The sequence below is a fragment of the Phaeobacter sp. NW0010-22 genome (genome assembly GCF_040365955.1).
Taxonomy (GTDB): domain Bacteria; phylum Pseudomonadota; class Alphaproteobacteria; order Rhodobacterales; family Rhodobacteraceae; genus OMPR01.
Genome location: NZ_BAABWT010000013.1, coordinates 1 through 57,671 on the forward strand (window position 1 = coordinate 1; position 57,671 = coordinate 57,671).

The following is a 57,671-nucleotide window of genomic DNA, read 5'->3' on the forward strand; positions in this document are numbered from 1 at the left end:
AACCTTTTCGCGCACTTCAGTGCCTGAGTTGTTGACGCGGTAGGTGTCATCGCCCTGCAGGCCCACCAGCGTGTCGGCAGCACCCGCCACGCCGTCAGCACCGTCGCGCAGCGTGTTTCTGCCGTTGTTGCCCAGAATGTACTGAGACAGCTCGTTGCCCTGCAAACTCCGCGTGCTGGTGCCCGCGGTTGAATCCGTTTGCAGGCGCTCGATCTCCTGACCCGCCCCCAGCGCATAGTTGACATAGGTGATGACGCGGTCGGTGCCTTCGCCGGTGTTTTCCTCAACGACAGCCGCCGAGTTATTCACCCGGTAGGTGTCATCGCCGTCCAGCCCCCTCATGGTGTCGGCGGCACCGGCCATGCCGTCTGCCCCGTCACGCAGCGTGTTCTTACCGCTGTGCCCCGTAATGGTTTGCGCCAGTGCATTGCCGGTCAGACTGCGAGTTAAGGTAGAGCTGAGCGAAAAGTGAGCCTCTAGAATTTCAATATCGTCGTCAGCGGCAAGTGCAAAATTGATAAAGGCCTGGACTTCGTCAGCGGTGCCCTCTCCGGCCACCTCAACAATCGTATCGCCAGCGAATCGAATGAAATATTCGTCCTGACCAAGCCCGCCAACCAGAGTATTGGAGCCGCCGCGTCCACCATCCAGCCTATCGGAACCATCCCTGCCTTCCAGTCGGTTCGAAGCATAATTTCCGTTGAGATAATCACCAGTGGAACCGCCAATCACATTCTCGAAGTTAATCGCAATGTCTTGTTCGCGCGAAGTTGATACGACCCCTCCGGCCCCCAGAATGTTCGCAACCACACCGCCATTTGAACCTGGTGGTGCCTCATGAAGGTGAGCCGCTGTGATCCCAGTTACGTTCAGGTCCATGATCGTACTGATCGAATAGCTCACCGCTCCGTTGTTATCGACCATGGTCAGGGTCGCAAACCCCACATTGTCTGATGCGACCGGTGGGACCTGATTTGCGGGATCAAGCAGGATATTCTCAAATACAACCGTGCGAACCAAGCCGACAGTGGTATCGCTCAGAACGGGGCCAACTTGCCCACGCAATTCTCCGGATGGAAAGTTGCCTGTATGCACGTTGATGTAGATGTCGCCCACTAGCGCGGCAGCCAGCACCGCAGATGTCGTTGGCGCATTTGCGAGCTCAATCGTACTCGAACTCGCAGTGGCACGGGCGGAATCCATATTAACGGTTATGATGCGCTGATCGCCTTCAAACGACAGGGTATCTCCGGTTCCCAGACCGCCATCCAGGCTGTCTGCTCCAAACCCGCCCTTAATCAGGTCGTCCCCCTCACCGCCAAGCAGAGTGTCCGCGCCCCCCAGGCCCATGATGGTGTCTGCTTCCAGACCGCCCTCGATACGGTTGTCATTATTATCACCGGTCAGATGATCCGTGTGGGCCGACCCAAGAAGGTTCTCGAAATTGGTTAACGTATCTGTACCAGCACCACCTGTGTTCTGGGCCGTGGTCAGCCCCAGATCCACAGTGACGCCCGAGGCCGCCCCGGCATAAGATGCGGTGTCATTCCGACTGGCGCCACCATCCATGTCGTTGTTGCCCAGACCACCCTCGATGGTGTTCTCACCACCAACGCCCGTGATCGTGTCATTGACCATCGAGCCGATGATGTTCTGCGCGAGCATCGTATCGCCGGTAATCATCACCCCATCGCCCGGTTCGGTGAACCCGGAAATGCTGATACCGGACAAATCCAACGCCGCTGCGCCGTTCATGAATATGTTAAGCTTGTTGGTGTTTCCGACATGCGCCGTGGCCTGAATACCGACAAGCGTCACCTGCGACGCATTCATTTCGACCGTCGCACTCACGTTGTACAAATTGGTGAAATCCAGATGCTCGATCGAGGTCACCGTGTCATCGCGCAGATTGAAGATGGTCCCCCCCCCAATGGCAACGACCCGTATAGTATCACTGTCCGCACCCCCGTCGTAGGTTTCGCCGACGCCATCATCGCCTGTGTTGATTCTAATGACATCGTTTCCGGCACCGCCAAAGACCTGATCGATCCCGCCTTGGCCGAAGAGCACATCAAAGCCGCCTTCGCCGCGGATCGTATCGTCGCCCCCCCCTGCCTGGATCAGATTAGCGACGCTTGACCCGGTGATGTCATGCGCACCACTGCCCGCATCTATGTGTTCAAACTGTGAGAATGTTGATCCCCACGACGTCCAGGACGCCGCACCAAGGTCTATCGCATTGCCGCCGGTGAAAGCGGTATTGTCTCCTCTGATATCCAGAGTATCGCTATCTGCTCCGCCATTGTAGCTTCCGGTGCCAGCCACATAATTCACACGAACAATATCGTTACCAGCACCGGCATTGATAATATCATTACCCTGAATGTCAGCGCCGCCGCCAGAGGGCAATCCATCCGTGATGGTGTCGTTGCCCTCACCCCCAAGGATCGTATCATCCCCAGACCCACCATTCAGAGCATTGTTGCCGTCATTACCGACAATCGAGTCGTTGCCAGAGCCACCAATCGCGCTTTCGATCAGGGAACGGGAATCGTTGTTGTATTGCAGCGCGTTGAAAATATGGCCGCGGGCCATATGAGTGTTGGGCGTTCCGAAGAAATCCAGATCGGCGCGTTGCGCATTGCCCCCGACATCAAGATCCGTGTGCATCCCGGGACGCAGATCAATCAGCAGATTGGTGGTATAATTTGACAGGTCGTATGTATCGAATCCATCACCATCCCAGATCGTGCGGAAAATCTTGTTGCCTGTCCCTGCAACCTGGCCAACGCCATTAACGAACATCTCACCGGTCGTGGTCGAAAACGTGTATGTTGTGTTTGATGCGTTAAAGTCGAAATTCGCACCGTAATTGTACTGTATAGTCTGAATATCCGCCATCATCAGGGTTTGCGGATTATTGTCCGGACCTGCCGTATTGACCCCGCCCGGATCGCCCACGTATGTCAGGTACGTCATGATCGAATATTCGGACGAATTGTTGTCGGGCTCCAGGAGCCTGCCCTCGTGGCCATGCTGCATGCCCAAAGTGTGGCCAAGTTCATGCCCGACAGTCACCCAGTCAAAGTTGTATCGCGCGGGGTTGTCGCCGGTCCCCCCAAAATAAGTGTCCCCTGCGATTGCTGAGTCGCCCGGGTAGTATCCAAACGCCGTGGCCTGGTTGGAATTGTTGAACATCCTGATCGTGGCTTCTTCGTCCTCGTTCAAGGCGCCTTCGGGGCCATCAAGTTCGGTGAACGTCAGCCCGGAAATGCTGGCGTATTGGTCAAACCAATAGCGCGCGGCAGTTTCCTGTGCGGCGCTCAAGGCGGAAAAACCTGCGATGACAGAGGGTAGTAGGGCGTAATCTGCGGATATATCTGATGCGAGATCAACAAAGCTGTATGTCAGATCGTAGTCGGTCCATTTTCGGGCTGTCAGCTGAGCATCAATGTTGGTGACACCGCTCAGGGTAACCACCGTTGATGGGGTTGCGCCATTGTCCAGTACACCATCAGGTTCGTGCGCCATCAGAGAATCCCTCCCATTAGGGGAATTTATTCAGAAAACCCCGGTATTTTTCATAAATTTGGCAATTCAAACGATGCCAACAAGAAATCTTATCTATTTATTAACTATTGAGCCTGCTAAAACGGCATGAGTCAATTAATTGATAGTTTTGGTATCATTTTAATATATTGGTAGCCGCAAAACCGGGCACACTGGAGGCGAGCTTTTGCGTCTTGGTGTAAAATATTGATGCAGGAAAAGCCGTTACCCCCACAGTACCTTCGTCGAAAGGCTGTAGCGAAGCCTGAAATACAAAGCAGTTTCCCTGCACAATTGGGCCGCCAGATCAGCGTCGCGGGTGGGTGCTGGGAAATGGGTGCAATTTCTACAATTGCAAACGCCCTCACTCTGCTCTTGGCAGCAAACGACCCGTCTGCAGAGAATTGGACTGATCAGCCCGAGCGAAGCGTAATTTCATTCACGCCAGACAGTGTTCTATAAATGGGGCATAGGTCCGATCTGATCAGATCTACAAATGACTCAGGCTATATCGGTCAAACGCAGAACCCGAGTAACGAGTACGCCTCTTCCCCTACCCCTTGCGCTTTTTCACCCATCCTAAAAACGCCGCATCTGGCTTGCGCAACCGCTGCGCCCCGGTCCGCGCCCAGACCCCGCGCCAGTCCGCCTCGAGCGCATACACATCCGTGCCTGGCATCAGGCGGCGCGCTTCCTCTAGCGCATCGGCACTGAGGATCGGAGGAGGCACATCCACAGACACCAACCCACCGCGCGGCGTGAACCGCATCAGGTCGCCCGGGACCTCTTCTATCTCGTAATCCGGCAAATGGTTTGCTTCGATCATGTCGCGCAACATTTTACGAAACACCCGGCGCGGGGAGGCACTGCCAGATTTCTTGAGCAACGTATCCACCGACACGGTCCAGGCTGGTTGGCGTCCGCAATGTTTGCGCGCCAATTCATAGATCCGCCGCTCCAGCGGTTTGCGCAGACGGAAATAATCCCGGCTCAGCGTCAGTACTGATTTCGACACCACCGCCCGGAACAGCCATTCGCTGAGCGTGACCGCCACGCTGACCATCCGCCCGCCGCGAGTCTTGCGTTCGATCTGCCAGCTTTCGATCAGGCCAAACCCGGTAGTGACCTCTTTATCGCCGGTCACGATATTGGTAGTGATCCGTGTACCGGCAAGACGTTCAAACGCCTCGCGCAGACGGCGATAAGAGTCACCGCTGGTTTCGCGATTGGTTGCCACCAATAGATCATGCGCCTTCAGGTGCAGCGTCCGGCTGACGGTCCGCCCCGCGTTGATCCCTGCCATCAGCTGCGAAATACAAAACAGCAAGATGTCCTTGTCGTGGATCGTCGCCAATCCGCGCACCGAGGGCGTCACCGTGATCTCGGTTCCATTGTGATCATACTGCAAAATCCGCCGGTCCGGGCGCGTCGCCAACGAGAACAGCGGGTGCTCCATACTGGCGATGTCATCCTTGGGGATCGCATCAAAAATATCGCAAAGGAAAAAATCACTCTGCTTATGACGGTCGGGCAAAAGCCCCCCCGCCCCTGTTACTGCACTGCTCATGGCCGGTATCCGACTCGTTTTTTCGTGGTTTTAGTGACGGCCAACCTAGAGTTATCCACATGCCCGCACAACGGGGTTACAGAGTCACTCTATCGGGGGTTTGGATTCAGTTTATCGGGGTTTCAGAGTCATTCAAAACATAAAGATGATAGGAAGTCCTTTTATTTTCAAAAGATTACCCACTCCTACCTAAGCCTGTAACACATAAATAACACGACTCTAACAAACCAAAAAAATCGCCAAATCTACAAATATGCGCTATATCAGCACCAGCACCCCCTTATTTACTTAGAAAAAACAGATCACATGCGGCTTTTGCTTTCATGTATCACCTTTTTTGGTACACTAATGAAAACACAACACATCGAGCAATTTCACCATGGCAAAAGACCCCATCCCCCTGCCGCCCTATTTCAACATCGATCCCGATGCAGCCTTGGCAGATCTTGACTTACCCACAGACACGCAAGGCTTTGCCTCCATCGCCGAGGCCTGCACCCGCGGGCGTACCGATCTGGCCAGTCGGGGCATGAACGAAGACGGGCGCAAGAACCTGCGTCTCTTTTCAACTTGGGAAATCACCCGCTATCTGATCCCTGTCGCACAGGCCCATTTCCGGCGTGTGCTCAAACAGAATCCCGACCTGCCACAAGGCCAATCAGAAACAGATGGGGGGGCCAAATGGTTTACTCTGGACGAGGTGTTGCGCCTGCGTGCCTTCTTTGGCGCCCAAGGATCCAAAGCTAAAGAATACGTCCCCTACCGCCCCAAAGGGTTGCCCGCCAAAATGGTCGCAGTGGCAAACTTCAAAGGTGGGGTTGGCAAGACCAGCACCGCGGCACATCTCGCAATGTCTGCTGCACTGGATGGTTACAAGGTGCTGGTAATTGATCTTGACAGTCAGGGATCGATGACCTCGATCTTTGGCGGCACAGTCGACGATGAATGGCAAACCGCCTTTCCGCTGCTGGCGCGCCACTACGGCGAGCATCTGCGCATAGAGAACCAAAGGCGTCTGGACCGGGGTGATCCTCCTCAGCCGCTGGATGAGGGGCTCTCAGCGGCAATGGAGATGACCGCAGCGGATGTGATCCAGTCGACCCACTGGCCCAACATTGATCTGATCGGGGCGCAGCTGAATCTGTATTGGGCTGAATTCCAAATCCCGGTCTGGCGGATGCAGGCGCGTGGTTGGAAGCTGTGGGATGCCTTAACCGACCGTCTCGAGGCGGATGGGGTGCTGGACGACTATGATCTTGTGTTCATCGATACACCCCCTGCACTTGGCTATTTAACCATCAACGGATTGGCAGCCGCTGACATCCTGTTGGTGCCTCTGGGCGCATCATTTCTGGAGTTTGATTCAACTGGTCGCTTCTTTGACATGTTGCATTCCACCTTCGCCAGTATTGAAGACGGGGAAAACGTTGCAGCCCGCGCATTGGGACGCCCTGAAATGGGGTTTGAATGGGATGCCGTCCGCGCCGTCATCACCCGCTATGACGGCGCGCAGCAGGGCGAATTATCGGGTCTAATGCAGGCCTATTTGGGCAAGACACTATCCCCCCATCGGCAAGATTTCACTGCGCTTATTGGGCAGGCTGGTGAACAGGTGAACGGGATTTACGAAGCGGATTACCGTGATTTTAATCGGGAAACCTATGCCCGTGGGCGCGAAACTTTTGACGCCACTTATGCCGCCTTCAAACGCTTGCTTTTGGGCATCTGGCGACGTGGTGAATTGGAAATGCAGCAGGCGGCTGAATAGAAAATAACAGACCCTAAACAGGGCAATTCAGAGGATCAAATATGGCAAAACGCAAACGGCTAACCCCAGCTCAACCTGGATTCCTCGGGGGCCCTGTCGAGGCAGAGCGCGCACCCGAAACCAAATCCATACCTGTGGCCATGAGCGCCCCTATTGCCCAGGTTGCTGGCGAAGCCTCCGCGACGGCGGCCTTGGAAGAAGTCAGCGCGGCCCTACGCAATGCCCGCGCCGAAGGGCGGATGATTGAACTGTTGGACCTGGACGCCATCGACGATCGTCATCTGGTCCGGGACCGTTTGGAACAGAACGAAGAAGAGATGACCGCGCTGGTGGATTCTTTGCGCGCGCGCGGCCAGCAAATGCCCATTGAGGTGGTTCTGCTATCTGACCCTGCGGGGGGGCGAACCCATGGTTTGATTTCTGGTTGGCGGCGGCTAACGGCGCTGCGTAGGCTCTATGAAGAGACTTCAGACTCTAAATTCTCGCACGTTCGCGCGATGGTGATTACACCAGACACAGCCCAAGATGCCTATGTGGCTATGGTCGAAGAAAACGAAATCCGGGTCAACCTGTCCCATTATGAACGCGCCCGCATTGCAGTGCGGGCCATGAAGGAAGGGGTTTATCCCTCGCAACGGGCGGCTTTGCAGGGGTTGTTTGGCAATGCGACCCGCTCTAAGCGGTCAAAAATCGGGTCCTTTATTGCGCTGGTGGATGCCTTTGATGCGACACTGTGGTTCCCCTCTGCAATTAGTGAAAAGTTGGGTCTGTCTTTGGTGCGGGAACTGATCCGTGATCCCGGATTTGAAGATCTGCTGAAAAAGCGGCTTCAGGATATGCCTCGTGACAGTGCCGCCACCGAAATGCGTATTCTGTCGGAAACATTGTTGGAGAGACAGGCCCCTGCTCTACCAGCAGATCCAGAACCGACTGCGCGTCCGCGCGTGCGATCAACCACCTCAGGCCCAGCCGCAGGCGAGCGGATTGTGACACGGGTCACAAAGGGCATTGAAATGCGATTTACCCCGGATCAGAGCCGTATTGAGTTGGTCGGTGATGGGATAAGCGACGCCCTCGCAGAGGCGCTTCAGGACTGGCTGCGTAATCAATAGCGCCCTTTGAAAATGTTTCGCGCGCGAAACACTGGCTGTGTTCCACGCGCGAAGAAAAAGGGGAAGGCTGTGTGTTGAGGCGTTAGCGCCCGACCCCGACATACAGTTCAAACCCAGCCCGTTTGGCGGATTTCTCGGAATAGATATTGCGCAGATCGACCATGCGCGGCACGTCCATTTTCTTTGCAAGTTGTTTGAGATCCAGCGCGCGGAATTCGTTCCACTCCGTTAGCAAGACCACCAGATCCGCATTGCGCACTGCATGATAGGGATCATCCATCCATTTCACCCCAGGTAAAAGAGCCTCGCCTTCTGCGTAGCCTTGCGGATCAACCACACGAACCTTTGCGCCGCCACCAATCAAGGTGGGGACAATGGTCAGCGAAGGTGCATCCCGCATGTCATCTGTGTTGGGCTTGAAAGTGACGCCCAGCACAGCCACGGTTTTCCCATTGAACGTACCGTCCAGTGCATCGCGCAGCTTTTCCACCATGCGGTTCTTGACTTGGTCATTAACGCGCATAACCGTTTCGGTGATTTGCATGGGAAACGCATTGTCCTGACCGATGCGCGCCAAAGCGGCGGTATCTTTCGGGAAACAGGATCCACCATAGCCTGGGCCGGCATGCAGGAACTTGTTGCCAATGCGCCCATCCATGCCAATCCCACGAGAGACCTCTTTGACGTCGGCCCCTACCCGTTCACACAGGCCTGCAATTTCGTTGATAAACGTAATCTTGGTTGCCAGAAACGCGTTGGCCGCGTATTTGATCATCTCGGCACTTTCCAGATCTGTGGTCAGGATCGGAAAGTCGCGCAGGTACAATGGGCGATAGATGTCGGCCATGACCTCGGCGGCGCGATCGTTTTGTACGCCGACAACCACGCGATCCGGGTGCATGAAATCATCAATCGCCGCGCCTTCGCGCAGGAATTCGGGGTTCGAGGCGACATCGAATTCTGCAGTTGGGTTGGCCTTGTGAATGGTCTGTTTGACCTGTCGGTTGGTGCCAAGTGGCACAGTGGATTTGGTCACGACCACGGTGTAGTCGGTTATGGCCTCGGCAATCTCTTTGGCGGCGGCCATGACATAAGTCAGATCCGCGTGGCCATCCCCACGCCGTGTTGGCGTGCCCACGGCGATGAACACCGCATCGGCCCCACTCACGGCAGCGGTTAGATCAGTGGTAAAGCTTAACCGTCCGGCGGCCACGTTTTTGGCCATCAGCGTGTCCAGCCCGGGTTCGTAGATTGGAACCTCACCCGCTTGTAGCATCTTGATTTTCTGCTCGGCCTTGTCGACGCAGATGACGTCATGGCCAAAATCTGAAAAGCAAACACCCGAGACCAGCCCAACATATCCGGTGCCTATCATCGCAATGCGCATCTTGCCTCAATCCTTTTTGTTTTACCTGCTCGGAAACTTGCGCCCACAATCGATAAATTGAGGCGCGGTTTCAATGCCCTGTGTGATGCGGGGGTAACATTGCAGATAAGTGCGCTTCAAAGACCATAATGAGCTTCTTTGCGGCCCAGAAGGATGAAGACCGTTGCATAGCGAACGGCTGCGCAGAGTTCAAAAGGACCTTGTTTCTGAGATATACTTAATCGTTGCGTCTTTTGTATATCGTGGAGGCGTCGATCATACTTTCGTACCACCTGGATAGAGTTATCGCCAAGATTCCGAATGGAATGCCGGCGCCAAGAAGGACTGCCAGCCCGAAAATCCATTTAAATTAGATCATTGTGGTTTCATCAAATCCCAAGGCTATCAACATGCTGCCCATGGATGCAGAAAAAGCCGATAGGTCAAAAATGTGTTCATGCTGCCTCTTCCATCTCGAGCAGATATTAGCAGATCCGGCGCGGTTTCGCACCTACCCGTCTATCCGTCGGTGATCCCGTAATACTCTCGATACCAATCGACAAAGCGTTGTACGCCAGTGCGGACATCTGTGGTTATCGAAACCCCTGTCAGGTCGCGCAATAGTTGGGTTTCGGCCCAAGTGGCGGGAACATCACCGGGTTGCATGCCCATCATGTTTTTGATCGCAGGCTGTCCAAGTGCGGTTTCGATAGCCTGAATGAATTCCATCAACGCCACAGGTTGGTTGGCGCCGATATTGACGGAACGGAACGGTGCCACCGGGCTGAGGCTGTCATGATCCCCAACGGGCGTCTGACCTGGCACACAGTCAGAGAGAGCGACGATCGCGCTGACCAAATCGTCGATATAGGTGAAATCACGCCGCATTTCGCCGTTGTTGTAGACGTCGATGGGATCGCCATTCAGGATCGCGCGGGTGAATTTGAAATAGGCCATGTCAGGGCGTCCCCAGGGGCCGTAGACCGTGAAAAAGCGGAACATGGTGATCGGCAGCCCATAGAGGTGGGCATAGGAATGAGCCATCGCCTCGTTGGCCTTTTTGGTGGCCGCATAGAACGACATCTGGGTGTCGACTTTGTCTGTTTCGCGATAGGGCATTTGGGTGTTGGCGCCATACACTGAACTGGTCGAGGCCAGCAGCATGTGTTTGGGGGGATAGGCGCGGGCGGCTTCTATCAGTTCGTATGTTCCGATCAGATTGGCTTCAAGGTAATCACGCGGCGCATCGATCGAGTGGCGTACGCCTGCTTGAGCGGCCAAGTGTATCACGAGCGCCGGGCGATGTGTTTCGAAGAGGGCTCGCAAGCGGTCGGGGTCTTCCAGCTTGCCGATTTCGGGGGTGAACTGTGGGTGCAAGGTCAATCGATCTAATCGCGCCTGTTTTAGGGCTGGATCGTAATAGGCGTTCAAGCTGTCTAACCCAACCACGCGCCAACCGGCGGCCAGCAGCTCTTGCGCGACATGAGAACCGATGAAACCAGCCGCACCTGTGACAAGCGCGACGGGAGCTGCAGAAAAAGAGGTCTGGTCAGGCACTTCAAAGGATCCGGAACTGAGGGAGGACAAGGGGATGGTATTTCTTTAAGGCAGATTGGAGCGAGCGCCTAGAAGCAATCACTTGCGGTTGAAGACAAGGCCGATGGTCTGAAAAACGATATCGAAATCGTAGCAGACACTCTGATGTTTTTGATAGATCAGGTCCAGCTGTGCTTTGCGAGGGATGCAGTTGCGCGTATAGCTTTCATCGGTTTCTTCGCGGGTCTTGCAACGGGCCAATAGCGTTGCTTCGTGTTCGTGATAGGCGATTGAGGCTAAGCCTGTCACGCCAGGGCGGGATTTCAGTACTTCGGCGTAGAGTTCGGGAAATTGTTCCACATACTGCCGCAGGGGTGGACGGGGGCCGACAAAGCTAAGATCGCCTTTGAGAATGTTCCAGAGTTGGGGAAATTCGTCCAACCGTTTTGAGCGTAGCCATGCTCCCGTCGGAGTGATGCGTTGTTCTTTATCACCACCCGACACTCCCGAGTCATCTTCGGCTTCGATCATGGTACGTAATTTCCACAGCTTGAAAGAACGGTCGATACCATTCATCCGTTCAGCCACGTAAAACAGAGGGCCACCTTGCTTGACCTGTAGCCAGATCAGAATTGCGAGTAATACAGGCCCCAAAATAATCACCAAAAGGGAGGCAAAGAATAGATCAAATAGGCGTTTGTCCCAGGTCATGATTATTCTCCTGAAACCTGAATATTAGGCTCTAAAATGCGCCATTGCTCTATCATTTCCGCAGGAGGGGTCTCGGACGGGTTTATCCGTGAAGCATGCGACGAGAATTGGCTGAGCCGCGTGGTATCCAGGCACACTTTGGGAATGACATCGGCCTGTGGTGCGCGTGGTGTCCAAGGCAATTGGGCCGCATCCAAGAGATGGCCCATTTCGATGGCACCAGGGCTGGCAACATTTAGAACGTCGGGCAGATCTGGTGCATGCACGAGGTCTGCGAGTACGCGTGCTAAGGTGAGCGGGCTGATATAACTACGTAGTGGGGTGCGACCATCAGCAAATTGATCCAGCTGAAATCCGGGCCGCCACCCCCCCAAAGTAGAGTCTATTCCGGCGATATTTCCGATTCTGAGCGCGCAGCATTGTACGCCCAGATCCTGTGCAGTGTGGAGCGCCTGACGCTCCATTTCCAGCTTTGATCGCCCATAATCATTGACTGGGTGAACCGGAGACTCTTCGCTGAGGAGGCCGGGTTGGTTGCCATAAACCGCTGCGGACGACGCCAGCAGCACGCGGGCCCCGGTTTTTGCCGCGCTGCGCAACGCAACCAGCGCCAAGGCGATATTGTCTGTCAGCGTTGCACCAGAATGTTCGCGCCCGGGAATAACCCCAGATAGACACAGAATAGCGCACCGCCCCTGCGCTGCGCGGGTCAGAGCGTCGGGATCGGTGAGAGGGTCAAAGCTAATCCAATTTTGACCTTGATCAGGCGGTGCCGCCCGGGTGTGCCAGAGGACGTGCCCGTGCACCACTTCTGATGTCCATACGCGTTGCAAGATTGTCCCAATCCGACCTGTTGCGCCCAGAACCAAAATATCGGGAAATTGCATGCGTGCTCTTGTAAACATTGACGGAACTCTTCATGGCAGTATCGTGCGCATACCCAAAGATCAACGGTTATCCATTTTGACATAGGCCCAGAATTCTTATGAAACTACTCGTGAAGTTTGCTCTATGTTGTTGTGTGAGCTTGATTTTTACTGCTTGTGGACGGCTGCCTGCAGGTGCTCCAGCGAGCAATGAGATTATCGACCAAGTGCAGGAAGATAATGGCGAATTTGCCATCTACTTGGTCAATAGGGCCTTTTTACCGACGGTGAAACACTGGCCTGCGACGGGCACCCAAGAGCGCTTGCCGTGGATCTCGAAAAGTCAGGGCGCAAACACGCAGATCATCCGGGCTGGTGATGTGCTGACGTTGAATATTTGGGACAGCAGCGAAAATTCATTGCTGACGACGGATTTGCAGCGGGTTGTCCCACTGGAGCAGGTGCGGGTGGCCTCGAATGGGACCGTGTTTGTGCCTTATGTGGGGAATGTCAGCGTGATTGGTCTGACGCCAGATCTGGCGCGTGAGCAATTGCAGAGTGATCTCGAGGCGATTGTTCCTTCGGTTCAGGTGCAACTGAGTATGAAAGAAGGGCGCGGGAATTCGGTTGAGTTGGTCGGGGGCGTGAACGAGCCGGGCTCGTACCGGATGCCTGATCGCAACTATACAATCCGCAGTCTGTTGTCGGATGGCGGAGGGGTCGATCAGAGGTTGAACAACCCGCAGATTCGTTTGGTGCGGGGAAACTCCATTTTCGGCACTTCGGTCGAAAAGTTGCTGGACAGTCCCAACTTTGACACGCTGCTGCGTGGTGGAGATCAGGTATTTGTCGAGGCGGACAAGCGGTATTTTCTGTCTTTTGGCGCCACTGGCACTGAAGACCTGCATACCTTCACGCGGGACAATTTGTCGGCAATGGACGCCGTGTCGATCATCGGTGGTGTGAACGAAACCCGCGCTGACCCCAAGGGACTTTTGATTCTACGTGAATACCCATCATCGGCAGTGTTGCCGGGGGAGCGGGGGCCCCGTAATACGCGGGTTGTGTTCTCGGTTGATTTGACCACGTTTGATGGGCTGTTTTCAGCTCGTAACTTTGAGATCAATCCCAATGATCTGGTGCTGGCAACTGAATCTCCGATTAATGATGCCCTGACCATTTCCAAGGTCATTGGTAACTTCTTTGGTGTCTTTAGTAGCGCCGGGGTTCTGTAAGCTCTGGCCGTGGATCGCATGACTAAGTGACCAGAAACGTGTCCTCCGATGGCCGGTACCGTCGGAGGGGGCTTGGGGCAGGGCGGCGTGTTCCTGCCACGGGCTGAAACAAAGTTGCCAAATGGGTATCCGTCGCTTGGCAAAGAAGGGGATTCTGGCTAGGACTGCGACAGGAATGAACCGGCTTATTAAAAGAATATTATTATGACACTTGCCCTTATTATTCTCGCTGCAGGTAAAGGGACGCGGATGCGTTCGGATCTGCCCAAGGTGTTACACCCCATCGCCGGAGCCCCTTTGGTGGTTCATGCTCTTGAAGCCGGAACGCCGCTGTCCCCTAGTCGGCGTGTTGTGGTTGCCGGGCATGGTGCCGATCTGGTTCGTGATCGTGTGCAGGCGCATGATCCGTCAGTCGAAGTCGTTTTGCAGGTTGAGCAGTTGGGCACAGCCCATGCTGTGGATCAGGCCCGAGCGGCGCTTGCGGAGTTCGAGGGCGATGCCATTGTTTTGTACGGTGATACGCCATTCGTGAGCGTCGATACGCTGCGTGCGATGCAAGCGGCGCGGGCTGATGGCGCCGATGTGGTGATGCTGGGGTTTGAAGCTGCAGTGCCGGGTAAGTACGGTCGGTTGGTGGTCGAAAATGACCGGCTGATCAGTATCGTTGAAGCCAAGGATGCCACCCTTGAGCAACTTGAGATTACGCTGTGCAATTCCGGTGTGGTCTGCGCTGACAGCGCCACGTTGTTTGATTTGATTGCACAGGTCGGCAATGACAATGCCAGCGGCGAATACTATCTGACAGACATCGTTTCGATCGCGAATGCTGCGGGCAAGCAGTGTGCTGCTGTGACCTGTGACGAGACCGAGACGTTGGGCGTGAACTCGCGCATCGATCTGGCCGGAGCTGAGGCCGTTTTTCAGGCGCAGCGCCGTCAACAGGCGATGGCCGAAGGAGCCACTTTGGTTGCCCCTGAAACCGTGCAGTTTGCTTATGATACACAGGTCGGGCGCGACGTATTGATCGAACCGAACGTTGTCTTTGGTCCCGGTGTGGTGATCGAAGATGGTGTCACTCTGCGTGCCTTCAGCCATTTCGAAGGCTGCCGCGTAGGGCAGGGCAGTGTTGTTGGGCCCTATGCCCGCCTGCGTCCGGGCAGCGAGCTGGCTGAGAACGTGAAGATTGGTAATTTTGTTGAAACCAAAAAAGTTCAGATCGCGGCGGGCGCCAAGGTCAATCACCTGAGTTATATCGGGGATGCTACAGTGGGTGCCGAGGCAAACATTGGCGCGGGTACAATTACCTGTAATTATGACGGGGTGCTCAAGCATCAGACGATTATTGGTGAAAAAGCCTTTATCGGGTCGAATTCGTCTCTGGTGGCTCCTGTGTCGATCGGGGCCGAAGCTTTGGTCGGTGCGGGCTCCGTGATCGCGGCAGATGTGCCTGAGGGCGCTCTGGCTGTGACCCGGGCCAAACAGGAAAATAAACCGGGTCTTGCCCGGCGGTTGCGGGCGCGGTTGCTGGATATCAAGGCTAAAGCGCTGAAATAAATTTTAATCGGAGTGCATGCATTATGTGTGGAATTGTCGGAGTATTGGGCCATCACCAGGCTGCACCGATCCTAGTTGAGGGGCTGAAGCGTCTCGAATACCGGGGCTATGACAGCGCTGGAATTGCAACTGTTGACGCCGGACGATTGGATCGCCGTCGTGCTTTAGGTAAGTTGATCAATCTGAATGATCTGCTGGTGCATGAGCCGCTGGCGGGCACTTCGGGCATTGGACATACTCGGTGGGCCACCCATGGTGCAGCGACCACGGAAAATGCCCATCCCCACGCTCGTGGCAAGGTAGCCGTGGTGCACAACGGGATCATCGAGAACTTTCGCGAGTTGCGGGCCTTTTTGGCTGACAAACAGATGACCGCCGAAACCGAGACCGATACTGAAACGGTTGCGATGTTGTGTGATTGGTTCCTGAGCCAAGGGAGCACCCCGGAGGAGGCCGCAAAAGCAACGATTGCGCGTCTTGAAGGGGCTTATGCGCTGTGTTTCCTGTTTGACGGTGAAGAAGATCTGATCGTAGCAGCCCGTAAGGGCAGCCCGTTGGCCATTGGCTGGGGGGAAGGTGAGATGTTCGTGGGCTCAGATGCTTTGGCACTTGCGCCGATGACCGATCAGATCACCTATCTGGAAGAGGGCGACATTGCCATTGTCACGCGCGCGGGGGCCAGCTTTCTTGATGAGGCGCAGCAACCGGTCGAGCGGGTCTGTAAAACCGTCAATGTGGATGCTTCTGCGGCTGACAAAGGTGGATACCGCCACTTTATGGCCAAGGAAATTGCTGAACAGTCCACGGTGCTGGGCGCAGCAGTAAAATATTACCTGAGCAATCGCGAAGGCCAGCATACGCTGGAGACCGGATTGGATTTCAGTGGGATCGACCGGGTGGTTATGGTGGCATGTGGCACGGCATCACTGGCGTGCTTTACAGCCAAATACTGGTTCGAACAGATCGCCAAATTGCCCGTCGAAGTCGATATCGCCTCTGAGTTCCGTTACCGTGAGCCCCCGGTTTCAGATCGCACGCTGGCCTTGTTTGTGAGTCAGTCAGGTGAAACCGCCGATACGTTGGCGGCGCTGCGCTATTGCGCAGGTAAGGTGGGCAAGATCGTTTCGATCGTGAACGTTGCCGAAAGCTCGATTGCGCGTGAAAGCGATGTTGTGCTGCCAATTCTGGCAGGGCCTGAAATCGGGGTGGCCTCGACCAAGGCCTTTACTTGCCAGCTGATGGTTCTGGCGGCGTTGGCTTTGCAGGCCGCACGCCAGCGCGAGGTGCTGGATGGGGCCGCTTTGGCGGAACATGTTGATCAGCTGATGCGGGTGCCGGGACAGGTGGCGGATGCGATGACCTGTGAGCCGCAGGTGCAGGCCATCAGTGCGCAGCTGGCCCAGTACAAGGATGCGATCTTTCTGGGGCGGGGGGCGATGTACCCACTGGCACTGGAGGGGGCGCTCAAGCTCAAGGAAATTAGCTATATCCACGCCGAAGGCTATGCCAGCGGCGAACTGAAACATGGCCCGATCGCGTTGATCGACAAAGATATGCCAGTGGTCGTGTTAACGCCTGCTGACAACATGTTCGACAAGACTGTATCGAATATGGAAGAGGTCAGAGCACGCGGTGGCAAGATCGTGATGGTCAGCGATGCGGCAGGCATCAACAAGGCTGGAGACGGCAGTTGGCAGACCGTGGCCATGCCGCGGGTAGATGGCCCCTTTGCACCAATCGTTTATGCGGTGGCGGTGCAACTGTTAGCCTATCACACTGCGGTGGAGAAAGGCACGGATGTGGACCAACCGCGTAATCTGGCGAAATCAGTGACCGTCGAATAACGCAAAAGATCTGCGTTGCATCAGTAACGCGACGGGTTTGTGTTTTAAGAAGAGAGGACGGCGGGGGAGACCGCGCCGTCTTGCAACATCATCAAAACCGCGCTTAGCACATGATATAAGCTTGAGGCGGGCATGGTGTCCGAGAGCAAGTTACCGTCCCGGTCGCGGCAGTCATACCATCCGCCGGGCACATCCGTTTCCATATATTGTTGCCACATCACGGCGAGGATCTGCTCGGGGGCAGCCGCGTTATCGCCCCGGATACCTCGTCGCCGCATCACCAACGCCGCCTTGAGCAATTCGGTTTGTGGCCAGAGCCGCCGCGTTCGGCAGGTGGGGTCCAATCTGTCAGGCAACAGACCAAAGCCATCACGTGCAGCCAATACGGTGGAAAAGAGCGACTGCAAATCCACGCCTGAGGCGCGCCCGGTTACAGTCTCGTAGTGGTCAATCAGATAAATCCATTCGGCCATATGCCCGGGTTCGGTCGTCTGTATGGTGGTGTCCAACGGGATCCATTTGACATCGAAGAATTCGAGCACCCGGCCGCCGGGCTGCTGAAACTTGTCCCGAAACAGGGACAGGCAGGTCTCGGCAATGTCGCGATAGCGGGGCGTCCCAGTGGCCGCAAAAAGCGCGGTGGTCGCCTCGAACAGGTGCATATGCGCATTCTGGCCGCGTGGCAGGCTATGGGCGGCATCTGCGTGCCATCCGCGTTGGGCCTGCAGGCGGTCAAGTGCGTCATCAAGCGGGGCAAGATCAACGTGATCCGCATGACCGGCCTCGATCAGGGCAGCAGCAGCAAGCAGTAGAAAAGCCAAGTCATAAAGCGCATGAGGGGCTTGTAGGATTGTTAAATCCGGGGCCAGCAATGCCGCGAGATGACCGCTGTCGGGATCAAAGCCCCGGGTCATGGCAAAGTGAAACAGCTGTACCGCACGGGCTTGCAATACAGGGTCCTCGGTGCGGGCGAAACAATAGGCTTGCCGCAATTGCACCCGCAGGCGCCGAGGGAGGGCAGTGCAGGGTTGACCCGAGTGATCCAGCGCCTCCCAGACGGTGCTGGTGGCGGTATCGACGCCCGTCCCGGACCAGAGTGGCAGGGCGTGGTGATGCAGCCAGTGGTGCAGATCTGTATGCGAGAGGGCGAAGGGAGGTGTCACTGGGGGCGGTCTTTGCCGAGTTGCCGCCGCCAAGCGCTGGCCCGGCGTAGCAGTTTGAGCCAGGCGATGGGATAGATCCCGGCGCGTGCAACCCAATCCGTTGGCGGGGTACGCGGTGTTTGCACAACGGGATCACCCGGGCGCAGGGGGGCGCAGGGCATCAACGTGTCCAGCAGTGACCCTTCTGCGATGCAGGACAGCTCGACATCGCCGCGGCGGAGGAGGGCCTCCAGAATAGCAAGGTCCAAGGCGGGATCATGTAGATGGTGATCCATGCCACGGGTATTCAGATCCTGCCCCATCAGATCTTTGTAGTGGCGACCCGGCTCAAACGGATAGCGCTGTGCACCATTGTAAAAGTCGATCCCAGCTAGAATGATGCGTTCGGCTCCCATCGCGTGCGCCATTAACACCGCATAAAGGCCAGTGGTTGGCTTGCGGTCGTGGTGGGCCATCAGGGTGGCGACCTCGGTCTCGATGGCTGCATCGCGATAGCGCATGGGTTGATAGAGCGGGCCAAATCGGCGCTGTCCTGCGCGAATGACCTTTGGGTTGTGGCTGGTCCAAGCCCGCAAATCGTAATCCGCGCGGATGCGCCAGAGGGTTTCAAACATGAAAGGTGCGATCCGAGGGTCGCCCCCCATGAAGGCCATGTCGACCCGTTTCCCCAGATAGGCTAGCGGTTCAAAAAAGAAGTTGTTGGTGCGTATGATCTGGTCGCTGGTTAACACCTGCCCTGAGCGCACACGCGTCAGTGAGAGGCCACTGCCTGCAACCACATAAGTCTTGGAGGTCATTGCGGCTTGACCGTATGCGCCAGAAGGGCATCGCTCATGGCGCGCAGGGCGCCGTGGCCACCGGGGTGGGGCAGGATCCAATCAGCTATGCCGAGAATGTCCGGATGGGAATCCGACGGACAGGCCGCCAATCCGGCGCGGGCCATCGCGGCCCGGTCGTTGATGTCGTTGCCCACATAGAGCAGTTGTTTCCAGTCGAGTCCGCGTTCTGCCAGCCAGGGACCAAGGGCCGCCACCTTGTCATCGATGGCATGATGCACTTCGATCCCAAGTTTGTCGGCGCGCCGTAGCACCACTGGATTGCGTTCTTTGGACAGGATCATCAGGTGCCAGCGTCCAGCCTGCCGGAGCAGGGATAGGCCCATGCCATCGCCCCGCGAGGTGCGGACGCTTTCGATTCCGTTCTGGTCCGTGGTTACCAGATTGTCCGTATGAACCCCGTCGAAATCCATCACGACTGCGCGGATCTCAGACAGGTGTTCTGGCAGGAGAGACATGCTGGAGGCTGTGGCCTGGGCAATATGATTGCACAATGCCAGATCGTGCACCGAGTCGATTTCAATCGGCGGATGCAGGACGGGACACAGAGCAACTTTGCCACAAAACCGGGTGCCCGTGCGTTCAAAGGCGGCAGCATCCACTGTGTAGATGGCCCCGCTTTCGCGAAAGGCGGGTGGCAGGTCCTGACGACGTTGGCGGGGGGCGGTTTCATCATGGTTGATGCCAACGCCAGACCCGTCGGTGTCGGGGCGCCAAAGGAACGAATGGTCTTCGATGACAGAGAGGGCACAATCGGCGTGCTGGTCCCGCATCGCGCTGAGGCAGGATTCAATATCGGCACCGGTGGTAAAGGGCGAGGTGCATTGCAAGAACACCAGTTGGCTGAGCCCTGGCAGATCGGCGCGAATCTGCCCTAGGCTGTGCAACCAACCGGCTTCAGAGCTGGCGGTATCATCAGCCAGCTCTGCTGGGCGGTCAACGATACGGGCGCCATGCAGACGGGATTCGGCGGCGATGGCGGCGTCATCGGTTGAGACGTAAACCTCTGCCACAGAGGGGGCAGCGCGCGCGGCGCGCACTGCGCGGCCGATCAATGAGATACCACCGATTGGGCGCAGATTCTTGCCGGGAACACCTTTGGACCCACCACGGGCAAGGATCACACAGGCGGTTGTCGTAGGGTCACATGTGGTGCTGGTCATTTCGGTGCCTGTGGTTTTGTATGTGCTGTACTGCAGACATGCGGATAGGGCACGCCACGGACCCGCCAGCCTAGGTTACCTTTACAAAGCACAGGGTGCTGTGTAAATCCTCCTCAGGTTTCAGATTTGCCGGTTTCATAAATGCTTTCACAGCTAAAGAAAACGTCTCTGGGCAGGGCTTTATGGCGTCTGTTGCGGGGGATCAAACGTCAGGGAAAACGATTGATCCGGCTGGCTGCTCCGCTCTATGAATGGATCCCGTCACCGGCGCATTTGCGCGCTGCGAACCGACATCACAATAAACAACAACAGCGCATTCTTGCCGCCTTTGAAGCCGGAGATCACACAGGCTCATGACCCGGCCCCGCCGTATTTTGATTTTGTTTGGCGACGATTCCACGTTGTTCTTTGCCACCCGTATGCGGGCGCTGTTGCAGGCCGCTGACTCAACCGCCAAAGTCGTATTGGGCTGTTTCAAGGACGAGATGGCCCTGTCGCCGCGTCAGTTGGACCTGCACATCCCCAAAGGTGATTATCAGCTGCTGGATTTGCCAGAGCTGAACCGTGCGGCGTGTTCCGCGGATCTGGATGCGATCATCGTTTGCAAGGTGCCGCGGGCATTGACCCTGTTGTTGCAGGACCCGGCCTATCGCGACCTAGCGCATCGCCCCCGGATCATGGCCTTTCTTCCGGGGCTGGATTTTTTCCCGGATCGGGGCATGCGCAACCGGCTGTATTGCGACAGCGTTTATTTGTTTCCCGAGAGTTTCGTGCCCCGGTTCAAGGCGTTGCAGGCTGAGCAATTGCCAGCGCAGGATATGGGTGGTTCGGTCAAGGTCCGGCACGTGGGGTTCGGACATCCCGCTTGCCTACGCCCTGAACATGATATTCCGCAAACCCTGCCCGAGGGAGACATCTATTTCTTTGGTCAGGCCCTATCGCCGCTGACCCGCCGCGGGCGTGTGCACCTGTTGCAGGTGATGGCAGCGATTGCGCGTAAGAACCCGGATCGGACGGTGTGGATCAAGCTGCGCCATCTGCCTGAGGAAAATGCCACTCACGTGCACCGGGAGCGGTTCAGTTATCCGTCTTTGATGTCAGCTATTGCGGCTCCGGATAATCTGCGGCTGACGGCCTGTGATATGGATACGGCGCTGGCGCAGGCTGCGTTGGGGATTGTGTGTACTTCAACGGCGGCGATGGATCTGATCCGGGCTGGCGTGCCGACGATGGTGCATCTGGATTACGTGGATAATTACGTTGACACGCTGGTGCCACCGATGCGGGATTTGTTTGCTGATAGCAATCTGATCGTCTCGCTCGAGGATCTGCTGCATCTGCGCTATCGGGCCCCGAACCGAATCTGGGTCGAGAGCATGTTCTGTGACCATGATTTAGGTCTGCGCGTTCTGGATGATATTTTCGGCGAAGACGCGCCTTTGGCAGGCTCTGAACTGACCGAGGTTGCCCGGCGGAGTGTTTGACCTTGTAGGGTGTTCAAGTTAGGTCCTATGCAAATAGAATAAGGATGTGGACGGGCATCCTTTAAAATGAATTTTGGGAATTGAATATGGCGTTAGACAAGACACCGGTACAGGTTATTGCCGAAATCGGATGCAATCATAAGGGCGATATGGATATCGCCAAGGACCTGATCCGCGTTGCAGCCACCGTGTGCGGGGCGCATGTGGCCAAGTTCCAGAAACGGCACAACCGCGAATTGCTGTCCCCGGTGGAATATGACACGCCGCATCCGGTGCCTTCGAATGCTTATGGCGATACCTATGGGGCGCACCGCGATTTCCTGGAGATGGACGTTGATCAGCACAAAGAGCTGATCGACACCTGTAAAGAGTATGGCATCGCCTATTCTACCAGCGTCTGGGATCTGACCTCGGCGCGAGAAATGACTACGCTGAACCCACCGATGCTTAAGATCCCGTCGGCCACCAACTTGCATTATGATCTGCAGAATTACCTGTGTGAAAATTTCGCAGGCGAGATCCACGTCTCAACCGGCATGTCGACCGGGGATGAAATTGCCAAGCTGGTTCAATTTTATGCGGACCGTGGCCGGGCCCAGGATCTGGTCGTTTACAGCTGCACATCGGGGTATCCGGTGGCTTTTGAGGACATTTGCCTGTTCGAAATTCGCACCCTGATGGAGAAATTTGGCACCACTGTGAAGGGCATCGGTTTTTCAGGTCACCACCTGGGGATTGCAGCAGATGTTGCCGCGTTGGCAATCGGGCGTAGTCTGGAATCCGAAGGCAAGGGCCGGTTCAGCCATATCGAACGCCACTTTACTTTGGACCGCACCTGGAAGGGTACGGATCACGCCGCCAGCTTGGAACCAGATGGATTGCGTCGTCTGTGTCGGGATGTGCGTAATGTGGATCAGGCGCTGGCTTATAAGGGGCAGGACATCCTGCCAGTGGAACAGGTACAGCGCGACAAATTGAAATGGGGTCTGTCCTGATCGGGTAATGAACTGGGTTCGGTGGGGGACAATTTGTTTGCAAACCCACCGAAATGGACATACGGAAAGACCTACGTTTGAAGTCTAAATTTATAAGTAATTATAAGAGCTATGTTTGATCTGCCGCAGTCTGTGCTGATCCCGGAAAGCGGGGCGGCATGACGTATAGAATAGTGTTTCGATGTGCCGTCTCCGCGACGGTGGGTATCGGTCATCTCATGCGATGTCGCGAAATGGCACGATATCTGCAGGGACTGGGAGGCGAGAGTGTTTTGCTCGGCCCGCCTGATAGTCTACGCACCGAAGCTGACGAAAGCCTGTTTGCCGATTGGATCGAAGTGCCCGAACGGGGCAGTTCCGCCGAAGATGCGGCGCGTCTGGTGGCGCTGTGCCGGAAATATGACACACCTTACGCAGTGATGGACGACTATCGCGGTGACCCCGAGTACCAGCAAATTTTGCGGAATGCGGGTTTGCGTTGGTTACAGCAATTCGATGCCAGTAAACCTTGGGAATTTCAGCCCGATTTGCTGGTCAATGCCAGCCCTTATGAACGTCGCGAGCAATATTTGCCTTGGCTGAAGGACCCGGCGCAGACCCGGACCTTGTTCGGTCCGCAGTATGCGGTTCTGCGCCCCGCTTTTGCCGGTCTCACGGCACGGGCTGACGGGCGCCCTGTGCAACGGATTTTGGCGGCCTTTGGCGGCGGAGATGATCGTGGTGCTATTGCCACCACGATCGAAGCTCTGGCTGGCCGTTTGGGGCCGGATGTGACCTTGGTGATCGTTTCTGGGGCGGGCAATCCACGCCGCGAGGCCGTGGCCGCGAAGGTGGCCGCGTTGCCTGCGGGGCAGGTCGAATTCCACGTGAACCCACCTGATATGATCCAGTTGATGCGCGACTGCGATCTGGCTGTGATCGGTGGGGGCACGATGAGTTACGAGGCCGCGATCTGTGGGTTGCCAATCGTCTTTATGGGGCTGGCCCCCAATCAGGAACGGCCTTGTCAGGGATGGCAGGATCTGACTGAAGCCCGCTATCTGGGTCAGGTTGGAACGGTTACGGTGTCAGAACTGTATGAAACCGTGGCAAATTTGGTGAGCGATGACACCGCGCGGACTGAGATGGCCGCCAAGGGGCGTCAGTTGGTGGACGGACAGGGAACCAGACGATTGGTCGAGGCCCTGCTGGAACGGGAAAGAGAAGACGCATGAGCACACAGAAAAAGATCATGGTGTTGGGCACCAATGCGGGACAGGCTGATTTGATCCGTCACATGAAGGATCGCGGCTGGTTCGTCATTGGGGTATCCCCGATCAAGGGTGAATCCGGTCAGGCCTTCTGCGATGTGGTCGAAGAGATCAACATTGTTGATCTGGATGCGCTGGAAGAGGCCGCGCGCCGCCACGAGGTGGATCTGGTTTATTCGATCTCGTCTGATATCGCGATGACCTCGGTTGTGGCGCTGGCCGAACGTCTTGGCTTGCCGCACTTCTATGACAGTGAGTTCGTCGCACTTTTGGATAATAAAGCCGCGTTCCGAGCATTCCTGAAAGAGCATGACCTGAGCCCGGTGCCGTTTATCGAGGTAACCGAACCGGCGGGGGCCGCGCATTGGGATCATTTTCCCTGCATGGTTAAGCCCACCGATGCGCAGGGACAGCGTGGTGTGGTGCGCATTGATCGCGCCGAAGATCTGAATGCGGCGATCACGCAGGCCGTCAGCCTGTCGCGCAGCAAGCGGGCTATTGTCGAAGGCTTCCTGGATGGGGTTGAAATCTCGTGCAACGTGATGGTCAGCGACGGTGAAGTTCGGATGAAAGTACTGTCCGAACGGCTGGTGCATGGACCTCATGCATTGGGTGTCCCCCGCGGGCATCTGGTGCCGTGCAAGGACGTCAGCGAAGAAAATCAGCGCGCGGCGTTGGATCTGGTGGATGGTATCATCGCCGCAATGGGAACCCGTGATGGGGTGTTGTATTGCCAGATGATTGTAACCCCCGAAGGCCCGCGTGTGGTCGAGATCGCTCCGCGTTTGGACGGCTGCCACATGTGGCGCTTGATCCGGGCCGCCGAAAATGTGGACCTGATTGGCATGGCGATGGATTGCCTGACCGGTGAAGGCAGCCCTGAGACCCTTCCCAATGGCGGTGAAGGGGACCGGCATGGCCGTGACATGGAACTGATGTTCCAGCAAATGGCGCCGGGGGATCCCTTTGATCAGGCCAGATTCCCGGAACCCGAAGGGTCCCTTTATCATGAGTACCGGTACGAGGACGGAGACGATATTCGTCCGATCAATGGGACGCTTGAAGTGGTTGGATACTATGTGCGGGTGACGCCATGAGTGGTACGGTGACATCCGGTCTGGTGGCGGTCACTGGCGCGTCGGGTTTCATCGGACGCTATCTTTGTGCTGATCTGGAGACGGCTGGCTATCGGGTACGCCGTCTGGGGCGCAGCGCGCCCGAAATGGCAGAGGACCGCCAAACCGATTATAGCCGCGATAGCCTGACAGCAGCGCTGGAGGGGGTAGATGCGGTGATCCATCTGGCGGGCCGCCGTATGACCCGCGAAGACGCGCCAATGGATTTGGCTCCGTTCTGGGAGCCAAATGTGGCCGTGATCGGTGATTTGGTGGCCGCAGCACAGGCCAATGGAGTGAGCAAGATTGTGTTGGCATCGACCATCGCAGTTTATTCTGCAGGCAGCGGTCTGCCCTATCGGGAAAGCGCGCCGACTCGACCTATTAATGCCTATGCGCTGTCGAAACTGATGGCCGAGCAGCATTTGGAAATGCAGACTCGCGCAAAAGGACCTGCGGCGGTATCGTTACGCCTGGCTGCGGTTTATGGGCATGGCGAAAAGGGCACTCCGGCGCTGATGAAATTCATCGGTCTGGCAAATGCTGGGGAAACCATCGTGTTGACGGGGAATGCCGATTATCGCATCGACCAACTCTATGTACGCGACGCAACCTCGGCGTTTTTGGCTGCCCTGCGTGGTGTGGCGACCGGGGTTTACAACATCGGCGGCGGTCGGGCGGTTCCTGTTGGTGAAATTGCTGAAACCGTGAATGATGTTTTCGGGAATGTGGGGAACATCCGTTATGATACGGATAGCGATGCCCCGATGCCAAAGAACGCAATGGCTCTGGATGAGGCACAACACAATCTTGACTGGGAGCCGGCCTATGATTTGCGTGCCGGGTTGGCGGATTTCCGGCAAGCCCAGGAAAATGCAGGCTAAGCTCCGTGACGAGATAAAGGACAAGACAGATGCTGACTCTCAGAGAAGAACTGAGTAAGACCCACGGGATCGCTAACGATGGCACTCCCTTCATTATCGCCGAGATGTCGGGCAACCACAATCAGTCGCTGGACCGGGCGCTGGCCATTGTTGATGCGGCGGCGGCAACGGGAGCGGATGCGCTCAAAATTCAGACGTTTACCGCAGATAGTATGACGCTGGATTTGTCCGAGGGCGAATTTACCATCACTGATCCCAAATCGCTTTGGGTTGGGCGCACGCTCTATAGTCTCTATCAAGAGGCTAAAACCCCGGCGGAATGGCACAAGCCGATCTTTGATCGGGCTAAGGAAAAAGGCATTCTGGCCTTTTCGACCCCGTTTTCCGAGGATGCGGTCGAGTTGCTCGAAAGCCTAGACGTACCCGCCTATAAGATCGCTTCCTTTGAGGCGATTGATTTGCCACTTGTCCGTTGCGTCGCAGAGACGGGCAAACCGATGATCATTTCTACGGGTATGGCAACGCCAGTGGAAATCGGCGAAGCGGTTGAGACTGCGCTATCTGCCGGGTGTACTAATCTGACATTGCTAAAGTGCACCTCTTCTTATCCAGCAAGCCCTGAGAATACCAATCTGGTGACCATGCCACTGCTGGGACAGACTTGGGGGGTGAATTACGGGCTGTCGGATCACACGATGGGCACCGGTGTGTCGGTTGCCGCGACTGCGCTGGGGGCCAGCGTGATCGAGAAACACTTTATTATCGACCGATCCGAAGGGGGCGTGGACAGCGCCTTTTCATTGGAGCCAGATGAATTCACTGCGTTGATGGTCGAAACTGAGCGCGCCGCGCAGGCGATGGGCAAGGTCTGGTGGGGTGGTACCGCGTCAGAGCAGGCCGGGCGCAAGAAACGTCGCTCGCTTTATATTGCACAGGATCTGAAGGCTGGGGATGTTCTGACACCCGAGAATCTACGCCGGATCCGTCCGGGTCTGGGTTTGGCACCGCGCCATTATGACGTGCTGATCGGGCGTCAGGTCGGACGTGATGTGGCACGGGGTACCCCGATGAGTTGGGACCTGCTCGACCAAGAACAGAATTGAGAAACCTCATGATCCGCAAACGTTTATATCGCTTGAAAACGGTGTTGCTCCGAAAGCTTCAATATGGCGGCCCTTTGCGCCTGAGCAAGCTGTTGATCCGGTACAAGCAATATAAGCTGGCGGGTTATGTGCTTTATCTGCCTGGGCGGTATAATAAAAATTGCCTGCGCACCCTTAAGTTAAAAAAGGCTGCGTATGAAGGGCAGGGCGATTTCGCCCGGGCTTCGGAATATCAGGCACGTCGGTTGCGCCTACTTATGGCGGAGCCGATTAAGGACAAGAACTACGACGCTCTGCTTGCTCTCATGGCCGAGATGGAGCGGACGACACGTGCTGCTCCGTTCAAGGCGGGGCAGCTGATTGCTCGACAGATGGTGTCAGATCCTGGGCGCAGGCGGGTTCTGGGAGCGGCTCTCAGGACGCAGAAAAATTTCAAGGACAGTGCGTACCTCATCCATATCATTACACTGTGCCGTGCAATGAAGGGGGCGTATCGTCCTGCTGCCCGGATGGCCGTGAAAGAATTGGCCAATCCACATGATGCGCCCGAAATACTACAAGCTCGTCGCAATAAGATCCTGCAAGAGAGCTGGCGAGTGGTGGACTTGATTGCCCGAGAATCTATGGATTGGGCAAATGAGAGTGGCGATTACGACAGCTTTCTGGCCGAAGCCGTTGGTAAGAAAAAGCCTGCGAAAGGGGGGGACGTCCCCACCGAAGATGGGGTTTCACGGATGCAGTCCTTTAAGGAGCTGGCCCTGCAAGGCCGGTTGCGGGACAAGTACCTGACAATCTGCGATGAGGAGTTCACCGAGGCGACTACGTTGCGGGCCAAGATCAAAGCCGCGCAAGACATGGTGCGTGCCAGCGTCCGGCATGTGCCGGATTATAGCAGCTCTTATGAGTTGGCCCGCACGCGTCTGACCGGAATAAGCGTTGAGCTAGAGACGCTCTTTGATGACACCATCTCACGTAGCGCACAGCAGAACACCGAAATGGTTTTGGGTCTATGCGATTATTTGTTGCTGGCACGTCGCCTAGGGATGGAGAATGAGAAAGCTAAGATCCTGCAGCGCATGGAAGCGTTGTCGGAACAGCCTGATATGCTTGCCGTATTATGGCCAGTGCCCGCGATGATTGCCCGCGATGTGTCTCAGGCGAAGCTGGCTGGGCGTATCATGGCACGCCTCGAGGTGAGTAAACCTAAGATCAATCGCGATATGCAGAACTATTTCCGCTGGGCTATGATCACGCGCGAATATGAACAGGCAAATGCCTTTTATAAGGTGCTGCCCAAGAACCTGCATCGGCGCAGTGGCTTGCTGTATTACGCCAATATTTTGCAACGTCAGGGGCGTTTCAAAGAGGCGCTGGATTTGGTTAAGGATGTTTATGGCCAGCTGTTGAGCAACCCCAGCACGGTCAACGCTTATTCCAGCCACAGCCTGATCAAACGTGTGGGCGAGCTGCTATTCCTGATCGAGACTGCGAAGCAATTCCAGGCGGTGCCGCAGCCGCAGAACCCCAAAGGGGTGATCTTGATTACGCCGCGCAATATCGACCAACTGCGACGCAATCCGCTGATGGTCCTAGTCGAGCTTAAGCGCAAGGGCTGGGCCGTGGTGCCTATTGTTGAAGGGTTCTTGCCTAAAGAGTTGACCGGCATCGAGGAAATCGATGTCATGAACGGAGCCATCAATCCTAATATTTGCCTCAGTGACGATGCCATTGAGGCTATGCCGGAGATTGAAGATTTTGTGTTCGAGCCGGAGAATGCGACTCTGCGTTGGGGTCCGATCGATCTGGGGCATTCGCTGTGGGAAGATGCAGCGATCAACCGGCGTCGCTATACGATCCACTGGCAATGCCCGGAGTTGCAGAACTATTTGGGCGGGTTGGCTGATTGGACCCGGGCCGAGGGGCGAGTGTTGCAATATGCGCGCCAAAAGAATGCTGAGCTGAATTTGCCAACGGGTTGTATCTCATTGTTCAGCTACCGCCTGCCGGATTCCCTGTTGCGGTTCTTTTGTGAAGAACACGGCGACCCTGAGCAATTCTTTTGTTTACAGGCGGCTAATGGTTACCAGAATTATTTCACCAACTTTTCGACCAATGTCTCGCAACGGTTTGTGCTTCGAAATGTGACAAAGCATCCCGAGGTACGATCTGGCAGTTTTCCGATTCCAGAGTATTTCGAGAACTATTATGAACGCCGAAAGCCACATATCTCGGAGATCATGGAGCGGTTCATTGGAGTGACTAAGGTCAAACGTTCGACCGAAGGCACATCAGGGCGTCCCCCTGAAGCAGAAGCACTCGATGCACGGATCCGGGCTTGGCAGGCCAAAGGTGGTAAGATTGCTTGTGCCTTTGGCAAGGTGGTCTGCGACAGTGGGGTGCCGTATGATGGCGGTCCGGCGCATCAATCGATGAAAGACTGGTTGAACCATTGTATTCGCGCGGTGCAGGGCAGCAATACGTTGTTGCTGATCAAGCCGCATCCGCATGAGTTGAACAATCAGATTGCTACCTTTCCGACTGAATATTTCCGCGAGTTGATTGAAGAACCGTTGGGAGAGAATGCAATTTTCATGGGTCACCGTTGGTTTGACATGCATGATATGCAGGACCGGATGGATATGGGGCTGGTTTACAATGGGACCACCGCCATCGAGTTAGGAATCATGGGGATCCCTTGTGTTCTAGCCAGCCATTTTGCTCCGATTGACTATCCGATCGGTCATGCTGCACCCAAGGATAGGGCGGACTTTGAGGCTTATGTGCGGTTTGAAAAACCGCTTCAGGTTGCAACTGATCTGCGCGAACGGGCTGCGGTCTGGCTGGACTACATGGCAAACGAAGATTTTACGCAGGCTTATAGGTTCCATACGCGCCCTGTGACTAACAAGGTACTCTATCCGCCTTATTGGTTTTCTGATGATGTCCAGAAACATGTGGAGGCTCCGGATGCGGCAGTCGTTGAGCTTGCCGGGCGGGCGCTTGGCGAACGCTTTGAGCCGGGATTCCCTGTCGTGCAGAAGGTCGAATCTAAACCCCATATCCATATCCCGGGGGCTGCTGCGCCCTCTCCTTTGGAAACCGAGACCGCATCGCGCGGTTCCGACACCACCATTCTCGCCAAAACACATATAAGGCATTGATAAATATGACCTCTGATCTGTCGACCCTTTTCGACCGTCTTTTCCCGCTATGCCGCAGTATCACCGGTCCTGGTCTGCGAGAGAGCCTGGCTATTTTTGCCGAACATATGCCATTGGAAATCCATGGTGTTGCCAGCGGCACAAAAGTGCTGGACTGGACTGTGCCGCAAGAATGGTCAGTCCAATCAGCGCGTTTGCTGGGACCAGATGGGGCCGTCATCTGTGATTTTGCGGATCATAACCTGCACCTCGTGAACTATTCCCAACCTTATCAGGGAAAGATGCAGTTGGAGGAGCTGCAGAAGCACCTGCATTCGCTGCCGCACCTGCCTGACGCCATTCCCTATGTGACCAGTTATTATAACCCTCTCTGGGGATTCTGCCTGCCGCATCGCCAGCGCATGGCGCTGGAGGATGGGGAATACACGATCGATATCCAGACGACGTTCACAGATGGCGAAGTCAATTTCGCCACGTGTGATTTGCCTGGAGAGAGTGATGAAATCGTATTGATCTCATCCTATCTGTGCCACCCGAGCATGGCCAACAATGAGCTGTCTGGGCCTCTGGGTCTGTTGCGGATGTATGAGCACCTTCGGGATTTGCCACGTCGACACTTTACCTATCGCTTCCTGCTCTGCCCTGAAACGTTGGGATCTATTGCTTATCTTTCCCGGTTTGGGGACGAGGTTAAGGATAAGATCCGTGGCGGCATGGTGTTGACCTGTTTGGGTGGGCATCGCGAGTCGCTTAGTTTCAAGCTGTCGCGCCAAGATTGGCTAGATGCTCCCAGTCCCATCGACAATCTGGCGAGGAAGTTCGCCGATTTGTACCCAGATCGCTTCGATCTGCGGCCCTTTACTCCCACTTCAGGATCAGATGAACGTCAATTCTGCTCGCCTGGGTTCAATTTCCCGATCATTCAGGCGGCTAGAACCGTTTACGGGCAGTTCGTGGAGTATCACACCTCTGGAGACGACAAGCGTTTTATGAGGATCGAGCAGGTGGAGCGGGCCGCGGATGTGTTGGCAGAATTCATGCAGGTGTTTGATTATGAAGGTCAAAATTTGCGCAATACCCAACCGTTTGGTGAACCACAGTTGGGCCGGCGGGGGCTGTATCCAACCATGAATTCTCCGATGAACCGGGGTAATTCCAGCGATAACGCGGTGGACCAGCGTCAGACTCTGAACCGATTGTTGATGTTTCTGTCACTGGCGGACGGTCAGCGTGGGCTAAACCAGATTGCAGACAAAATCGGCTGTGGTCCGGATGCTCTGTTGCCTATTCTCGCTGAGCTGCAGAAACAGAATATTATTGTAACCGAAAAGATAGGTGACTGATGTCCTTGATCGTTATTACGGGGGACCACCCCCGTCACAAATACTTGGCCAACCAACTGGCCGAAGCGGGATTGCTGAGTGGTTGGGTTATTGAGCGCCGTAAACCCTTCATGCCTGAAGCTCCTGCCGGGTTGGGAGATGATCTTACGCGTTTGTTCAATCTGCACTTCAAGCGCCGTGAAGAGGCAGAAGAGCGGTTCTTTGGCACGCCATCCGTGCCCAAGGATTTGCGGGTTCTGGATGTCACCCCTGAGACTCTGAACGATGTGGCAACGCGTGACTTTATTCGTGCGGGGAATCCAAATCTGGTACTGTCTTATGGATGCCACAAGCTGACAGATCAGCTGATTGCCGAAGCAGGGTGTACTTTCTGGAACACCCATGGCGGGTTCTCACCGCAGTATCGCGGCGTGACGACGCATTTCTGGCCCAGCTATATGTTGGAACCCCAGATGACGGGTGTGACCATGCACGAAACCACCTCGCATATTGATGGTGGGGCAGTTATTCACCAGAATGCGGCACTGGAATTGCATGCTGAGGACGGTCTGCACGATCTGGCGGCCCGGACAGTGAAAGCCTATGCCGATGAAATTCCGGCTCTGCTGGGCAAGGCGCTACAGGGTGATCTGCCAGCCGGGCAGCCGCAGAAGACTTCGGGAAAAATTTGGATTGGTTCGGATTGGCGCCCTGAGCATTTGCGCCTGATCTATGACACCTATGAAGACCGGATTTCAGCAGCAGCATTGCGTGGAGAGATCGAAGGGCGAGTGCCGACCTGCGTCAGCCTGCTCAAGGGATAAAATACGCATCCCGCGCGGCTGGTTAGGGCCGCGCGGGATGCTGAGTCAGGCCTTGTGCACCCGAGACATATCCGCATCCAGCGTGCGGGCACAGACGTTGCGGGTGTCGATGATGAGCTTGGCGGTTCGGGTCAATGCTGCATAGTCAACGCCATCATGATCGGTGACGATCACGACGGCATCATAGATCGCAAACTGTTCAGGGTTCCACGCCACCGAACGCCGCCCGGTGAGCTCGGGGTATTCGCGGGTGGATGGGATTTCGGCAGCAAGAGGGTCGTGATAAGACACCGATGCGTTGCGTTGTTCCAACAGGGCCATCAACCGCAGAGCCGGGCTTTCGCGGACATCATCCACATTCTTCTTATAGGCTAGGCCCATGATCAGGATGTTGGCTCTACTCAGGGTTCGTGCCTGCTGCTGCTGCAATTGCTGCTCCAGAGCATCGACCACGCGGTTGGGCATATGGGTGTTTATTTCACCGGCGAGTTCGATGAACCGGGTGGTTTGGCCGTATTGGCGCGCCTTCCAGGTCAGGTAGAACGGGTCAATGGGGATGCAGTGCCCACCAAGCCCGGGGCCGGGATAAAACGGCATAAAACCAAAGGGTTTGGTCTTGGCGGCGTCGATCACTTCCCAGACGTCGATGTCCATTGCGCCATAGACTGTCTTAAGCTCGTTGGCCAAGGCGATGTTGACCGATCGAAAGATGTTTTCGGTCAACTTGGTGGCCTCGGCGACGCGGCTTGAAGACACTTCGACCACCTGATCAGAGAAAATGCCATAAAGGGCGGCGACCAAAGTGCGCGCCTGATCATCGTCGGCACCAACAACCTTGGGGATCTGGGCGGTGGCGAACTGCGCATTACCGGGATCTTCGCGTTCGGGGGAATACGCCAGCCAGAACTCTTGCCCCGACTGCAGGCCCGAGGTTTCGAGCAGTGGGCGGACTTCTTCTTCGGTGGTGCCGGGGTAGGTTGTGCTTTCCAACACAACCAATTGGCCGGGACACAGATAGCGGGCGATTTCGGTCGCGGTGGCGGTGACAAAGCTGAGATCGGGTTCCAACGTCTTGGTCAGTGGCGTGGGCACACAGATCAGGATGATATCGACGTCTTTCAGGCGGGACATATCCGACGTAGCAGCCAATCGCCCCGTGGCGGTGGCATCCGTGATCCGTCTGGAAGGGATATGCTTGAGATAGGTCTCCCCTCGGGTTAGCCGCTCGGGTTTGCTGGGATCCAGATCAAAGCCCAATACGCGTGCACCTGCCTCGACAAAAGTCAGGGCCAGAGGCAGGCCGACATAGCCCATTCCGATCACGCCGATCAGGGCGTCCTTAGATTGGAGCTGTGCGTGTAGCTGTTCAAAGGTCATCGGGTTCCCATACTCTTAGTCCAAACGGACCCGCAGTCGCGGCGTTATCCTCCTTTTGGCGGATGCAACCTGCGACCGCAATAGATTGATCTGGTTCGATAGATTGCAAAAGAACGGTTTGCGGCTTGTCGAAAGGGAGGCGCTGCTCTTATCTTGAGTTTGTATACTGAAACTGACTATTTGGAACATTAATGCGATCGCTCTCGAAATACCCAACAAGCCTTTCTGGCCCCTGCCATCATATCCTGCCGTTGGACGGGGAAGCGGACCGTCCGCTCATCGTGTTTTTCGGTGCCAAGGATCTAGATGAGGGTGCGTTCAACTTCTTTCAGGTTGGGCGTGAATTGGAGGCGCATCGGTTCTTTTTTAACAACGGTGAAAACCATTGGTATCAATATGGGATTCCGGGTTTTGGCGATAGTCCAGAGGCTGTGGTTATACAGCTTCTACTTTGGAAAGAAGCGCTCGGGGCTTCGAAAATTTATATGGTGGGGACCTCAATGGGGGGGTACGGAGCGATCCACTACGGCTGTCTATTGAATGCGCGGATTCTAGCGTTTTCTACAGACGCTGTGCTGCAGCGATCCCCGTCACAAAGCCGCCGTTTCTTCACCGGCACTAAACCGGCAACTTGCCCGGATTTGCGGGCGCTGGTGGCGAAGCATAAACCGGACTTGACGCTGGTTGTCGGCGAGCGGGATGTTCCAGATTTGTATTCAGCCTGGGAACTGTGTCGGACAGCGTCTGTACGGGCGATCTCGATGATCGGGGCCGGGCATATCATGCCAAGTTTCCTGTCTCGTCAGGCGCGGCTGGGGCCGATGTTGAGGCAACTGATCAAGGGGCAGAAGATTTCTTATAATATCGGATCTGGCAGTGCTTTGACGGCAGAAGGATATGCGAAGAAAAGCTTTGCAGCTTTGAGGGCGGCTCGGAAAAAAGGGCCGGACTGGAGCGCGGTTGAGCAGCATGCACGTGAGGCTTTGCAGACCTATCCTAACGGTGAAGCGGCGCAGGTTTTGCTGGGGGAAGCATTGTTGCGGCAAGATCGGCATGCAGAGGCGGTTCCGGTCTTGTCTCAGGCTTTGGTGGGGCAGACCGAGGATATCGATACATTATTGTTGCTCAGTCTTGTTCTGCGCCGGACACAAGGGATCGAGCGGGCTAAGGCAATCTGTCACGGTATTCTGGATAAGCGACCAGGATATGCCAAGGCGCTTGTGGCGCTTGCGCTGACCTATGTGGCGGACCAGAACCTAGAGGCGGCTCGGACCTACATCATGAAGGCTGTGCGTATACAGCCGGACAATGCGACATTTCGCAAGCATTTGGAGCGGATTGAAGGGAAGCTGCTAGCGGCAAAGACCGCTGCGAAGCCTGCGGTTAAACCGGCTGCAAAGCCTGCGGTTAAACCGGCTGCGAAGCCTGCGGCGGAACCGGCTGCGAAGCCTGCGGCGGAACCGGCTGCGAAGCCTGCGGTTAAACCGGTTGCGAAGCCTGCGGCGGAACCGGTTGCAAAGCCTGCGGTTAAACCGGCTGCAAAGCCTGCGGCGGAACCGGTTGCGAAGCCTGCGGCGGAACCGGCTGCGAAGCCTGCGGCGGAACCGGCTGCAAAGCTTGCGGCGGAACCGGCTGCGAAGCCTGCGGCGGAACCGGTTGCGAAGCCTGCGGCGGAACCGGCTGCGAAGCCTGAGACGAAACGGGTAACAAAGCCCCGGTCAAGGGCCACAGCAAAGCCGACAACAAAAGCTGCACCAAAACCCCAGACAAGGGCTCGTGCAAAATCGGCTGCAAAAACCCGAGCTAAACCCCGCTCGCGTACAACAACCACAAAAGATCCGGACGGGAGCTAAAGGTCAGAAGATGTGCTCCCAAGGTGAATCCGGGTTTGGAAACGGTTTTAAACTTCTGATCTGGACGGCTGTGTAAGCGGAAAGAGGGCCATATGTGTGGCATATGACTCGAATGGGGCGGACCATCCGGGTTCTTCTAATTCAAGAGGCACGCCGGTTGGTCACCGCCGGAAGCGGGGGAGCAGGTCCATAACACTGCTTTTCTGCGTCCGTTGAAATGCCAGAATACGTGAGGCCAGCGTATGAGGGGCTTTCTTGACATTTTTGATGAACTGCTGGGTATGCATGGTGAATTCCAGCGGGCGCATTTTGTCCATGTAGTAATGCGCGGGGTGAGCCCATCCAGATTCCTGATATCGAACTGAAGTCGGGTGCACCAAAACCTGCATGATCACCCTGGAGCCCTTTTTGTGGGCCAGTTGGTGTAGTCGACTGTAAAAGGTGCGTTCTTCATCCGGGTGGATGTGGCAGGCAACATTATAGGCAAAAATTAGGTCCGGCGCCATTGCGACTGCCGCATCAAAGGCCTCTTCAAATGTGCCGAGCACCGCTTTTTTCTCAGCTAGGAGGTCGCTGTAAGCTTGGCGCCCGTCTTCTATAAGACTTTTGGAAATATCCAACCCAGAAAAGTTCCCGGGGTTTAGGTGGTTGATGAAATGAGATCCAATTCTGAGCGTACCGCAGCCGATTTCACAAACACGTGCGTCTGGTGGTAAGGGATGGCCACCGTTGAGTTCGGTGTAGACCCGAAGCACACTATTATAAGATCCGCGTCCAGAAGTCTTCCAGTCTCCGGTGGACAGGTTTCGACCAAGAGAGGCGTGTTGTCCACCCTCTATGATTTGGGGGACATGGTATTGGTCAAAAAATTCGGAGAATGAACCGCCCGGATTACTTTTTAACCAGCGCTGAAAGCGGGCGTCATGGTTTTTTTTCTTAGTCGTATTTTTTGTCATTGGATGCTGGTCCAAAAAAGATAGAGAAAATTCGCGGTCATTATAAAATTGGCGTCAGGATTAAATTAGCTTAAAAAGAGCTTCTGCAAAAGCCCAGTCCTCTGGCGTGTCAATGTCTTGCGTGCGGGTTCGCGGCATCAGGTGTGGAATGGAATAAGGGCCAAACATGGGGTGTTCGGCCATAAAGGCATCCCGATGCCCCCAATAAAACATGCCTGCATCATGGAAGGTTTCTGCCAAATCCTGACTGCGGGTTTTAGCGTGTTCGGGGAACAGCATTTCAACTCCCCCAGCGCCGGTTTCGACCATGGCGCGCTGCGCCGGATGGGGAAAGGATGCCGCTGCAAAGACAAAACGGGTGGTGTCATGGTCGCTTAGCCGGGCGTGGGCGTTGACCAGATCGTCAGCCTGTACAAAGGCTGCCGTCGCATAGATGCAGCAGGCCTGTGTGACGGAGGTACCGCTGTCGCTTTCGATCGCGCCGATTGCATGGTTGATCACGGCACGGGTTGGGCTGAAATCATCGGCGATATCATCCGGGCGCATGAAGGGCACTTCGGCACCTGCAGCACGGGCCACGTCGGCGATTTCTGCATCGTCTGTTGAAACGATGATCCGATCGAATAGGCCACTGTCCAATGCAGCAGAAATTGGCCAGGCGATCATCGGTTTACCGCCAAAATTGCGGATGTTCTTGCGTGGAATGCGTTTACTGCCCCCACGGGCGGGAATAATGGCGATTTTCATAAACTCTCTAACCCCTGAAGGTTGGACCCCGCAACTGAGCCCGGAACGGGACGTGCGGGGATGGGCCGTCTGTTGACCGCAACCATCATTTGGTCTGCTGCGGTCAACAAGGATGAAGGATGTGACGGCGGCGCGAGCCGACCCCAAAGGATCAGCTCAGGCCTGTTTCTTTGAGTCCGTCGCGGACTGCATTGATGACATGGGCATGGTCCGCATCGGTGAGCTGCGGGTGCAGCGGCAACGAAATGGCCCCGGCATAATAGTGCTCGGCAGCCGGAAACTGACCTTCGCTAAAGCCCAGGTTTTGGTAATAGGGCTGCGTGTGGATCGGAATGTAATGCACATTCACCCCTACGCCATTGGCGCGCAGGTATTCGAACAACTGCCGGCGTTTGACCGGACGATCTGCACCCTGTGCCATAATTTGGACCGGGTAGAGATGCAGTGCTGAACGGTTTTCAGGCTCACGCTTCTGGATCTGGATCGGCATGTCGGCAAAAGCCACATCATAGGCTTCGGCACGCGTATGACGCAGGTCGACGAACTCATCCAAACGAGTCATCTGGCTGGCGCCAAGAGCGGCTTGCATATCGGTCATCCGATAGTTCAGACCCAGTTCGACCTGTTGGTAATACCAAGGGCCGTCCCCTTCGCGGGTCATCAGGTCCGGATTACGGGTGACCCCATGTGACCGCAGCAGATCCATCTGAGTTGCCAGTTCTTCCGACTGGGTTGTCACCACACCACCTTCGGCGGTGGTCACAATCTTGACCGGATGGAACGAGAAGACACAGGCATCGGAATACCGACAATCCCCGACTCGGGCACCATCATAGCCGGCGCCAATCGCGTGAGAGGCGTCTTCGATGATGTGGAAGCCATATTTCTGCGACAAAGCGTGAATGGCTTTCATATCGCTGGACTGGCCACCGAAATGCACCGGCATTACGATATGAGGCAGAGTTCCGGCCTGTTCCGCAGCGGCCAGCGCTTCGGCCAGTTTGTTGGGACACATGCAGAGAGTTTCGGGATCGATGTCGACAAAGTTGACTTCGGCTCCGCAGAGAAGCCCAACATTGGACGAAGCCACAAAGCTGATGGGGGATGTCCACAGGTGTTTGCCGGGCTTAAGACCCAGGCCCAGGCACGCAATGTGCAGGGCCGAAGTCGCGCTGTTGACAGCCAGGGCGTGAGACACGCCACAGGCTGCTTTGATGCTGGTTTCGAATGTAGCGACCGCAGGACCCTGGGTCAGAAAATCCGATTTCAGCACATCAACGACCGAGGAAATATCCTCGGTCGTGATCCACTGGCGACCGTACGGAATCATTACGCGAAACCGGTTTGCTTTAGCAGAGTGACAATTTCTTCTTGGCTCAGGAAGACAGGGTTGGTGCCTGAGTTGTATTCGAAGTCCAGACCGGTTGGCGTACCAGTTTCACCCAGACGTGTCGTGGAGAAGTCCACGTCGAGGTCGGTGAATTTGATGGTCGGGATAATCGAGAAAAATTCGTCGAACTGGTAAGTTTGGTGTGCGTCTTCTTCAGGGCACATAACTTCGTGCAGTTTTTCACCGGGGCGGATGCCGATGACGCGCTGCTCCAGATCGGGTGCCATGGCTTGAGCCAGGTCGGTGATCTTGGTTGACGGAATACGTGGAATGAAGATTTCGCCACCCCACATGCGCTCAAAGGATTTCAGAACGAAATCGACACCTGCATCCAAAGTGATCCAGAAACGGGTCATGCGTTCGTCGGTGATAGGCAGGTGATCAGTGCCTTCTTCGATCAGGCGGTGGAAGAAAGGAATGACCGATCCACGTGACCCAACAACGTTACCGTAACGGACAACACAGAAACGGGTCTGGCGTGAGCCAACAGTGTTGTTTGCGGATACGAACAACTTGTCGGAAACCAGTTTGGTGGCGCCGTAGAGGTTGATCGGTTTGGCCGCTTTGTCAGTGGACAGCGCTACAACTTTTTCAACGTTGTTGGCGATGGCCGCGCGGATTACGTTCTCGGCACCGGTGATGTTGGTGCGGATGCATTCGATCGGGTTGTATTCAGCGGCTGGTACCTGCTTAAGCGCGGCGGCGTGCACGACAAAGTCAACGCCTTCCATTGCTTCCATCATGCGACGCTCGTCGCGAACGTCACCGATGAAATACCGGATGCGGTTCTCGTTAGGGAAGCGCTGCTGCATTTCGAACTGCTTGAGTTCGTCCCGGCTGTAAACGATAACGGCTGAAGGATTATAATCTTCGAGGATGCGGCTGATGAGACGGTTGCCGAATGAACCGGTGCCACCGGTAACCAGGATACGTTTATTGTTTAGCATTTAATAAGTTTCCATGCGATTCTAATCTGAGGGCTTCGATAACACCCAGATAATACAAACCCAAGAGTCCATTTGGTGTTCGCGTAGGTGATTCGACCATCCCCTTTTCGGCAAGAGTCGCTCATTTTGCAAGACTATGCGCGCCATATGTAATGATTTCAGTGCCGTTAGGACCGCCTGATGGGCAGGCTTTCGCAGATGTGTGTGTGACTTGTGTTGTGGCTGGGTTTCATGTCATTGGTGATCAGCAGTTTTCAAACGCTTGATTTTCAGAGACAGAGTGCCACGTGAACGTTCATAGGCAGGACCGGGCCGACAGTAGCGATATTATGAGCCATTGATGAATTCCCTCAAGCCCCCTTTATCATCCCCTCTGGTTTCGATCATTACACCTGCTTTCAATTCCGCAAAGGTTTTGCCGCGGGCGGTTGCCTCTGTTCAGGCTCAGAGCTTTGATGATTGGGAAATGATCGTTGTCGATGACGGCTCTGCGGATGAAACCTTTGCCATAGCTCAGGAATTGGCTGTTCAGGACGCCCGGATCCGTGTTTTTGCGCAACCTCAAAACACCGGTCCAGCTCAAGCGCGTAACCGGGCCATCCAAGCGGCAGGGGGACGGTTCATCGCTTTTTTGGATGCTGATGATGCCTGGTTACCTGAAAAGTTGGAGCGCCAGTTGGCCTTCATGCAGGAAAAACGGGCTGGCTTGAGCTATACAGGGTTTTGGCGGGTATCCGGCGGGCGACGGCATCAGGTTCAAGTGCCACTCTCTGTCACGCGACAACAGTTGCTGCAGGGAAATGTCATTGGCTGTCTGACCGCGATTTATGATCGCGAGGTGTATGGCACGGTTGAAGTGCCGGATTTGAAGATGCGACAGGATTATGCGCTCTGGTTGGATCTGTTGGCCCGATCCGGTCCAGCTTATGGGCTGGATCAACCGCTGGCCGAATATTTTCGCGAGCCGGGATCCCTGTCGGCCAATCGGTTTCGGGCGTTGGTGGCGACTTGGCGGTTGTACCGTGACCATGCTGGGCTGTCGCGTCCAGTGGCCACTTGGTGCTTGAGCAATCATCTGATGAAGCGCCTGCTGCGGGGGTAAGGCCGTGGCGGGACCAGGAACAAGAATGATGGCAAACAGGAAGCTGTGTTTATGATGGATGAACAGCCTTCATGCGGGGCATCGGTTACGGTGGCAGTTTCGACGTTGGGTCATCGGGTCTCGTCTTTGTCCCTGCCTGCGCCTGTGGCAGGGATTAACTACCTTGTTCTGGTGCAGAACCCGGTGTCGGAGGCGTTGATGCCTTCGATGCGGGATGATGTGCGGGTCGAAGCGATTGAAACCATGGGTTTGTCTAACAGCCGCAACGCGGCCCTTGCTTTGGCTGAGGGGCCTTTCGTGCTGTTTTCAGATGATGATCTGGATTTGGACCCCAAGGGTATCCTCGCGTTACGAACTGCGCTGGAGCAGGCTCCGGATCTGACGTGGGCAGCTGGGTGGCGGCAGGAACGCTTGCCCCGGCGCGGGGTGCGGTCCAGAATTCATCGGTTGGGATGGTTCAACTCTGGACGGATCTGCGCGCCGGAATTGATGGTGCGCAACCATGACGTGACACGGGCGGGTGTTTGGTTCGATCCGAATTTTGGGGTGGGTGCGCGCTATCCGCTCGGCGAAGAGTACGCCTTTGTTACCGATATGCTGAAGGCTGGACTAAAGGGGAGATCCTTTCCCACAGTGACCGGATCTCATCCTCATGCCAGCACCGGAGAGAATTGGAGCGACCCGGATCTGCTGGCGGCACGCCAAATGCTGTTAACGCGGGTGTTTGGTCTGTGGGCGCCGTTGTTGCGGATGGTATACGCCTTGCGTCACCGCCACCGCTTGGGCAGTTTTGGGGCTGCCGTGCGGTTTGCGATGGGTCAACCGCAAAATTATTTTCGGTAAAACAGACTGAGCCTTGAAGTGCTGTTTTCCTTGTCAAAAATCATGCGCTGTTTCAATGCACGTTTACAGAGTGCGCCACGGATGCATTCAGGATGCGTGCGCTCGTTTGGATAATGCCACCGGATCATCAACCAGTCTGCGACTGATGTAATGAGCTCTAACTCCCGCTGTACAAAAGCGGTTTCCGCACCGGCGATGTCGACACAAATCGCAATCCGGTTACCCAAATCATAACTGTGAAGAATGTCGCGGAGTGACACGCCGGGCACGGTCAGCTTTTGCCCGCCAACACCCCTAAGGATGAAGCGGTTATCAATGCCGCCGTTGGTGATCAGCTCGTTCCGGGGGCTGGGCATGAAAAAGTCGACAGAAGGTTTGTAACAGAGCGCTGCATTCAGGATTTTGTAGCTGCAGTTGTTCAGATCCCGGTTGCGTTCGCTAATCCGGCAGGCATAGGGGTTCCCTTCGACAGATATATGGGCTTCTGGGGTCTTCATGCGTTGGTTTTGAATGCAATCAATTATGCCCATGCCGCCGCCAAAATTGATAAAAGGGACATCTGGTGGCGGCGGCGACAATGTGGTGATCTGGTTGATGGCTTGCACTGAGTAGCGGTTGTTTTCGATCTGGTCGCGCGTGACCGCAGATACCGAAGAGATATCAAATCGCAGCCCCGCTTCTCGAGGTACCAGATTTGATATCTCATTCAACTCCCATCGCAGTGGCGATGCTGTGTCAGAGGAAAACTCGAAGCCCTGGATATTATGAGGGGATGTCAGTTGGTTTAAAAATCTTTCTCTTAGGCGAGTAAGCACAGAGAAACCTTTCAAAAATTGGGATTTATGATGCGGATTAATCAATGAATTTCGCACATTACCTACAGGTCGAGCTTGCTTTAATCAAGCACGCTTCAGGTCAGCTGTGACCGCAAGCCGACGACATCAATCACCCGCGTATGTTCCGGGATTTGTGCGCCGATCTCGGCAAAAGCGCTGTGTTTGACCAAAAGGCAGATCACGTCGGCGGTTTCCAGAGCTCTGTTCAGGTCTACAAGATGGACTGGCAGATCCTGTAACTCGGGGGGTGGGGTTCGAATATGTGGTTCGACGGCAAGAACCTGACATCCTAACTGGCCAAAGGCTCGGGTGATTTCCAGGGCTGGACTTTTGCGTAGGTCATCAATGTCAGGTTTGAAAGTGAGGCCGAGACAGGCGACAGTGATATCAGACATGGCGCGTGTAGGATCCGCGCTTAACACCTCAAGAATGGCCGACTTCCCTTTATCCACGACCCAGGTCGGTTTGGCGTCATTGCCTTCGCGGGCGGTACGGATCAGGCGAGCATCTTCTGGGGCGGAAGCAACGATGAACCAGGGATCTACGGCAATACAATGGCCACCAACCCCGGCACCGGGTTGCAGGATGTTAACGCGGGGGTGGCGGTTGGCCAATGCGATTAGCTCCCAAACGTTAATGTCGAACCGGTCACAAATCACCGACAGTTCATTGGCAAAGGCGATTTGTACGTCGCGCGAGCTGTTTTCTACCAACTTACACATCTCGGCGGTTTCCGCATCGGTCGCGATACAGTCGCCCTGCACCACCAACTTGTAAAGTGCGGTGGCCATTTCCGAGGCGCGCGTGCTCATGCCTCCGATAATGCGGTCATTTTCGATCAGTTCGCGCACGACATGGCCGGGTAGAACCCGCTCGGGGCAATGGGCGATCTGCACATCAGCAGCGTCACCAGCGGTTTGGGGAAAGCTCAGATCAGGACGGGCGTCGGCCAACCACTCGGCCATCTGGCGGGTTGCCCCAATCGGTGAGGTGCTTTCAAGGATGACCAGATTGCCCGCGCTGAGGACCGGTGCAATCAGCGTGATCGCCGAGCGGATATAACTCAGGTCTGGTTCATAGTTTTCCTTGAACGGGGTTGGGACTGCGATGATGAACGCATCCGCCGGTTCAGGAACCAAGGTGGCGTGCAGCGTGCCGTCGTTGACGGCTTTGTGTACAATCCCGTCAAGTTCGGGTTCGACGATGTGGATCTGACCTGCATTGATTGTGTCCACGACATAGGGTGAGACATCAACTCCGATGACGCGATTGCCATAGGCGGCAAAGATGGCAGCAGTCGGGAGGCCGATATAGCCCAGCCCGATCATGGAAATACGTTCAAACATAAGAAAGGATGTTTCTGCTCAGTTGTGAGATGTCAATGCGGCGATAATGCGTTCTGCGGCATTGCCGTCCCCATAGGGGTTTTGAGCCTCGGCCATGGCGGCATGGGCTGCCGGGTTAGTCAACAGGCGATGGGCTTGAGTGTAAATCCGGTCTGAGTCGGTGCCGACCAACTGTACGGTACCTGCCTTTAGCGCCTCGGGGCGTTCGGTGGTGTCGCGCATGACCAGAACTGGCTTACCTAATGAGGGAGCCTCTTCCTGGATGCCGCCGGAATCGGTGATGATCAGATGGGCTTGGCTCATCAGCCAGACAAAGGGCAGATAATCCTGAGGGGCAATCAGGTGCACAGACTTCGCGGACCCCAGAATGCGGTTTACGGGTCTTTGTACGTTGGGATTGAGATGTACGGGATAGATGATCTGAACCGGGATCTGATCGCTAATCCGACGGAGTGCGGTGCAGATGTTTTCAAACCCCTGTCCGAAATTTTCGCGACGATGCCCGGTGACCAGAACCATTTTGCGGGATGGGTCCCGAAACGGAAACTGCGCTTGCATTTGTGCGGCCAGTTCAGGGTCGCTCTTAAAACGGGCGGTCACATCTTGCAGGGCGTCAATTACAGTGTTGCCCGTGACGTGGATGGCGCTGTCGGGGATGTTTTCAGCCAGCAGGTTCTGGCGGGCGTTTTGCGTCGGAGCAAAATGCAGATCGGCCAGCTTCCCGACTATCATCCGGTTCATTTCTTCGGGCCACGGGGCGTGGATATTGCCGGTGCGCAACCCGGCTTCGACATGGGCTACCGGGACCCCTGCGTAAAAAGCGGCAAGGCTGGCGGCCATGGCCGTGGTGGTGTCGCCATGCACTAGTACCCGATCATAGGCGCCTTGTTCGAACACGGGTCGCAGGGCCTGCAGGATTGCGGTGGTCAGGTCAGTCAGATCTTGCCCGGGTTGCATCAGGTCAAGATCCACATCAGGGCGTATGTCAAACAGGCCAAGTACCTGATCCAGCATCTGCCGATGCTGCGCAGTGACGCAGACATGGATCTCTAGACCGGGTGTTCGCCGCAGACGGGACACAACAGGAGCCATCTTAATGGCTTCGGGTCGGGTTCCGAAAACGACGAGAATTTTCACGACGGAGACTCTTCTTGACTGGTATGGCGCGGCCCTGAATTACTGGTTTCAAAGGCAATTGCAACCGACAAGTGCATCAAGCTGGCGCAAGGTTTCATGATCCTGATAGCGGGAACAGAAGGTGATCCTGGACGGTGCTTGCTCGGGCGCGCAGGGCGGAGCCGCGGGCACGGGCAGCGCGGGACATGTGATGCAGTTGGGCAGGGTTGGACAGCATATGTTGCAGCGCCTGTGCCACGGCAACGGGATCATCTGCAGGCACGACCACCCCGGCACCGCTGTCGCTGATCAACAGCGGCGGAGTGCCGCGATCATAGCAGATCACGGGGCGCCCGGCGCTGAGCGCTTCAAGAACTGTGCGTCCGAAACTCTCGGCGAAATGGGATAGGCTGAGCACCACGTCGGCCTCGGTCAAGGCAGTAACAGGATCGGGGCGATACCCGATATGTTGAACATTCGGCGGCAAAGACCCCAATGCAGTCAGCTCGGGGGTGCTGGGGCCGATCAGCAGGAATTGTGCCAGCGATGGGGGGCAAGCCCGAGCCACGTTCAGGATATCCGTGATACCCTTCTTGGCAGTCAGACTGCCAATTAAAGCAACGCGAGGGGGATTTGCCGGGGCAAAAGGGATATCCGCGAGGGCAGGGTCGGCAGTGTTGTGCAGAATTGTCACCCGATCGGGTGACAGATCCAGCCAGTCTGCTACCGCTTGAGAGTTGGCAATAAAGCGATCTGCCAAGCTCAGAAAATAGAGGCGCAACGCTTCGGCAGTCAGGCCAAGATCCTGGCAGAGTGGCAGATCTTCGGCGGGCAATTCGCGCACATGCACCACCGTGGGTATGCCAAGTGCACGTGCTGCGCGTAGGGGCGCATCCAGCACCAGCGTATTTTGGTGAACTGCGACTGCACCGCTGTCCTGGATCAGCGCTTGCAGCCGGGATTGGGTCTCGGGATGAGGGGCAACACCGCCAAACAGCCAGCCAAAGGGCAGTACGTGAATCTTGTGTGCCCGCTGACGCAGCGCTGCAAGATAGGGAGCATTGTCTATGTTGGGCAGCACCACCGAAGGGGTGACACCGACTGCAATGGCACGATCAAGTGTATCCAGCAGGCTGCGTTCGGCCCCAAAGATCTGCGCCTTCGCTTGATGGCCAAAGAACAGCATGTGGCGTCCCGATGGTGGGGGGGGCAAGTCACCTTCAAATAGAGGCAGAGGTGCGTGTCCTGCAGCTTGCCCGATGTGTATGTAATGGCTGAGCGCGGGTCCGTCTGCGAGTCTCAATCCTTGCGCCATGCGATATCCGCTGGTGCTGAAATGCGGCCCGGGGTCACGGCCCTCGGCGTCCCCACTCCTTTGATAATGGCTCCATCCGTCGACATTGCGGGCGCGCAGATCCGGGTAGGTCTGCATATACCAGTGATCGTCAAAAAGTGCCGGAGGTTCATCCGATGTGGCCGAAGGATCGTTCAATGTCAGTTCGGGTGGGGCTGGAAAGGGGCGTTGTGTAGGGTATTGGGGCAGGGGCAATGCGTTATCGTTCTGCATACGCTGATGCCAGCGCCGACTGGCCATTCGATAGCTATAGCGGGGTCCGTAGTGTTGGCTGTCCAACCCCGTCTCGGCCGTTTGGGTGAGCGAGTCCGCGCGCACGCGCCCGAACGAGAGCGGTGTGCCCGGCGCCACCTCGATGATCGATTGAGGGCCATGAACCGCCTGAATGCGGTCGTAGTATTCGGTATCGGCCCCAGCACGCGTGCGATCCCAAAAGCCTAATGTGTCCCGTAACTCGGCTCGGATCATCAACGAGGAGACATTGCGATGTATAAGCCCGGTTTCGCCCCACCAGCGGGTAAAGCGCAGGTCCGGTGTCGTGCGCACCCAATGCGAGACACTGGCCATGCGGGCAGGCGCGCGCATCAAGGCCCGGGTTTGACGGGCGATACGAGCGGGATGGGCCCAGTCATCGGCATCCAAGAGCGTTATGAATGCACCGCGTGCGGTTGCCAGTCCGATGTTGCGGGCCGGATAAGCTCCGGGTTCAGCGGCACCATCTAAGAGACGGATGCGGGGATCTTCGGCGGCATGCTGGCGGGCGCGTGCGGCAGTTGCATCTGTTGATCCATTATCCACCACCAAAATTTCGAGTGCGCGCCAGCTTTGCCTGCGCAGACTATGGAGTGCAGTGTCGATGGTGTCCGCGGCATTGCGAGCGGGCAAGATGACGCTAACCAATGGGCCTGTGCGACGGGTTAGCAATGGTCCGCGGGATTGTAGTCGGTCAAAGGTTGCTTGGGGCCCGCTGTCTGGCGAAACCTGAACACCGTTTAGGCCAGCCCTGTGGTAGAGCCGTGCCAGATGCCGCTGCCAGGCGGATCCATGTCCGCTGCGTGCGGCTTGAATATTGGCTGCGGCGAGACGCAGGTCGGACGAGAGCCCAAAAAGGCGCCGCGCCTGCCGCCAGATCTCGTGAGCTCGGCTTAGATCGCCAGTCATGAGCGCCGCTTCGATTGCAAGCAGGGGGGGATCAGGCAGGCAAAAACCGGCGATCAACTCACTTTCGATATCCAGATTGCATAGATGTTTATCCGCAGCGACCCAATCTCCTTGGCGGGCGCTGGCGCGGGCACAGGCCAGCAGTGCCCAGACGCGTTCGGGCCCCTGTCCCCGAGCCGCAAGGGCGGTGAGTGCTTCGATACCGTGCTCCAACATGCCCCAGCGCAGATCGCGTTCCCGCCAGACCGCAGTCATTGCACAGGGCAGGCGCCCTTCAGTGCGGCCGTGGCGCAGAAAATGGCGCAGTGGATTTATGCCTGTGGCGGCGACATCGGGATAGTTGCGCAGATACCATTCGGGGTCGAAGAAAGCGGGGTGGCATCTGGCCATTTTGGTTGGCTCCACTGGGGGATAAGGGGCATTTCTGCGATCGCCAGCGCGGGCATGTCCTAAGACAGTCACACTTTACAAGACCTGAAATCAAGGCCATTTAGCCTGCGACCCTTTCAGGCCAAATACCCTGACCTAAGAACGAGTGGACGAGACAGAGACATGGCAGCTGCAGAGCAACAATCAGGCATCAAGAAAGAGCTTCCCGATGCACTGGCCGAGTTGCAGAGCAAAGTTGAGACCCTGTATTTGTCACAACAGACTCTAGAGCGGCAGGTTCAGGCCCTGAAGGCTACTCATCCGGTCGTCTGTCGCCGCCCTGTCCAACCGGTGTTCCCGATGCGCATTCTGTTGCGATTTCATAAGGGCCTGCGTGAACGATATCAGGTGGCTGTGTTGCGCGATTGTGGCCTGTTGGATTCAGTTTGGTATCTGCGAAACTATCCGGATGTGCGCAAGGCAGGGACGGATCCGGTGCTGCATTTCTTGCGGTTCGGGGCCGCGGAGCGGCGCGATCCAGGACCGTATTTTGACACTACGCATTACCTGCATCTTTATCCGGACATTATGCAAAGTGGGCTCAATCCGCTGTGGCATTATCTGACGTCTGGGTGGCGGGAAAAGCGCTCGATCCGGCCTGAAATACCTCATGAGGACTTGCGATGATCTTGCGCCTGCTGCCGACCTATAAAGTGAGAGGGCGGCCCTGATGTCCGAGCTGCTGAATGCGACCTGGCGCTTGCCGCACCGCCTCGCCTATGTGGTCAGCCACAGTTATCCTTATTCCAGCAACGGCTATGCAGTACGCACCCACGAGGTGGCGCGCGCATTGACGCAACAAGGCCATGATGTACTGGTCATCAATCGGCCTGGGCGTCCTTGGGATATTTCAGGAGTTTCCCCGCATTTGGCGGTCCCTGCTGAGCAGCGGATCGACGGGGTGCGCTATATCTTTCTGCCTGTGGATACCAAACCTCATGCGGGAGTGCGGGCGCAGATCCGCGGTGCAGAGAGGGCGCTGTTCGAAGCCTTTCAGGTTTTTCGGCCCGGTGCGGTCATGGCGGCCTCTAACTGGGAGACTGCCGAGCCGGCTCAGAATGCTGCGCGACGTTGGGGCGCGCCCTTCTTTTATGAGCAACGCGGATTCTGGGAAATGTCCCGGATTACCTGGGAGCCGGAGTATGAGCGTAGCGCAGCCTATCAGCGCGAGCGCGACAATGAAGTGCGCATCGCGCGCGATGCGCAGGCCGTGTTTACTCTGAACATGGCAATGCGGAAGGAAATGATAGATAGGGGCATTCCGGCTGAAAGGATCCATTTGGTGCCAAATGGGGTCTCCGTGCCGGGCCGGATTGCCCCTGATATTACACGCCAGAGTTTGGGTTGTACCACCCGCTACCTGCTGGCCTATATTGGCACGCTGAGTGTTTATGAAGGCTGCGAAGACCTGGTGCAGTTGTTGACGCGACTTCGGCGGAACGGAGTCGACGTGGCGCTGATGATTGTGGGGTCCAGTGCGCCCAAGGGTATGGTTGATACGCCGCAGGTTACGGACCAAGATCCAGATCTGGAAATGCAGCTGCGCGCGCAGGCCGAGGCGTCAGGCGTGGCCGAGCATCTCCATTTTGTGCCCCGGGTGCCGCACGCTCGGATCGGTGCTTATTATGCGATGTCCGATGCCATTGTTATGCCCCGGAGGCGACGGGCGGTGACTGAATTGGTGGCGCCGATCAAACCTTATACTGCGGCCAGCTATGGCGTGCCGGTCTTTATGACGGACATGGCACCGCTGGATGAGATCGCACAGGATATTCATGCCAAGTTGTTCCCCGAAGGGGATATTGAAGCGATGGCTGAGATGCTGGGTCAAGCATTGAAAAGCGGAGCCCAGGTGACTTCGATCAAGCCGCTGGATGCTTCGGTGTTTTGGCCCCAGCGCGTTCAACCGATACTCCGACAGTTAGAGTTGGCAGCGCGGATGGCCCCATCTTTGCCTACAGTTCGCTCAGCCGTTAGTGCGCCAGCGGTTGCACGTCCTTTTGATACATGGAAGCTGCCACGGGTGGCATTGCAGACGCAGCTGGACACTGGTGTGGTGGCTGCAATTGGTCCGTGCAGGCATTTGCCCCGCGCCCGGCTGACTCGCTTGACCCGGGTCAATATCCTGTCCGAGCTTGCGATGGGAGAGGGCGGGCGATTTGTCATCGATTGGTGCGGGCTGCAAGAGGACCCTGGTGAATGGGCTGGATTGTGGTCAATCGATAACATGCGCCTGAACCGACAGATCATGGAAGCCTGCCGTGTCGCCGTGGACCGGGGCTGGCAAATACAAGTCACTGGCCCGGTACGCCGCGCCAAGGCTCCTTTGTTTCGTACGGTAAGCGCCTTGTTCGAAGAAATTATACCTGAGAGCGCATGCGCCTATCAGGAGGCGGCGCAATGAAAATCGCAGTTTTAGCAGAACAGAACCTCAACCTGATTGATGGCTCTACAATTTGGCTGTTGAACGCTTGTAAGTTGTTGGCGTTGCAATCAGATTTTGAAATTGATCTGCTGTTGGCCCACCGGTTGGAGGTGCGCACTCTGGCCAATGAGTTGCCCGATACGATCCGTGTGCATGATGCCGTGGCGCTGCAGGCCTCTGATGGATTAGATGGCCCTCTGACGCCCGATACGCTGCCGCGCTTGCTGGCCGCCTGGGAAGAGGAGCATGGGCGCTATGATCGTATTTTTGTACGCGGTACCGGGTTCCTGACCCGCTTGCTGGACGAGCCGCTGTTTTGCGACCGGATCGTCGCCTATGCCCCCAGTGTGATCCCGGATGTAACCCTCCCTGAGCCGCAGTGGGTGCAGCTGGGTCGACAGTTGCGCACGCCGGTGGTGGTGCAGAGCGAGATCGCCAAGCGCGCATTGGAGTCGTTGTCAGACTATCCGGCCTATGTGGTGCATGTGGTGCCGCCCATCGTCTTTCCTACACCGTCACAGCCCCGGATTGAGACGGACAGTGTTACCTTGTGTTATTCTGGAAAGATCGAGTTGCAGTATGGGTTGGATTGGCTGATTGCCCTGTGTGACGAGATCTCAGATGCCCCTGATCTGGCCGTTAGCATGATCGCAGGCAAAGATACGCATCGCGCGGCCAACCCAGCGTTTTTTGCCGATATGGACCGGTTCCGCGAGGGGGTGGCACAGGGGGCCTACCCTAGGGTATCGCTGGCTAGAAATCTGGCACATTCGGAAACCAAAATTCGGATGGGGCAGGGGGATTTCGCCTTTTGCCTGCGCCATGACCGGTATGATGATGTCATCGAAATTTCGACCAAGATCGTTGAGTTCTGTAGCTTGGGCGTACCCCCCATTTTAAACAACAATATGCTGAATCGATCCCTGTTTGGTGCCAGCTACCCATATCTGGTGGATGTTTCAGCCGGGGACATCCCGGCCCGACTGCAAGAGATTATGCGCAGCCGTCACAGCCCGGCCTATCAGGCCGCCAAAGAGCGTTGCACCCGGATTGCGGCGCAGTTCTCGGCTGAGGCGCTATCGGTTCGTCTGGGACGGGCTTTGCGGGGACACGACAAGACAAGCCCGGCCCTAGCGGCAACGCCGCGCCATATTCTGATCGCCACGCATGAACGTAAGTTCCTGCACCAGATTACGGACCGTTTGCGCGGTGAACCTGAGGTGACGGTATCTTGGGAAGCTTGGGAGAGCACGATTAAACCGCGCGTGCAGCCCTATGTGTCCGATGAGGTCGACACCGTGTTTTGCGAATGGTGTTGTGAAAATGCTGTCTGGCACAGCCGCAACAAACGTCCCGATACCCGACTGATCGTGCGCTTGCACCGCTTTGAAGCCTTTCGCGATTTCCCTGAGCGAGTTGATTGGGCCCAGGTCGATGCGCTGATCGTGGTGTCTGATCATTTTCGGGATTTGATGATATCTCGTTTCGGGGTTGATCCCAGCAAAATTCACGTGCTGCCCCAGTTCATCAACTGGCACGAGTTGCAGCGTGACAAGTTGCCTGAGGCTCAGTTCACGCTTGGGTTGGTTGGCATCAACCCATTTGAGCATAAGCGCTTTGACCGCGCGATTGACTTCTTTGCGGCCCTACGGGCGCGCGATGATCGTTTTCGATTGGCGGTGCGCAGTGTCATGCCTTGGGAGATCGATTGGGTTTGGGATCGACAGGACGAAACCCGGGCTTTGTTCGAGGCTCAATTTGCGCGGATATTTTCGGATCCAGACCTCTCCGCGACCATCCGATTCGATTCTGGTGGCCCGGATATGGAAGAGTGGTATCGCGGGATCGGTACGATCCTGTCGAGCTCGGATACCGAAGGGTGCCATACTTCGGTGCTTGAGGGCATGGCGGCGGGATGTCTGCCGGTGGTTTATGACTGGCCCGGGGCGCAGTCGTTGTTTGCACCACATGTGTATTCGGATATGGCCGAAGCGATCCCTGAAGTGATTTCCTTTGCCGAGTGTGAAGATATTGCGTCGGCACGCACGGCTTTTTCTACCAAAGTTCAAAAGCATGATGTGGAAAAGTTCATTCAATATTTTATGGGGTTATGAGGGCAGATGGTCGAAAATTCACAGATCACCTATGAACAGGTTGAGCAGAAACGGCGTGAATTTGCGGCCGCTTTGCGCCAATTCACCCAGGAAAAAGGGCAATACCACCAACGCGCTAGCGAATTGCCTGCTGCCAAGTTGGAAGGGGCTGAAATCCTACCTAACCGGTTTGCATTGCTTGATAAAATCGCCCCTGGTGGGGTGATCGGAGAGATTGGTGTGGATCGCGGAGATTTCTCACTTGAGTTGCTGGAACGTTGCAAACCCAGCCAATTGCATTTGTTTGATATCGACATTTCACGGCTTGTGAATCCTCGGATTCAAGCCGAGCTGGCTTCGAATGAGGGCCGGGTCAAAACGCATATAGGGGACAGTTCGACCAACATGCGCAAGATGCCCGATTCCTACTTTGATGTGGTTTATGTGGATGGGGACCATCGCTACGAAGGCGTGGTCAAGGATATCGAAGCGGCACTGCCTAAGATCAAACCGGAAGGGGTGCTGGTTTTCAATGATTACACCGTTTGGTCGGCGGTTAGCATGTACCATTGCGGGGTGGCCAAGGCGGTGCATGAGCTATGTCTCGCCCAGCCGTGGAAATTCCGCTATCTTGCTTTGCAGTCAATGATGTACAATGATGTGATGCTAGTTCGCGAATAAATACGAAGTGGTATCACGACAGGGGTGTGGGAGCTTTAATACTCCATCTATTGAGGCAGGCTTTTTCTTAAGGCTTGTAGAAAAGGATTTTTAAAATGACCCGAAAAATTTTTGGGACAGATGGCGTACGAGGGCGAGCTAATGTTCACCCGATGACTGCCAGCAATATTGTTCAACTTGCAACTGCAGTTGGTCGCTATTTCGGCCAGGATCAAAAACGCCACCGTGTTGTTATTGGGAAAGACACGCGCCGGTCTTGCTACATGTTGGAGAACGCACTGACTGCTGGATTTACCTCAGCAGGTATGGATGTGTTCGCGCTCGGCCCGATGCCGACGCCTGCGGTCGGCAGACTTACCCATTCAATGCGCGCTGATATTGGGGTGATGATTTCTGCCTCGCATAACCCGCATTATGATAATGGAATTAAGTTTTTTGGCCCAGATGGATACAAATTAAGTGATGGCGCTGAAGCCGCGATCGAAAATTTGATGGATACTGAGATCGAACCGGTCGATGCGGTAGATATTGGCCGGGTGACACAGCTGAGCGACGCAGCCAGCCGCTATGTTGAATATGTCAAAACCACTCTGGCAGATCGGGTTCGCTTAAACGGGCTGAAAGTGGTTCTGGATTGCGCCAATGGGGCTGCATACAAAGCCGCGCCTCAGGTGCTTTGGGAGCTGGGTGCTGAAGTGATCCCGATTGGGGTTAATCCAAACGGATACAACATTAACGATGGCTGTGGTTCGACCGCGCCTGATCGCGCGGCGATTGCAGTTTTGGAAAACAAGGCTGACGTCGGGATTTGTTTGGACGGTGACGCGGATCGCATTTCGATCATTGACGAAACCGGTGCCGTTGCAGATGGCGATCAGATCATGGCGCTGCTGGCGACAGATTGGGCCCGCCAAGGCCGGCTGAATAATAACATGCTGGTGGCTACGGTAATGTCCAACCTCGGGTTGGAACGTCACCTCAACCGTCACGGCGTCGGGCTTCAGCGGACCCCCGTAGGGGATCGCTACGTGGTTCAGGCCATGCGGGCCGGAGGCTATAACATGGGCGGTGAGCAATCTGGTCACATCGTGATGACAGATTATTCTACCACCGGTGACGGGCTGGTTGCGGGATTGCAGTTTCTGGCGCAGCTGCGTGAAAGCGGCCGTAAGGCGAGCGAGCTGTGTAATCAGTTCGAGCCGGTGCCGCAGTTGCTTAAGAGCATTAACATCACCCGTGGGACAGCACCGCTGGAAATGCCTGCAGTACAAGCCGTCATTGCTGATGGGAATGCACGTCTTAAAGACAAGGGTCGGTTGTTGATCCGGAAATCGGGCACTGAACCGTTGATCCGGGTGATGGGCGAGAGCGAGGATGAAGGGCTGTTGACTGGGGTCATTCAGCAAATCGTCACCGAGATCGAAGCTGTGACCTTCAAACCACAGCCCTTGTCGGCTATCGGCTAAAACGATCTATGACCTTATGCGGTCTCCTCTTGGGGGGCCGCGTGGGGCTTCACGTGGTCGGGGCAGATCCCAACTGCGTTTCTCATCTTGGTACCGTTTAGAGGGCCCCTTTTTCTAAAGGGTTGATGCCTCTATTTTTTCGCGTATAGAGTGTAACCTCTTTGCTGGGAACGATACCTAAGATGTTCCAATTTTTACGCATTCTGTCTCGTCGACAAAAAGTGTGTATTTTTCTGACCATCGATTTATCGCTGCTCCCGGTAGCGTTGCTGTTTACGTATGCCGTACAGTCTTTGCCGGGGCCGGCCTTTGACACCTTGTTGGCGACCGCGCCGGTTCTTCCCTATCTGTTGGTAATTGGTGCAGCGGTGTCGCTGTGGCTTGGTTTGCCGTGGATACAACTGAACGCATATGAATATCGGGCCATCGCTCTGACCGGGGTGTACAGTAGTTTGATGGCGGTGGCGGCCGGTGGATTGGCTTGGGTGAGTGGCTCGTCGCTGCCGGGCGGCACTTACGTTATCTTTGGGATCTGTTACTTCCTGTTTCAGGTCGCAAGCCGTGCGTTGCTTTACCAGATCGTGGTGGGCTTGTACCGTCGGGCGCAGCCGCTCCGCCGCGTGTTGGTTTATGGGGCCGGGGCCACAGGGGTACAGTTGGTGCAGGCGTTGAAATCGCACGAACAGATCGACCCGGTGGCCTTTGTCGATGATAACCCCTCGCTGCAGGGTGTTATATTGGCAGGTGTGCCGGTCTATCCCCCCGCGCGGATTGCCGAACTGGTTGAGAGCCGCAAGGTGCGTCGGGTGCTGCTGGCGATGCCTTCGCAGAGCAGGCCAAAACAGGTCAAGATTATTCGCCGCCTCCAGAATATGGGGTTGGAGGTGCAGGCTTTGCCGTCGTTTGCGCAGTTGATCGGCGAAGAAGCCTTGGTGGACAAGCTGACGCCGGTGCCATCAAAAAATTTCTTGGGACGTCCTGTGCGCAATGTCGAACTGGCGGAAGCCAGTGATTGTTATAGTGGGCGGACGGTGTTGATCTCAGGGGCGGGCGGCACGATCGGAGCGGAACTCTGTCGTCAGGTTCTCGCCTGTGGCCCAACGAGATTGGTGCTGTTCGAGCTGAGCGAACTGGCTCTGTACAACATGATGTTGGAACTGGAAGCGTTGGCCGAAGAGCAAGGGACCACTCTGGTACCGGTGTTGGGGTCGATCACTGACCCGCGCCGGGTGCGTCAGGTTCTTGAAGACGAGAAGGTACAGGTGGTCTTACATGCGGCGGCCTATAAACACGTACCGTTGGTCGAGGCCAATCCGCTGACCGGCTTGGCGAACAATGTTCTTGGCACCCGCACGCTGGCGGTTGAATCGGCGAATGCCGGGGTCGAACGCTTTATTCTGATTTCATCGGACAAGGCGGTCCGGCCAACCAACGTGATGGGCGCATCCAAGCGTTTGGCCGAATTTATGCTTCAGGATCTGGCCAGCAACCGCCAAGGCACGATTTTCGCCATAGTGCGGTTTGGCAATGTTCTGGGTTCATCGGGATCCGTGGTGCCGTTATTCCAAGAACAGATTAGCCGCGGTGGGCCGGTGACGGTCACCGATCCTGAGGTCAAACGATATTTCATGACCATTTCTGAGGCGGTACAACTGGTGTTGAAGGCCGGGTACGAAGCTAAGGGGAATGAAGTTTTCGTGCTGGAGATGGGCGCGTTGATGTCGATCCTGCAGTTGGCTCGGCAGGTGATTGCCAGTGCCGGCTATACCGTGCGGGATGAAGAAAATCCCGATGGCGATATCGAGATCCAGTTTATCGGTCTGCGTCCCGGTGAGAAAATGGAAGAAGAACTGACCCTGAGCGATGACCTGCTTCCAACCCCCCATCAAAAGATCTTTTATGCTCGCGAGGCGCGGTTGTCCGAAATCGAGGTCGCGTCGATCTTGCGTGGATTGCGTCAGGCGCTGGCTGCGGGAGACGTATCTGCGGCCCGCGCAGTGATCCGGCGTTGGGTCGAAGGTTGTGAAGATTGGGACGCGGAACGCAAGAGTTCCTAACCGCGTCAGACCGGGTCAATGTGATTGCAGTGTTTGCGCCACAGCCGAGGAAATGTAAGCTGTCTGCATTGATCTGGTTCAGCGTAGTGTGGTCTAACGACCTCATTGTTTTGACGTGAATGCGGGTACAATTGGGCACCCACAGACAAAAGACAGGATTTAAGATGCGGTTAGTCGCAGTATTGGCCGGGTTCCTTACGCTTGGTGTTGGAACTGTACATGCCCAGAGTGCGATCTTGTCGGAGACACAAGAACCTCAGTACAAGCCGCTTCCGCCTCCCTCTCTAAACTTCTATGGCTCGCCAGGTCTGGTCGATATGCCCACGGGCGAAATGATGCCAGAAGGTCAGTTCAGCTCGGCCCTCTCTTACTTTGGCGGTCAGACCCGTGTGACGCTGTCGTTCCAGCCAACAGAATGGATGTCTGCCAGCTTTCGCTATAATGGGATCCAGAACTGGAACCTGCGCGGTTTCCCCACCTATTATGATCGGGGTTTTGATGTGCGTTTCCGTCTGTTTAAGGAAACGCGGCGCTTCCCCAGCATCGTTCTAGGCCTGCAGGATTTCGCGGGCACCGGCATTTATGCTTCGGAATATTTCGTGGCGACGAAAACCTTTGAGACCCCGGCGGTGTGGAACGCTCGCCTGCCCGGCAAGTTGAAGATTTCAGCAGGTATCGGTTGGGGCCGGTTAGGGTCTCATGGCAGCATTGGTAGCTTTGGCACCCGCCCAAGCTTCAACTCCGGTAATACCGGGGGCCAGATATCGTATGATCAGTGGTTCCGAGGTCCGTTTGCGCCCTTTGGCGGGGTCGAGTGGCAGGCGACTGACCGGCTCGGCTTCAAAATGGAATATTCCTCGGATGCCTATGTGCCCGAGACGCAGGATACTTCGGTTTTTGTGCGCAAGTCATCGTTCAACTTTGGTGTCGAATATCAAGCCACCCCGCGCACACGGCTCGGGGCATACTATCTATACGGCTCTGAACTTGGTTTCAGCGCTCAGATTCAGTTAAGCCCCTATTTCCCGCAGGGGAATCCAATCACACCCGCCCCCTATCCGGTGCAGGTGCGCCCGGATCGCAG

General features: G+C 56.0%; 42 protein-coding genes (1 of these 42 running past the window's edge). 24 read left to right on the forward strand and 18 right to left on the reverse strand.

Annotation, left to right across the window (positions count from 1 at the left end):
• Nucleotides 1-3,531 (reverse strand): CHRD domain-containing protein (locus tag ABWV33_RS21600; RefSeq protein WP_353333733.1); only part of this gene is annotated, 3,531 nt, incomplete at its 3' end.
• A 571-nt stretch (nt 3,532-4,102) separates the two neighbouring features.
• On the reverse strand, nt 4,103-5,116 hold the full coding sequence (locus ABWV33_RS21605) for a replication initiator protein A (RefSeq protein ID WP_113825761.1): 1,014 nt from the start codon (nt 5,114-5,116) through the stop codon (nt 4,103-4,105).
• A 379-nt stretch (nt 5,117-5,495) separates the two neighbouring features.
• Here ABWV33_RS21605 and ABWV33_RS21610 point away from each other — a divergent pair, with 379 nt between their 5' ends.
• Entirely contained in the window at nt 5,496-6,884 is a 1,389-nt protein-coding gene (locus ABWV33_RS21610; protein WP_113825760.1) for an AAA family ATPase, read from the forward strand.
• A 41-nt stretch (nt 6,885-6,925) separates the two neighbouring features.
• Nucleotides 6,926-7,996: a ParB/RepB/Spo0J family partition protein gene (locus tag ABWV33_RS21615; RefSeq protein WP_164621658.1), complete on the forward strand. Its 1,071-nt coding sequence runs from the start codon at nt 6,926-6,928 to the stop codon at nt 7,994-7,996.
• Between the two features lie 82 nt (nt 7,997-8,078).
• Here ABWV33_RS21615 and ABWV33_RS21620 read toward each other — a convergent pair whose 3' ends face one another.
• The 4 genes from ABWV33_RS21620 to ABWV33_RS21635 form a co-directional block, all read right to left on the reverse strand.
• Nucleotides 8,079-9,383 carry a UDP-glucose dehydrogenase family protein gene (locus ABWV33_RS21620; RefSeq protein WP_113825758.1) on the reverse strand — a complete coding sequence of 435 codons (1,305 nt, stop codon included), beginning with the start codon at nt 9,381-9,383 and terminating at the stop codon, nt 8,079-8,081.
• A gap of 498 nt (nt 9,384-9,881) precedes the next feature.
• Nucleotides 9,882-10,919 carry an NAD-dependent epimerase/dehydratase family protein gene (locus ABWV33_RS21625; RefSeq protein ID WP_353333736.1) on the reverse strand — a complete coding sequence of 346 codons (1,038 nt, stop codon included), beginning with the start codon at nt 10,917-10,919 and terminating at the stop codon, nt 9,882-9,884.
• Nucleotides 10,920-10,997: 78 nt separating this feature from the next.
• Nucleotides 10,998-11,609, reverse strand: a complete 612-nt coding sequence (locus ABWV33_RS21630; protein ID WP_121998585.1) for a sugar transferase — start codon at nt 11,607-11,609, stop codon at nt 10,998-11,000.
• Nucleotides 11,610-11,611: 2 nt separating this feature from the next.
• On the reverse strand, nt 11,612-12,496 hold the full coding sequence (locus ABWV33_RS21635) for an NAD-dependent epimerase/dehydratase family protein (protein ID WP_353333738.1): 885 nt from the start codon (nt 12,494-12,496) through the stop codon (nt 11,612-11,614).
• A 134-nt stretch (nt 12,497-12,630) separates the two neighbouring features.
• On the opposite strand from ABWV33_RS21635, the gene ABWV33_RS21640 reads away from it, so the two are divergent.
• The 3 genes from ABWV33_RS21640 to glmS all read left to right on the forward strand — a co-directional run bounded on the left by ABWV33_RS21640 (nt 12,631) and on the right by glmS (nt 17,108).
• On the forward strand, nt 12,631-13,710 hold the full coding sequence (locus tag ABWV33_RS21640) for a polysaccharide biosynthesis/export family protein (RefSeq protein WP_258547109.1): 1,080 nt from the start codon (nt 12,631-12,633) through the stop codon (nt 13,708-13,710).
• 204 nt (nt 13,711-13,914) lie between these two features.
• Nucleotides 13,915-15,264: a bifunctional UDP-N-acetylglucosamine diphosphorylase/glucosamine-1-phosphate N-acetyltransferase GlmU gene (gene glmU / locus ABWV33_RS21645; protein WP_353333740.1), complete on the forward strand. Its 1,350-nt coding sequence runs from the start codon at nt 13,915-13,917 to the stop codon at nt 15,262-15,264.
• 23 nt (nt 15,265-15,287) lie between these two features.
• On the forward strand, nt 15,288-17,108 hold the full coding sequence (gene glmS / locus ABWV33_RS21650) for a glutamine--fructose-6-phosphate transaminase (isomerizing) (protein ID WP_353333742.1): 1,821 nt from the start codon (nt 15,288-15,290) through the stop codon (nt 17,106-17,108).
• 44 nt (nt 17,109-17,152) lie between these two features.
• Here the strand turns inward: glmS and ABWV33_RS21655 are convergent, their stop codons facing one another.
• Genes ABWV33_RS21655 through ABWV33_RS21665 form a run of 3 tightly spaced genes read right to left on the reverse strand, consistent with a single transcriptional unit; the run spans nt 17,153 to nt 20,270 of the window.
• Nucleotides 17,153-18,271, reverse strand: coding sequence for an AGE family epimerase/isomerase (locus ABWV33_RS21655; RefSeq protein ID WP_353333744.1), 1,119 nt, complete (start codon nt 18,269-18,271; stop codon nt 17,153-17,155).
• Complete coding sequence (locus tag ABWV33_RS21660; protein WP_121998590.1) at nt 18,268-19,068, reverse strand: alpha-2,3-sialyltransferase; 801 nt, start codon at nt 19,066-19,068, stop codon at nt 18,268-18,270. Before ABWV33_RS21660 ends, ABWV33_RS21655 begins: the two co-directional genes overlap by 4 nt.
• The gene (locus tag ABWV33_RS21665) at nt 19,065-20,270 is read right to left on the reverse strand and encodes a cytidylyltransferase domain-containing protein (protein ID WP_353333746.1); all 1,206 of its coding nucleotides are present in this window, start codon (nt 20,268-20,270) and stop codon (nt 19,065-19,067) included. The genes ABWV33_RS21660 and ABWV33_RS21665 overlap by 4 nt, the downstream gene beginning before the upstream one ends.
• 353 nt (nt 20,271-20,623) lie before the next feature.
• On the opposite strand from ABWV33_RS21665, the gene ABWV33_RS21670 reads away from it, so the two are divergent.
• The 9 genes from ABWV33_RS21670 to ABWV33_RS21710 all read left to right on the forward strand — a co-directional run bounded on the left by ABWV33_RS21670 (nt 20,624) and on the right by ABWV33_RS21710 (nt 32,408).
• On the forward strand, nt 20,624-21,754 hold the full coding sequence (locus ABWV33_RS21670; RefSeq protein ID WP_215193877.1) for a DUF6716 putative glycosyltransferase: 1,131 nt from the start codon (nt 20,624-20,626) through the stop codon (nt 21,752-21,754).
• Nucleotides 21,755-21,840: 86 nt separating this feature from the next.
• On the forward strand, nt 21,841-22,749 hold the full coding sequence (locus tag ABWV33_RS21675) for an N-acetylneuraminate synthase family protein (protein ID WP_113825746.1): 909 nt from the start codon (nt 21,841-21,843) through the stop codon (nt 22,747-22,749).
• 233 nt (nt 22,750-22,982) lie between these two features.
• Nucleotides 22,983-23,963 (forward strand): PseG/SpsG family protein, encoded by a 981-nt coding sequence (locus tag ABWV33_RS21680; protein WP_353333749.1) that lies wholly within the window; start codon nt 22,983-22,985, stop codon nt 23,961-23,963.
• On the forward strand, nt 23,960-25,096 hold the full coding sequence (locus tag ABWV33_RS21685) for an ATP-grasp domain-containing protein (protein WP_353333751.1): 1,137 nt from the start codon (nt 23,960-23,962) through the stop codon (nt 25,094-25,096). Before ABWV33_RS21680 ends, ABWV33_RS21685 begins: the two co-directional genes overlap by 4 nt.
• Entirely contained in the window at nt 25,093-25,998 is a 906-nt protein-coding gene (locus tag ABWV33_RS21690; protein ID WP_353333753.1) for an NAD-dependent epimerase/dehydratase family protein, read from the forward strand. Before ABWV33_RS21685 ends, ABWV33_RS21690 begins: the two co-directional genes overlap by 4 nt.
• Before the next feature lie 29 nt (nt 25,999-26,027).
• Nucleotides 26,028-27,101, forward strand: coding sequence for a pseudaminic acid synthase (gene pseI / locus ABWV33_RS21695; RefSeq protein ID WP_164621637.1), 1,074 nt, complete (start codon nt 26,028-26,030; stop codon nt 27,099-27,101).
• A gap of 8 nt (nt 27,102-27,109) precedes the next feature.
• Nucleotides 27,110-30,262, forward strand: a complete 3,153-nt coding sequence (locus tag ABWV33_RS21700; protein WP_353333755.1) for a hypothetical protein — start codon at nt 27,110-27,112, stop codon at nt 30,260-30,262.
• A 5-nt stretch (nt 30,263-30,267) separates the two neighbouring features.
• Nucleotides 30,268-31,605 carry a DUF4910 domain-containing protein gene (locus ABWV33_RS21705; protein WP_113825740.1) on the forward strand — a complete coding sequence of 446 codons (1,338 nt, stop codon included), beginning with the start codon at nt 30,268-30,270 and terminating at the stop codon, nt 31,603-31,605.
• On the forward strand, nt 31,605-32,408 hold the full coding sequence (locus tag ABWV33_RS21710; protein WP_113825739.1) for a formyl transferase: 804 nt from the start codon (nt 31,605-31,607) through the stop codon (nt 32,406-32,408). The genes ABWV33_RS21705 and ABWV33_RS21710 overlap by 1 nt, the downstream gene beginning before the upstream one ends.
• A 45-nt stretch (nt 32,409-32,453) precedes the next feature.
• Here ABWV33_RS21710 and ABWV33_RS21715 read toward each other — a convergent pair whose 3' ends face one another.
• Nucleotides 32,454-33,785 carry a nucleotide sugar dehydrogenase gene (locus ABWV33_RS21715; protein ID WP_353333758.1) on the reverse strand — a complete coding sequence of 444 codons (1,332 nt, stop codon included), beginning with the start codon at nt 33,783-33,785 and terminating at the stop codon, nt 32,454-32,456.
• Between the two features lie 191 nt (nt 33,786-33,976).
• Between ABWV33_RS21715 and ABWV33_RS21720 the strand changes: the two genes are divergently transcribed.
• Nucleotides 33,977-35,638, forward strand: a complete 1,662-nt coding sequence (locus tag ABWV33_RS21720; RefSeq protein ID WP_353333760.1) for a hypothetical protein — start codon at nt 33,977-33,979, stop codon at nt 35,636-35,638.
• A 161-nt stretch (nt 35,639-35,799) separates the two neighbouring features.
• Here ABWV33_RS21720 and ABWV33_RS21725 read toward each other — a convergent pair whose 3' ends face one another.
• The 4 genes from ABWV33_RS21725 to pseB form a co-directional block, all read right to left on the reverse strand.
• Entirely contained in the window at nt 35,800-36,594 is a 795-nt protein-coding gene (locus ABWV33_RS21725) for a class I SAM-dependent methyltransferase (protein WP_353333762.1), read from the reverse strand.
• A gap of 60 nt (nt 36,595-36,654) precedes the next feature.
• The gene (pseF, locus tag ABWV33_RS21730) at nt 36,655-37,341 is read right to left on the reverse strand and encodes a pseudaminic acid cytidylyltransferase (RefSeq protein WP_113823039.1); all 687 of its coding nucleotides are present in this window, start codon (nt 37,339-37,341) and stop codon (nt 36,655-36,657) included.
• Nucleotides 37,342-37,492: 151 nt separating this feature from the next.
• A complete protein-coding gene (gene pseC, locus ABWV33_RS21735; RefSeq protein ID WP_353333764.1) occupies nt 37,493-38,671 on the reverse strand; it encodes a UDP-4-amino-4,6-dideoxy-N-acetyl-beta-L-altrosamine transaminase in 1,179 nt (392 codons plus the stop codon).
• Nucleotides 38,671-39,678 (reverse strand): UDP-N-acetylglucosamine 4,6-dehydratase (inverting), encoded by a 1,008-nt coding sequence (pseB, locus tag ABWV33_RS21740; protein ID WP_113823037.1) that lies wholly within the window; start codon nt 39,676-39,678, stop codon nt 38,671-38,673. The genes pseC and pseB overlap by 1 nt, the downstream gene beginning before the upstream one ends.
• Before the next feature lie 340 nt (nt 39,679-40,018).
• On the opposite strand from pseB, the gene ABWV33_RS21745 reads away from it, so the two are divergent.
• Both ABWV33_RS21745 and ABWV33_RS21750 read left to right on the forward strand, forming a co-directional pair.
• Nucleotides 40,019-40,780, forward strand: coding sequence for a glycosyltransferase family 2 protein (locus ABWV33_RS21745; protein ID WP_353333766.1), 762 nt, complete (start codon nt 40,019-40,021; stop codon nt 40,778-40,780).
• 51 nt (nt 40,781-40,831) lie between these two features.
• The gene (locus ABWV33_RS21750; protein WP_353333768.1) at nt 40,832-41,623 is read left to right on the forward strand and encodes a glycosyltransferase; all 792 of its coding nucleotides are present in this window, start codon (nt 40,832-40,834) and stop codon (nt 41,621-41,623) included.
• Here the strand turns inward: ABWV33_RS21750 and ABWV33_RS21755 are convergent.
• From ABWV33_RS21755 to ABWV33_RS21770, 4 genes are all read right to left on the reverse strand, one after another.
• Entirely contained in the window at nt 41,611-42,483 is an 873-nt protein-coding gene (locus tag ABWV33_RS21755; protein WP_353333770.1) for a class I SAM-dependent methyltransferase, read from the reverse strand. The genes ABWV33_RS21750 and ABWV33_RS21755 overlap by 13 nt on opposite strands.
• Nucleotides 42,484-42,533: 50 nt before the next feature.
• The gene (gene wecC / locus ABWV33_RS21760) at nt 42,534-43,805 is read right to left on the reverse strand and encodes a UDP-N-acetyl-D-mannosamine dehydrogenase (RefSeq protein ID WP_353333772.1); all 1,272 of its coding nucleotides are present in this window, start codon (nt 43,803-43,805) and stop codon (nt 42,534-42,536) included.
• Between the two features lie 18 nt (nt 43,806-43,823).
• Nucleotides 43,824-44,942: a non-hydrolyzing UDP-N-acetylglucosamine 2-epimerase gene (wecB, locus tag ABWV33_RS21765; protein ID WP_353333774.1), complete on the reverse strand. Its 1,119-nt coding sequence runs from the start codon at nt 44,940-44,942 to the stop codon at nt 43,824-43,826.
• 94 nt (nt 44,943-45,036) lie between these two features.
• The gene (locus ABWV33_RS21770; protein ID WP_353333776.1) at nt 45,037-47,826 is read right to left on the reverse strand and encodes a glycosyltransferase; all 2,790 of its coding nucleotides are present in this window, start codon (nt 47,824-47,826) and stop codon (nt 45,037-45,039) included.
• A 162-nt stretch (nt 47,827-47,988) separates the two neighbouring features.
• Between ABWV33_RS21770 and ABWV33_RS21775 the strand changes: the two genes are divergently transcribed.
• The 7 genes from ABWV33_RS21775 to ABWV33_RS21805 form a co-directional block, all read left to right on the forward strand.
• On the forward strand, nt 47,989-48,492 hold the full coding sequence (locus tag ABWV33_RS21775) for a prefoldin domain-containing protein (RefSeq protein WP_113823030.1): 504 nt from the start codon (nt 47,989-47,991) through the stop codon (nt 48,490-48,492).
• A 43-nt stretch (nt 48,493-48,535) separates the two neighbouring features.
• A complete protein-coding gene (locus tag ABWV33_RS21780; protein WP_113823029.1) occupies nt 48,536-50,269 on the forward strand; it encodes a glycosyltransferase in 1,734 nt (577 codons plus the stop codon).
• Nucleotides 50,266-52,404 (forward strand): glycosyltransferase family 4 protein, encoded by a 2,139-nt coding sequence (locus tag ABWV33_RS21785; RefSeq protein WP_353333778.1) that lies wholly within the window; start codon nt 50,266-50,268, stop codon nt 52,402-52,404. Before ABWV33_RS21780 ends, ABWV33_RS21785 begins: the two co-directional genes overlap by 4 nt.
• Before the next feature lie 6 nt (nt 52,405-52,410).
• The gene (locus tag ABWV33_RS21790; RefSeq protein WP_353333780.1) at nt 52,411-53,064 is read left to right on the forward strand and encodes a class I SAM-dependent methyltransferase; all 654 of its coding nucleotides are present in this window, start codon (nt 52,411-52,413) and stop codon (nt 53,062-53,064) included.
• Nucleotides 53,065-53,159: 95 nt separating this feature from the next.
• Nucleotides 53,160-54,530: a phosphoglucosamine mutase gene (gene glmM / locus ABWV33_RS21795; RefSeq protein ID WP_121996678.1), complete on the forward strand. Its 1,371-nt coding sequence runs from the start codon at nt 53,160-53,162 to the stop codon at nt 54,528-54,530.
• A gap of 182 nt (nt 54,531-54,712) precedes the next feature.
• The gene (locus tag ABWV33_RS21800; RefSeq protein WP_113823025.1) at nt 54,713-56,587 is read left to right on the forward strand and encodes a polysaccharide biosynthesis protein; all 1,875 of its coding nucleotides are present in this window, start codon (nt 54,713-54,715) and stop codon (nt 56,585-56,587) included.
• A 164-nt stretch (nt 56,588-56,751) separates the two neighbouring features.
• Nucleotides 56,752-57,671 carry the beginning of a YjbH domain-containing protein gene (locus ABWV33_RS21805; protein WP_121996676.1) on the forward strand. It continues 1,246 nt past the right edge of the window, so 920 of the gene's 2,166 nt are visible here — the first part of the coding sequence; its start codon is at nt 56,752-56,754; the stop codon falls past the right edge of the window.

Excerpts from the sequence above, each read along its gene's own strand:
- ABWV33_RS21605 (WP_113825761.1), bottom strand. The coding sequence starts at position 5,116 with ATGAGCAGTGCAGTAACAGGGGCGGGGGGGCTTTTGCCCGACCGTCAT.
- ABWV33_RS21610 (WP_113825760.1), top strand. The coding sequence starts at position 5,496 with ATGGCAAAAGACCCCATCCCCCTGCCGCCCTATTTCAACATCGATCCC.
- ABWV33_RS21615 (WP_164621658.1), top strand. The coding sequence starts at position 6,926 with ATGGCAAAACGCAAACGGCTAACCCCAGCTCAACCTGGATTCCTCGGG.
- ABWV33_RS21620 (WP_113825758.1), bottom strand. The coding sequence starts at position 9,383 with ATGCGCATTGCGATGATAGGCACCGGATATGTTGGGCTGGTCTCGGGT.
- ABWV33_RS21630 (WP_121998585.1), bottom strand. The coding sequence starts at position 11,609 with ATGACCTGGGACAAACGCCTATTTGATCTATTCTTTGCCTCCCTTTTG.
- ABWV33_RS21635 (WP_353333738.1), bottom strand. The coding sequence starts at position 12,496 with ATGCAATTTCCCGATATTTTGGTTCTGGGCGCAACAGGTCGGATTGGG.
- glmU (WP_353333740.1), top strand. The coding sequence starts at position 13,915 with ATGACACTTGCCCTTATTATTCTCGCTGCAGGTAAAGGGACGCGGATG.
- glmS (WP_353333742.1), top strand. The coding sequence starts at position 15,288 with ATGTGTGGAATTGTCGGAGTATTGGGCCATCACCAGGCTGCACCGATC.
- ABWV33_RS21660 (WP_121998590.1), bottom strand. The coding sequence starts at position 19,068 with ATGACCTCCAAGACTTATGTGGTTGCAGGCAGTGGCCTCTCACTGACG.
- ABWV33_RS21665 (WP_353333746.1), bottom strand. The coding sequence starts at position 20,270 with ATGACCAGCACCACATGTGACCCTACGACAACCGCCTGTGTGATCCTT.
- ABWV33_RS21670 (WP_215193877.1), top strand. The coding sequence starts at position 20,624 with ATGACCCGGCCCCGCCGTATTTTGATTTTGTTTGGCGACGATTCCACG.
- ABWV33_RS21675 (WP_113825746.1), top strand. The coding sequence starts at position 21,841 with ATGGCGTTAGACAAGACACCGGTACAGGTTATTGCCGAAATCGGATGC.
- ABWV33_RS21680 (WP_353333749.1), top strand. The coding sequence starts at position 22,983 with ATGGCACGATATCTGCAGGGACTGGGAGGCGAGAGTGTTTTGCTCGGC.
- ABWV33_RS21685 (WP_353333751.1), top strand. The coding sequence starts at position 23,960 with ATGAGCACACAGAAAAAGATCATGGTGTTGGGCACCAATGCGGGACAG.
- ABWV33_RS21690 (WP_353333753.1), top strand. The coding sequence starts at position 25,093 with ATGAGTGGTACGGTGACATCCGGTCTGGTGGCGGTCACTGGCGCGTCG.
- pseI (WP_164621637.1), top strand. The coding sequence starts at position 26,028 with ATGCTGACTCTCAGAGAAGAACTGAGTAAGACCCACGGGATCGCTAAC.
- ABWV33_RS21700 (WP_353333755.1), top strand. The coding sequence starts at position 27,110 with ATGATCCGCAAACGTTTATATCGCTTGAAAACGGTGTTGCTCCGAAAG.
- ABWV33_RS21705 (WP_113825740.1), top strand. The coding sequence starts at position 30,268 with ATGACCTCTGATCTGTCGACCCTTTTCGACCGTCTTTTCCCGCTATGC.
- ABWV33_RS21710 (WP_113825739.1), top strand. The coding sequence starts at position 31,605 with ATGTCCTTGATCGTTATTACGGGGGACCACCCCCGTCACAAATACTTG.
- ABWV33_RS21715 (WP_353333758.1), bottom strand. The coding sequence starts at position 33,785 with ATGACCTTTGAACAGCTACACGCACAGCTCCAATCTAAGGACGCCCTG.
- ABWV33_RS21720 (WP_353333760.1), top strand. The coding sequence starts at position 33,977 with ATGCGATCGCTCTCGAAATACCCAACAAGCCTTTCTGGCCCCTGCCAT.
- ABWV33_RS21725 (WP_353333762.1), bottom strand. The coding sequence starts at position 36,594 with ATGACAAAAAATACGACTAAGAAAAAAAACCATGACGCCCGCTTTCAG.
- pseF (WP_113823039.1), bottom strand. The coding sequence starts at position 37,341 with ATGAAAATCGCCATTATTCCCGCCCGTGGGGGCAGTAAACGCATTCCA.
- pseC (WP_353333764.1), bottom strand. The coding sequence starts at position 38,671 with ATGATTCCGTACGGTCGCCAGTGGATCACGACCGAGGATATTTCCTCG.
- pseB (WP_113823037.1), bottom strand. The coding sequence starts at position 39,678 with ATGCTAAACAATAAACGTATCCTGGTTACCGGTGGCACCGGTTCATTC.
- ABWV33_RS21745 (WP_353333766.1), top strand. The coding sequence starts at position 40,019 with ATGAATTCCCTCAAGCCCCCTTTATCATCCCCTCTGGTTTCGATCATT.
- ABWV33_RS21750 (WP_353333768.1), top strand. The coding sequence starts at position 40,832 with ATGATGGATGAACAGCCTTCATGCGGGGCATCGGTTACGGTGGCAGTT.
- wecC (WP_353333772.1), bottom strand. The coding sequence starts at position 43,805 with ATGTTTGAACGTATTTCCATGATCGGGCTGGGCTATATCGGCCTCCCG.
- ABWV33_RS21770 (WP_353333776.1), bottom strand. The coding sequence starts at position 47,826 with ATGGCCAGATGCCACCCCGCTTTCTTCGACCCCGAATGGTATCTGCGC.
- ABWV33_RS21775 (WP_113823030.1), top strand. The coding sequence starts at position 47,989 with ATGGCAGCTGCAGAGCAACAATCAGGCATCAAGAAAGAGCTTCCCGAT.
- ABWV33_RS21780 (WP_113823029.1), top strand. The coding sequence starts at position 48,536 with ATGTCCGAGCTGCTGAATGCGACCTGGCGCTTGCCGCACCGCCTCGCC.
- ABWV33_RS21785 (WP_353333778.1), top strand. The coding sequence starts at position 50,266 with ATGAAAATCGCAGTTTTAGCAGAACAGAACCTCAACCTGATTGATGGC.
- ABWV33_RS21790 (WP_353333780.1), top strand. The coding sequence starts at position 52,411 with ATGGTCGAAAATTCACAGATCACCTATGAACAGGTTGAGCAGAAACGG.
- glmM (WP_121996678.1), top strand. The coding sequence starts at position 53,160 with ATGACCCGAAAAATTTTTGGGACAGATGGCGTACGAGGGCGAGCTAAT.
- ABWV33_RS21800 (WP_113823025.1), top strand. The coding sequence starts at position 54,713 with ATGTTCCAATTTTTACGCATTCTGTCTCGTCGACAAAAAGTGTGTATT.